Consider the following 54,662-nt stretch of genomic DNA (forward strand, 5'->3'; position numbering starts at 1 on the left):
TTGGCCGCGGCACCCGGCGGCTCCGGGGTTGACCTTGGCGTTGGCTGTGGCCGCGGTGTATCGGCGTATAACCGCGAACGGTTATACGCCCTACGCGTAATAATCCACCATCCCCAACCCACCCAACTGCGGCCGCGCGCGGATTTCGCTGACGCCGCTGAGCACCGGCTCGTCATCGCCCTCCGCGCCCGCCGTGGCCGCGCCGCCGCGGGCGTTGCCCTGCTGCTGGCCCTGCCCCTGCCAACCGCGGGCCAGGGACTGGTCGGAGACGTTGACGTTGACCTGGTTCATGCCCTGCTGGCCGAGCATCTCGCGCAGGCGGTGCTGCTGGCTGTCCAGGGCCTCGCGCACGCCGGCGCTGGCGCTGGCGAAGGTCACCTGGGTCTGGTCGCTGGTCATGTGGATGCGCACCTCCAGGCGCCCGAGGTCGGCCGGCTCCATCTGGATGTCGGCGGACTTCAGGTTCTGGCTGGACATCCACATCACCCGGTCCACCACCTGGTCGGTCCAGCCGTTCTGCTGCATGGCCACCGGCTGGCCGGGCACCTGCGGGTTGACCGGGCGGCTGGTGAGCGCCTGCGGGGTGCCGTTGAGCGCCTGGGTCATGGCCTCCAGGCGATGGGCGAAGGCCTCGTTGCGCGTCTCGGTCTTGGGCTGGCCGACGCTGTCGGCCAGTTGCCCGGCCAGTTCGTCGGCGGCGCCAGCCGTCTTGGTCTCGATCGAGCCCTGGGCGTCCTTGAGGCCGGCCAGCAGGCTGCTCATGTCCAGCTTGGCGTCACCCTTGCCCTGGTCGTCGGCCAGCTTGAGGTTGATTTCGCCCTTGCCGGCGGTGGGCAGCTGCAGGGCCTGGGTCACCTCCTCGGCGCCCGCCTCCGGCAACAGGGCCACACCCTGGGCCTGGTTGAGCTTCTGCAGGTCGCCATCGCTGTTGGCGGCATTGAGCTGGGCCTGGCCGAGCTGCGTGGCGTTGTCCTGCACCGTCGGCTGCACGCCCATGGCCAGCGCCAGCAGCGGATCGAGGCTGGGGTCGGGCGGCTGCTGGCCGTCGTCGTCCGCCGACGCCTGCTCCTGGGCCGGCAAGGGCTTGCCGCCATCGGCAACCTTTGGCTGCTCGCTGCCGGCTTCCGGCGCCTTGGCGCTGTCCTTGGCCGGCGCGTCGTCCTGCGCGCGCGGCTTGTCGCCCTTGGCCTTGGCCTGGGCCTGCGGGCGCTCCTTGGCCGCCGGCCGGCTTTCCTGGGCGTACACGTCGGCGAAGCTGGAACCCTTGTCGTTGCTGGTGTTGGCCGAATCCTGCGCGGCCCTGGACGGGGATGTCCGGGGGCTCGCTGGCGGGCTCGGCGAAAGTAGGATGTCCGGGGCGACAGCCATCGGCGATCTCCGTTTTCGTTTGCGTCGATGACACGGAGATAGCAAGGGCCGGGCCAGTTTCCCGGATCGCTCGTCAGGAACGCTGCAGGCGCTGCTGGCGCAGGAGGATGCGGACGATGGCGAACTCGCGCTCGACCTGCTCGATCAGCCCGGCGGCCTTGGCCATGTCGCCCTGCCGGGCGGCGTCTTCCAGGCGCTTGCACAGCGCGGCCAGGGCCGGCGCGCCCATGTTCCCGCAGCTGCCCTTGAAGCTGTGCGCGGCATGGCGCAGGGCCTGGCCGTCGAGTTCCGCCAGGGCCTCGTGGAGGTTGCGCAGGCGCTCTTCGGAGTCGCCGATGAAGGTGTCCAGCAACAGCGGAAACTCTTCCGCCATCACCTCCCGCAAAGCCTTCAGCACGGCATCGTCGAGATGCACATCGGACATTCGCTCGCTCCCTGGCTACCCATGGCCAGGGCCGGCGCACGGGAAGTGCCGGATTATGCCTGAGCGGACCAGAAAAACTCCACGGACACCGACTTGCCGTCCGCCGACCACTGGCAGCGGTCGGCCAGGCTGCGCACCAGGGTCAGGCCGCGGCCGCTGAAGGAGCCCGGCGCGCAGTGCGCCTGGGCCTGCAGCACGGCATTGACGTCGAAGCCGTTGCCGCTGTCCTCCACCCGCACCAGCAGGCGGCCGCCGTCGCCATGGGGGGCGAGGTCGATGTGGAAGCGCACGAAGCCGTGGTCGAGGCTTTCCAGGCGCTTGCGACGCTCCTCGTAGTAGCGGGCGAAGCCCTGGGCGTCGCACTTCAGGCGCGACTCCAGGCCCATCACGCCGTGCTCCAGGGCATTGGAATAGAGCTCGGCGAGCACCGTGTACAGCGCCCCGCCGCGGGGGCGCAGGTCATGCACCTCCATCAGCAGCTGCAACAGGAACGGCAGGGGGTTGAAGTGACGCAGCGTAGGGGAGCGGAATTCGAAGCTGCAGGACCAGTCCTGGGTGCCGCCCAGCCCGCTCTCGGAGAAGGCCAGCGGCGGCCGCTGCAGGCTGGCATCGGGCACCAGGGCCACCTCCAGCATGCTCAGGTCGTCCTGGGCCTCGCCGCGGAAGCGCACCAGCGCCGCCTTCACCCCGTCGAACAGCCGCGAAGCGTCGCGCTGCTCCTCGAACACCTGGCGCAGGCGCTGCTCGCCGAACATCTCGCCCTGCGGGTTGCGCGCCTCCAGCACGCCGTCGGAGAACAGCAACACGCGGTCGCCGTCCTCCATGGGGAAGACTTCGCAAGCCTCGTCGAAGGCCGCCGGCTCCAGGATGCCCAGCGGCAGGTGGCGCGACACCAGGGGCTGCAGTTCGCGGCCCTGGCGGAACAGGTAGCCGTCGGGCAGCCCGCCGTTCCACACCTCCAGCAGGCCGCGCTGGAAGCTCAGGTTGAGCATGCTGGCGCAGCAGAACACGCCCACCGGCAGGATGCGCTTCAGCTTGGCGTTCATCTCGCGGAGGATGTCGGCGATCGGGTAGCCCTTGGCGGTCATGCCGTAGAACACCTCGGCCAGCGGCATGGCACCGATGGCCGCCGGCAGGCCGTGGCCGGTGAAGTCGCCGAGCAGCACGTGCATGCCGCCGGAGGGCTTGTAGGCGGCCAGCAGCAGGTCGCCGTTGAACAGCGCGAAGGGCGATTGCAGGTAGCGGATGTTCGGCGCGTTCAGGCAGCCGGAATGCGCCACCTTGTCGAACACCGCCTTGGCTACCCGCTGCTCGTTGAGCAGGTGCTCGTTGTGCCGGGCGATCAGGTCGCGTTGCGCCAGCACCTCGCGCTGCAGGTGGTGCAGGCGGCCCATGGCGCGGATCTTGGCTTCGAGGATCACCCGGTTGTAGGGCTTGGAGAGGAAGTCGTCGCCGCCGGCCTCCAGGCTCTGCACCAGGGCCTCGGTCTCGGTCAGCGAGGTGAGGAAGATGATCGGCACCAGCTCCTCGCCGGCCTGGCGGCGGATCCGCCGGGCCGCCTCGAAGCCGTCCATCACCGGCATCAGGGCATCCATCAGCACCAACTGCGGGCGCTCCTGCTCGAACAGCGCCAGGGCCTCCAGGCCGTTGGCGGCGGTCAGCACGCGGTGGCCCTGGCGGCTGACGATGGTGGACAGCAGCAGGCGGTCGGCGGCGTTGTCGTCGGCGATCAGGACCGTGAGGAAGTTGGCCATGACCGCCACGGCTCAGGAAATGCGGAACAGTTGTTCGAAGTTGGAGATGGAGAGGATCTTGCGCACGTCCGGGCTGCAGTGCGCCAGGCTGATCTGCGCATGTTCGCCGCCGGCGTGGTCGCGCAGCAGCAGGAGCATGCCCAGCGCCGAGCTGTCCAGGTAGGTGGCGCCCTTGAGGTCGACGACGTAGCGCCGCGGGGTGGTCTCGACGCGCTCGTAGGCGTCGCGGAATTCCTGGTGCGCACCGAAGTCGAAGCGGCCCTGAACGACGATGGTCAGTTCCTGGCCGTCGGCCGAAGGTACGGATGTGATGGCCATGGAGGCCTCCCTGCTGAATGAACTGCGCATGCTGGGGAAGATTTAGCAGCTAGTCCGCGGCCCGGCAACCTCGATGAACGCCGGTACGCAAAGGTTCGCTCCGGCCGACAAATGGACCGCCGGTCATTGCCCGGTCAAGGAATGGATTTACCCTGTAAAGGTGCGGAGGGGACCGCACCTGCCAAGGAGCATTTCGAAGATCGAGGGGGGAGCCATGATCATCCACCGTCTGCTGCTGGGCGCCACGCTGTGCGCCAGCCTGGCCGCCAATGCCCAGGTCATGCAGCGCCAGCTCGGCGACTTCGACCTCAAGCTCGCCACCTCGCCGGCCCGCAGCATGGCCCAGGGCCTGGTCCAGCCCGGCGGCCTGGACAGCCTGCACGGCGGGCTCGACGCCAGCCACGACTCGGGCTGGTACTTCGGCGGCTGGGCCGCCAACCTGGAGCCGGACAAGCCCACCGAAGTCGACTCCTACGCCGGCTTCAAGCGCCCGCTGGGCAGTGGCCACCTCGGCTACGAGCTGGGCAGCATCCGCTACGTGCACCCGCAGCGGCCGGACCTGGACACCCAGGACGTCTACGGCGGCCTGTCGATCTTCGGCAGCCGCCTGGGCGCCGCCTACAGCAACAGCGCCGGGCGCAGCAGCGCCACCCTGTTCGCCGACCTGGGCCTGACGCCGCCGCTGGGCTTCGACCTGACGCTGAAATACGCCAGCTACAGCCTGGAAAACCCGGTGAGCGTGACCAATGGCTACGTCAGCGGCTTCAACGACTGGTCGGTGAACCTCAGCCGCCCCTGGCTGGGCCTGGACCTGAACTTCTCCTACAGCGGCAGCAGCCTGAGCGGGACGGACTGCAGCGCCTATTCGGGGCACAACGCCTACTGCGACAGCGCCGTGACCTTCAAGGCGTCGCGGTCGTTCTTCTGAGCCTGCGCGGATAATCGCGGACGGAGTCCGCTCCTACGGTTCCAGGAGACACGGGCGTAGGAGCAACTGTCTTGCCGGCTGCACCGAGACGCTTTTCGTAGGATGGGTTGAGCCTTGGCGAAACCCATGCGGTTGCGGTGATGGGTATCGCTTCGCTCAACACCATCCTACGAAAAGCCATGCTCGCTCATGCGGTAGGACCTTGTCCGCGATGGCCGGACGTATCGGCGCGATTCGCGGATGAGATCCGCTCCTGCGGGTTGCCCCATACGCCACAGCCATGTAGGAGCGCGCCCTGCGCGCGATTCGCGGGCAGGGCCCGCTCGATCACCGGGGAGGCATGGCATTTCCCTCGACCGCCTACAACCGCTCCCGATACTCCCCCGGCGTCACCCCGAACCAGCGACGGAAGGCGCGGAAGAAGTTGCTCGGCTCGGAGAACCCCAGCAGGTAGGCGATCTCCAGCAGCGTCATGTGCGGCGTCGCCAGGTACTGCTGGGCCAGCTCGCGGCGGGTGTCGTCGAGCAGTTGCTGGTAGCTGCTGCCCTCCTCCTGCAAGCGCCGCTGCAGAGTGCGCTCGGACAAGTGGAGGATTTCCGCCACCACCTCGCGCCGCGGCTCGCCCTGGGGCAGCAGGCGGCACAGCACCTGGCGCGTCTGGTGGCTGAAGCGGCTGCTGCCGAAGCGCGCCAGGTACTCGCCGGCGAAACGGTCATGCAGGCGCGCCAGTTCGGCGTTGGCCGTCGGCAGCGGCGCATTCATGTCCTCGTGGGAAAACAGCATGGCGCACTGCCCGTGGCCATGGCTGAGCGGCGCCTGGAACAGCGCCTGGTAGGGCGCCAGGTCGACCGGCGGTTCGCCCGCCAGGCGGACCTCCAGCGGGCGGATGTCGCGCCCGGTGATCCAGCGCACCAGGGCGATCATGCTGGCCAGCGCGCTCTCCGCGCTCTGCCGCGGCGGCAACAGGCGGTCGCCGTGCACCTGCACGCTGTACAGGCAGCCCTCGGGCAGGCGGCGGAAACTCACGTCCGCCCCCTCGGCGATGATCCGCTGGTAACGCTCCAGGCGCTCGAAGGCCTCGGCCAGGTTGCGGCTGGACATCATCGAATAGCCCAGCACCGGGAACGCCGGGGTGTGCACGCGGGCGAAATTGAGGGCGATGGCCGGGTTGCCGCTGCGCTGCACGGCCAGCTGCCACAGGCGCGTCATGTCGTCCTGGGGGAAGCGTGCATCGGGTTCGGCCAGGGCCGCCAGGTCCAGCCCCAGCTCGGCGAACAGCTCGCGGCCGTCCAGCCCCTCCAGCTCGATGGCGAGGAGGATCCCACGAACCCAACTGGACAGAGTGGTACGCTCAGGCATCTCGGTTCTTCTTGTTGTCGGCGCGCGCAAGGAATGGCGGGGTCGGATACTAAACTGGCTGCAGGGGTCATCTGCAAGTCATCGGCCGCCTTCGTAGACTGCGGCCATCACAACAACAGGAGGTGCGCCATGACCACCCACACCGCCGAGCGTTTCCACAGCTTCGCCGAGTTCTACCCCTTCTACCTGCAGGAACACAGCAACCCCACCTGCCGCCGCCTGCACTACGTGGGCAGCCTGCTGGTACTGGCGATCCTCGCCTACGCCATCGTCAGCGGCAACCTGCTGTGGCTCATCGCCCTGCCCTTCGCCGGCTACGGCTTCGCCTGGGTCGGCCACTTCGTCTTCGAAAAGAACCGCCCGGCCACCTTCAAGTACCCGCTGTGGTCGTTCATGGGCGACTGGGTGATGCTCAGGGATGCCTTTACGGGGCGGATTAGGTTCTGAGGTTGCAGCGGTTTGCTCGCGAGCGACATGGGTTCGCGAGCAAGCTCGCTCCTACGAAAAGCATGAAGCGTGATCTAGCGCCGGATCAGTAGCTCCCGCACCTTCGCCACTTCCTCCGCCGGCAGTTCCGCCCAGAGCACCGGCTTGCCGGCGATGAGCGCGCCCAGGGCGGCGCCGTCGCGGTAGAGCACGCGGTTGCCGGCTACTGCCGGTACCTTGCTGCCCGGCAGCAGGGTGCCGGCGAGGTTGAGCGGGTCCACCGCCGAGAGCACCAGGTATTCGCTGTCCTTTTCGCGCCGGCGCACTTCGCGCAGCAGGCCGACGGCCTCGGGCAGGGCGAACTGTTCACCGGTGAGGCCGGCGACGAAGCGTCCGCCGCGGATTTCCCCGCGGGCTTCCAGGCGATGGTAGACGCGCAGCAGGTCGCACCAGGGCGGCAGCCAGTCGGCTTCGCGCTCCAGCACGCGCCAGCAGACCACGCCGTAGCGGCGCAGCAGGGTCATGGCCACGAGTTCCAGCACTTCCGCCTGCAGGCGCGGTGGCTGACCTTCGATCAGTTCGCTGCGCGGGCGGCGCAGCAGCGCCCAGCGGCCGGCGTCGGCCATGCCGAACAGTGGGGTGCGGGCCCGGCGCTCCTGGCGGCTGCGCTTGGCCGCCGGCAGCAGCAGCGCGCGCAGGCCGGCGAAGCTGTCGGCGTTCACCCGGCCCACCGCCACCAGTTCGCCCAGGGCCATTTCCAGTTCGCTGCGCAGCAGATGCGCCTCGCTGGTAAGTTCGTCGAAGAAGAGTGCGCCCTGCTCCTGCAACGCCTGCAACACCTTCTGCGCCTTCGAGGACAGCTCGGCCTCCGGCGCATCGGCGCAGAGCGCGCCCCACAGCGGCAACTGGCGGCGCGGCAGCAGGACGATGGGCGTGCTGCGCAGCGGCCCGGCGCCGCTGCGCCCGCGCGCCGTGCCGCGGCTGGGCAGGCGCGCCCAGACCAGGCGGCCGGCGCGGCACAGGTCGTCCAACCAGTTGATGCCGTAGTCGGCCACCCGCGCCGGCAGCAGGTCGCTTTCCCAGGCCCCGGCGGCGGCCTGGAAGCCTTCCAGCTGGCTGAGCACGCCGGCCAGGGCCTCGGCGCCGCGCGCCCGGGTGGTTCTGGAGACGCGCTGCCAGTCGAACAGGAAGCGCATGAAGTCGGCGCGCTCCACCGGCTCGATCTCGCGGCGCAGGCGGCGCACCGTGTAGCGGTGGATGCGTGCCAGCAGGTGGCGCTCGCACCACTCCTCGTCGTCGATGCCGGGGCTGAAGCGGCCACGCAGCACGTAGCCCTCGCGCTCCAGGCCGGCCAGGGCGAAGGCGATGTCGGCAGGCGGCAGGCCGAGGTCCATGGCCAGTTGCGCCTGGGTGCGCGGACCGAAGCCGGTCAGGCGCGCGCGCAGCAGTTCCAGGCGCGCGTCTTCGGCGGACCAGCCTTCCTGCAACGCCAGCGGCAGGTCCAGCTCGGGCACCAGCCGTGCCTGTGGATAGACCGCCCGCAACTGGCTGAGGCGTTCGGCGGCCACCCAGAGGTCGGCCGCGCCGCTGCGCAGGCGCGTCGCCCGCCCGGCCTTGGCCAGGCGCCCGAGCAGCAGTTCCCAGCCCAGGTTGGCGCGGGCTTCCTCGGCGAGGATGCAGCCCAGGCCGGTCAGCGCCTCGTGCATCTCGTCGGCGTCGCGGGCCTCGGGCCAGGCTTCGGCGCGCACCGCGGCGATGGCCTCGGGATCGAGGGCGCCGAGGTCGTCGGCGGATTCCGGGTCGCTCCAGCGCCGGCTCAGCACGGCCTGGGTGCGGCGTTCTTCCAGCGGGGCGTCGTCGAGGTAGGCGTAGGGGCTGGCGCTCAGCACTTCCGCCGCCAGCGGCGAAGGCGCCGGCAGGTCGCGGGCGTGCAGCGCCACCTCGCCGGCCTCCATGCGCCGCAGCAGGGCCAGCCAGCCCTCGCAGTCCATGGCTTCGTGCAGGCAGTCGTCGAGGGTCTGGGCCACCAGCGGGTGGTCGGGAATCTCGCGCTCGCCGACGATGTTCTCCAGGCACGCCACCTGGTCGGGGAACACCGCCGCCAGCAGGTCCTCGCTGCGCATGCGCTGCAGTTGCGGCGCCACTTTGCGCCCGCCGCGGAAGCGCGGCAGGGCCAGCGAGGTGGTGGCGTTCCAGCGCCAGCGCACGCCGAACAGCGGCGCGTCGAGCAGGGCCTGGATCAGCACGTGCTCGGCGCTCTTCGAATTCAGATAGCGCCACACCTCGTCCAGCGGGAAGCTATGGCTGGTGGACAGCGAGAGGATGATGGCGTCCTCGGTGGCCGCCGCCTGCAGCTCGAAGTTGAAGGTGCGGCAGAAGCGCTTGCGCAGGGCCAGGCCCCAGGCGCGGTTGATGCGGCTGCCGTAGGGTGAATGCAGCACCAGCTGCATGCCGCCGGATTCGTCGAAGAAGCGCTCCAGCACCAGCGCCGACTGGCTCGGCAGCACACCAAGGGCGGCGCGGGCGCGGGCCAGGTATTCCACCAGTTGCCGGGCCGCGGCTTCCTGCAGGCCCAGCTCGTCCTCCAGCCAGCGCAGCGCCGGGGCCAGGGGGGCGTCGCTGCCCTGCCCTTCGGCGAGCAGGACGTCCAGGCGCTCGCGCAGGCGCGACACGCTCACCGACAACTCGTCGCTGCGCCCCGGCGCCTCGCCCAGCCAGAACGGGATGTTCGGCGGCAGGCCCTGGGCGTCCTCGACGCGCACCTTGCCCGGCTCCACGCGGAGGATGCGATAGGAGACGTTGCCCAGCTGGAACACGTCGCCGGCCAGGCTTTCCACGGCGAAGTCCTCGTTCACCGTGCCCACGGTCAGGCCCTGGGGCTCCAGCAGCACCTGGTAGTCGCCGGCGTCGGGAATGGTGCCGCCGGAGGTCACCGCGGTCAGCCGCGCGCCGCGCCGGCCACGCAGCAGGCCGTGGACGCCGTCGCGGTGCAGGTAGGCGCCGCGCTGGCCGTTGCGGCTGGCGTAGCCCTCGGCGAGCATGCGCAGCACGGCGTCGAAGCGCTCGCGCGGCAGGTCGGCGTAGGGCTGGGCGTGGCTCAGCAGCTGGAACAGCTCGTCCTCGTTCCATTCGCGGCAGGCCACTTCCGCGACTATCTGCTGGGCCAGCACGTCCAGCGGCGCGCGGGGGATCGCCAGGGCGTCCAGTTCATCGCGGCGCACGCTGTCGAGCAGCGCCACGCATTCGATCAGTTCGTCGCGGGAGGTGGGGAACAGCCGCCCTTTCGGCGTGCCGCCGACGCTGTGCCCGGAACGCCCGACGCGCTGCAGGAAAGAGGCGATGGAACGCGGCGAGGCGACCTGGCAGACCAGCTCGACGTCGCCGATGTCGATGCCCAGCTCCAGCGAGGCGGTGGCCACCAGCACCTTCAGGCGCCCGGCCTTGAGCCGCTGCTCGGCGCCCAGGCGCTGTTCCTTGGACAGGCTGCCGTGGTGCGCGGCGACCTTGTCTATCCCCAGGCGCTCGCCCAGGTGGCGGGTGATGCGCTCGGCCAGCCGGCGGGTGTTGACGAACACCAGGGTGGTGCGGTGTTCCTCGGCCAGCGCGGCGAGGCGGTCGTAGACGCTGTCCCAGACCTCGTGGGACATCACCGCCTCCAGCGGCGCCGGCGGCACTTCGATGCCCAGGTCGCGGGCGCGGCTGTAGCCGATGTCGACGATGCGGCAGTCGGCGTTGCCGCAGAGGAACCGCGCCACCGCCTCGATGGGCTTCTGCGTGGCGGACAGGCCGATGCGCACCAGCGGTTCGGCGCACAAGGCCTGCAGGCGCTCCAGCGACAGCGCCAGGTGGCTGCCGCGCTTGCTGCCGGCCAGGGCATGGATTTCGTCGACGATGACGCTGCGCGCGCCGGCCAGCATCTGCCGCCCGGAGTCGGAGCCGAGCAGCACGTAGAGCGATTCCGGGGTGGTCACCAGGATGTGCGGCGGCCGCCGGCGCATGGCCTCGCGCTCGCCCTGGCTGGTGTCGCCGGTGCGCACCGCGCTGCGGATATCCACGGCCGGCAGGCCCTGGCGCTCAAGCTCGGCGCGGATGCCGGCCAGGGGTTCTTCCAGGTTGATGCGGATGTCGTTGGACAGCGCCTTGAGCGGCGAGACGTAGACCACGCAGGTGCGGTCCGGCAGCTCGCCGCCGTTGGCCAGGCCCTCGCGCACCAGTTGGTCGATGGCCGAGAGGAAGGCGGTGAGGGTCTTGCCGGAGCCGGTGGGCGCGGCCACCAGGGTCGAGCGCCCGGCGCGGATCGACGGCCAGGCCTGCACCTGGGCCGGGGTCGGCGCGGCGAAATGGCGGGCGAACCAGGCGGCGACGGCGGGGTGGAAGCCCTGCAGGACGTCGGCGGGCGTGGCGCTGCTGGCGAGTCGGTTCATGGACACCAATATGGTGGCGGCGGGCATGGCCCTCAAGCACCGCCGATCGTGGCTTACCTGGCGCGGCGCAGGCATCGCGTGGCCAGGTCATGGGGGACCGAAGGAAACAGCCTTAGCACTCTACACAAACGACAGCGCCCCTCGGAGATCACCTACAAGCAGTACGGGCATGTCATAACAACGCGTCCCCTTATCATCTCGGCGCATCACGAATCGCGCACTGACTTCCTACCAGGACAGGGCGCCCAGCCCGCCCTGGAGGACATTTCGTTTGGCAATTTTCGGCAAGCTCTCCGACTTCCCGCTCGCGGAAGTCCTGTCGGTCATCGGCAAGCGCGCAGGCCAGCTGACGCTTGAAGAACCGGACGGCAGGCGGCTCCGCCTGCGGCTGCAGAACGAACAGCTGCTCGGCCTGACCCTCGAACAACCGCTCGGCGAGCCAGGCGAGATCAAGCGGGCCTTGCAGTCGATCGGCGACGCCAGCTTTCACTTCGAACCCACGCCGCCCATGGAGGCGAAACCCGGCCAGCGCCTGCCCATCGACCAGGTGCTCGCCAGCCTGGCGCCATCGTCCCGGGCGGAGCCGTCGGTGCACCCGGACACGCGCTTCGTGCTGATCCGCGGGCGCACGGTCACGCTGCCGGCCGAACTCGACGCCTTCCTGGCCAGGGCCATGCCCCTGCTGGCCGAGGGTTGCAGCGCGCGGCAGCTGGCCCAGGCGCTGAAGCTGGAAGTCCGCGAGACCTGCGCATCCCTGCAGCACCTGCGGGAGATCAAGAAAATCTGGCCGGTGCGCGCCCACGAGAGCGCCGGCGCATCGACCCGGCATGCCAACCCCACCCTCGCCAGCCGTCTGAAGAGGCTCTTCCGTCCATGAACCAGGACAGCGCACATCCGATCAAGGTCGTCGTCTCCGGGCCCGTGGGCTCGGGAAAGACCACCCTGATCCGCAACCTCTCGCAAATCCCCGTCGTCGACACCGAGGTGCCCAGCAGCGAAGCCATCGGCAAGGCGAACACCACTGTAGCGCTGGACTTCGGCCGGATCACCCTGGGCGCCACCGACATCCATCTGTTCGGCACGCCCGGCCAGGAGCGCTTCAGCTTCATGTGGGAACTGCTCAGCGAAGGCGCCGACGGCCTGGTGCTGATGCTGGCCGCCGACCACCCGGAACAGTTCGGCCAGGCCCGCAGCATCCTCGAAGCGATCACCAGCGTGCAGCCGGTGCCCTTCATCGTTGCCCTCACCCACTGCGACGCCGACGACCAGGCCTGGGTGCCGGCCGAGGTCGCCGCCTACTTCGACCTGCCACCGCAGCACGTCATCGCCACGGACGCCCGCGACCGGCAGAGCGCCTGCGATGTTCTGGTACAGCTGCTGGCCAACGACGCCCCATCACCCGACCCCCACCACGGAGAAACCCCATGACCCGACAAGAACGCCTGCAAGCCGAACTCGACCGCCTCCGGCAGTCGGTCCCCAGCATCCGCGGGGTGCTGCTCGGTAGCCTGGACGGCATGCCCATCGTCGACGCCATCAGCGACCATGGCATCGAGCCGGCGCGCATCGCAGCCATGGCCGCCGCCGCCCTGGGCGTGGGCCGGCGCATCGGCGAAACCCTCAAGAGCGGCGCGATGAAGGAACTGAGCCTGCTGGCGGAAGACGGCCGGGTGTTCATCCACCTGGCCGGCGACAAGGCCTGCCTGGCGATCGTCGCCGCGCGCGACAGCAACGTGGGCCTGATCAACCTCGAAGTGGCGGACAGCCTCGCCACGCTCGACGGCATTCTCTGAGGAGCCCCCATGCACGCAGACCGCCTGTCCTGGGCCACCAAGGACGCCGCCATCGTTCATGAACTGATCGCCCTGCTGAACCTGTCCGACAAGGAATGCGCACTACTCGCAGGCCTCGCCGAACAGGCGAAAGCCATCAGCCCGGCGCTGATCGAAGACTTCTACCAACGCCTGCTGAGCCAGGAGGCCACCCGCGAGTTCATCACCGACCAGAAGCGCCTGGGGGAATCCCTGGCCACCTGGTTCTGCGAACTGTTCGGCGGCGTCTACGACGACACCTATGCGCTCAAGCGCCTGAACATCGGCCTGATCCACGTGCGCATCGGCCTGCCGGTGCGTTACCCGCTGGCCATGCTCGACCTGATCGCCCGCTACGGCGAAGAGGTGGCCGGCCAGGCCGGCGCCGAGGCGCTGACGGCCTTCCGCAAGGTCCTGGCGCTGGACGTGGCGACCTTCAACCAGGCCTACGAGAACAACCAGCTGCAACACCTGGCCGACCTCACCGGCAACGAACGCCTGGCCCGCCGCCTGCTTTCCGGCGGCTGAGCCGGGCGCTACCCTTCGCGGATTCCCCCGACGGACCGCGAGACATGGCCGAGAAAGACCGCGACTGGTACTGGCAGAACCTGAAGAACCCCGGCCAGCCCGGCGAACCACCGCCGCGCCGGCGGCAGTGGCACCTGCGCCGGGCGTTCAGGCACCTGCTGCAACTGGCCCTGCTGGTGGCGCTGGCGATAGGCGCCGGCGCCCTCTGGCAGAACCCTGCCAGCCACCAGTGGGGCGAGGCGCGCTGGCACGCCCTGCTCGGCCGCCTGGGCCTGGAGCGCCCGGCCGGCAAGGTCACGGCCCAGCCCATGAAGTACACCGACAGTTCCCGGAGCCTGACCGAGTGCATCAAGCCGGGGAACCTGATCGACGACGAGGTGCGCGCCTGCGTGAAGGGGCAGCGGGTAAGGACCTGGTGACATCCGCCGGCGGAGTCTATCGCGGACGGAGTCCGCTCCTACGCGATCCCCATCCACACCATTCCCATGTAGGAGCGCGCCCTGCGCGCGATTCGCGGGCAGGGCCCGCTCCTACAGGGAGGCACGGTGCAAAGAGGCAAACCGAGCGGATCTTATTCGCGATCCGGCTGGCGTGTGTCGGTGATCGCGGACGGAGTCCGCTCCTGCCATACCGGCGGGCACGGCTTCTCGTAGGATGGGTTGAGCTTGCGAAACCCATGCGGTTGTGGCGATGGGTATCGCTTCGCTCAACACCATCCTACGGCGGCACGGGACAACCCGTAGGGCGCACAACGCCTACGGCGTTATCCGCCGTTTGACCGACGTCACGGCCAACGGCGGATAACCGCGAACGGTTATCCGCCCTACGGTCGGGCACGGGTGTAGGAGCGGATTCATCCGCGATCGCCCTCTCCCGCAAGCGGGAGAGGGGGCTGTCCGGTGTGGGCGGATAGTCTGGAGTCGGCCGGGAATCCGGGTTCGCGAGCAAGCTCGCTCCTACAGGGGCGGAGCCCGGACCAGGCGCGGAGCCCCGATGTCAGGACTCCCCGCCCTGCCCCAGCCCATGCTGGCGCAGCTTGTTGGCTATGGTGGTGTGCGACACGCCCAGGCGCTTGCCCAGCAGCCGGCTGCTGGGGTGCTCGCGGTACAGGCGCTCCAGCACTGCGCGTTCGAAGCGGCCGACGATGGCGTCGAGGCCGCCTTCCAGGGAGAAGTCGCCCAGCGGGTGCGGCGCGCCGTAGTCCGGCAGGCGGATGTGCTCGACCTTGATGGTGCCGCCCTCGCACAGCGACACCGCCTGGAACAGCACGTTCTCCAGCTGGCGCACGTTGCCCGGCCAGTGGTAGCGGCCCAGGCGGTCCATGGCCTGGGGCGCCAGCTGCGGCAGCGGGCAGCCGATCTGCCGGCTGGCCTGGTCGAGGAAGTGCTCCACCAGCGGCGCCAGGCCGTCGAGGCATTCGCGCAGCGGCGGGATGTGCAGCGAGAGCACGTTGAGGCGGTGGTACAGGTCCTGGCGGAACTCGCCCTTGGCGCAGAGTTCGGACAGGTCCACCTGGGTGGCGCAGATCACCCGCACGTCCAGGTACACCTCCTCGTCGCTGCCCACCCGGCGGAAGCAGCCGTCCTGCAGGAAGCGCAGCAGCTTGGCCTGCAGGCGCGGGCTCATCTCGCCGACGCCGTCGAGGAACAGGGTGCCGCCGGCGGTCAGCTCCAGCAGGCCGAGCTTGCCTTCCGGGCGCGCGCCCTCGAAGGCGCCGGGGCCGTAGCCGAACAGCTCGGTCTCGGCCATGGATTCCGGCAGCCCGGCGCAGTTCAGCGCCATGAACGGCGCCTGGCCGCGCGGGCTGGCCAGGTGGCAGGCGCGGGCCAGCAGTTCCTTGCCGGTGCCGGTCTCGCCCTCGATCAGCAGCGGCGCGTCCAGCGGCGCCATGCGCCTGGCCTCGCGCACCACCGCGGCCATCACCCGTGAACTCTGGAAGATGCTGTCGAAGCCGCGCAGCTCGTGCTTGCGCACGTTGTAGATGCGCTCACCCACGCGGTCGGCGCGGTGCAGGGTGAGCACGGCGCCGGCCAGGGCCTCGCTTTCGTCGTGTTCGGATTGCAGCGGGGCGATGTCGGCGAGGAACACGTCGCCCTTGATCTTCACCCGCAGGCCGTTGATCCGCGCCTTGTTGGCGCGCACCAGCTCCGGCAGGTCGAGGTCCTCGGCGTAGCGCGCCAGGGGAATGCCCGGCACCTCGTCGACGCGCACCCCGAGCAGCTGCGCGGCGGCGCGGTTGCCGGCGACTATCTGTCCGGCCATGTCGATGGACAGCACCGGGAAGTCCAGCGCCGCCAGCAGCGCGTTCAGCTCCAGATGGCGGCGCTCGCTGGGCATCAGGCCGACGCGCTTGACGCCGAACACCCCGGGAATGACCTCCAGCTTGGGCTTGAGCGACTGGAACTGCAGGTTGATCAGGTTCGGGCAGAGCAGGTAGATGGCGTTGCCCTGCTCGCCGCCGACTTCGCCGCGGTTGACGTTGATGCCGTAGTCGACCAGCAGGTTGAGGATGTCGCGCAGGATGCCGACGCGGTTCTGGCAGTGGACTTTGATACGCATGGCGAGCCCGGAGATTGTCGTTGTGCGGGGCGGTACCCGGCCGGATTTCGCCGGCGAGGCGGAAATTTCCGTCAAGAATATGTGACAGCAGACGCCAGCAGCAAGCCGATGACTCGCGATTCGGCGCGATTCGTAATCTTTTCTTTACGGGCGAAGGGGATTTCCAGCGCTCGCCCAAGGCCCACGGGGGCTGCATGGGCACGCCGACGCGGCTATTGATGAGGCATCAAAACAACAAAGGCCTCGAAGCCGGAGGACCCATGAAGACAACGCAGTACGTGGCCCGCCAACCTGACGAAGACGGTTTCATCCACTACCCCGAAACCGAGCATCAGGTCTGGAACACCCTGATCACCCGCCAGCTCAAGGTGATCGAAGGCCGCGCCTGCCAGGAATACCTGGACGGCATCGAGCAGCTCGCCCTGCCCCATGAGCGCATCCCGCAACTGGGCGAGATCAACAAGGTGCTCCAGGCCACCACCGGCTGGCGCGTGGCCCGCGTCCCGGCGCTGATCCCCTTCCAGACCTTCTTCGAATTGCTGGCCAGCCAGCAGTTCCCGGTGGCCACCTTCATCCGCACACCGGAGGAGCTGGACTACCTGCAGGAGCCGGACATCTTCCACGAAATCTTCGGCCACTGCCCGCTGCTGACCAACCCCTGGTTCGCCGAATTCACCCACACCTACGGCAAGCTCGGCCTGGCCGCCAGCAAGGAAGAACGCGTGTACCTGGCGCGGCTGTACTGGATGACCATCGAGTTCGGCCTGCTCGACACCCCGCAGGGCCAGCGCATCTACGGCGGCGGCATCCTCTCTTCGCCGAAGGAGACCGTCTACAGCCTCTCCGGCGAGCCCGAGCACCAGGCCTTCGACCCCGTGGAGGCCATGCGCACGCCCTACCGCATCGACATCCTGCAGCCGCTGTACTTCGTGCTGCCGGAACTCAAGCGCCTGTTCGAACTGGCCCACCAGGACATCATGGCGCTGGTCCGCCAGGCCATGCAGCTGGGCCTGCACGCGCCCAAGTTCCCGCCGAAGCAGGCAGCCTGAGCCCCGAGGCCTGCCCGACATCTTTTCGTAGGAGCGAGCTTGCTCGCGAACAAACGCAGTGCCATGCGGTTCGCGAGCAAGCTCGCTCCTACACTCCTAAGCTCAATGTCTTGCGTGACGAACCCTACAAGGAGAACCCCATGACCGCCCTCAACCAAGCCCATTGCGAAGCCTGCCGCGCCGACGCGCCCCACGTCTCCGACGAGGAACTGGCGACCCTGATCAAGCAGATCCCGGACTGGAACATCGAGGTCCGCGACGGCCACATGGAGCTGGAGCGCGTGTACCTGTTCAAGAACTTCCGCCACGCCCTGACCTTCACCAATGCCGTTGGCGCCATCGCCGAGGAAGAAGGCCACCACCCGGACCTGCTCACCCAGTGGGGCAAGGTCACCGTCACCTGGTGGAGCCACGAGCTCAAGGGCCTGCACCGCAACGACTTCATCATGGCCGCGCGCACCGACGAGCTGGCCAAGGTCGCCGAAGGCCGCAAATGAACCACTTCGCCCCCATCCCGCGCGTGCCGGGCGACCCCATCCTCGGCCTGCTCGACGCCTACCGCGCCGACCCCAACCCGGCCAGGCTGGACCTGGGCGTGGGCGTCTACAAGGACGCCCAGGGCCTGACGCCGATCCCCCGCGCGGTGAAGCTGGCCGAGCAGCGCCTGGTGGAGCACGAGACCACCAAGAGCTACGTCGGCGGCCACGGCGATGCGCTGTTCGCCGCGCGCCTGTGCGAACTGGTGCTGGGCAGCGACTCGCCGCTGCTGGCCAGCCAGCGCGCCGACGCCAGCCAGACGCCCGGCGGCACCGGCGCCCTGCGCCTGGCCGCGGACTTCATCGCCCGCTGCCTGCCCGGCCGCGGCATCTGGGTGAGCGACCCGACCTGGCCGATCCACAAGACGCTGTTCGCCGCCGCCGGCCTGAAGGTGCACCACTACCCCTACGTCGGCGCCGACAACCACCTCGACGTGGAAGGCATGCTCGCCACCCTGGAACAGGTGCCCCACGGCGACGTGGTGCTGCTGCACGCCTGCTGCCACAACCCCAGCGGCTTCGACCTGGCCTACAACGACTGGCAGAAAGTGCTGGAAGTGGTGCGCCGCCGCGAGCTGCTGCCGCTGATCGACTTCGCCTACCAGGGCTTCGGCGACGGCCTGGAGGAAGACGCCCGCGCCGTGCGGCTGTTCGCCGAGAGCCTGCCGGAATTGCTGGTGACCAGCTCCTGCTCGAAGAACTTCGGCCTCTACCGCGACCGCGTCGGCGCGCTGATCGTCTGCGCCGCCAACGCCGAGCAACTGGGCAACGTGCGCAGCCAGCTGGCCAGCCTGGCGCGCAATCTCTGGTCCACGCCGCCGGCCCATGGCGCCGAGGTGGTGGCGACCATTCTCGGCGACCGCGACCTCAAGCAAGTGTGGCTGGAGGAAGTGACCACCATGCGCACGCGCATCGCCGGGCTGCGCCTGGGCCTGGTCGAGGCGCTGCAGCCCCACGGCCTGGCCGAGCGTTTCGCGCACATCGCCATCCAGCGCGGCATGTTCTCCTACACCGGCCTGAGCCCGGACCAGGTGCGCCGCCTGCGCGAGGAACACAGCGTGTACCTGGTCGGCAGCGGCCGCGCCAACGTCGCCGGGCTGGACGCCAGCCGCCTGGACGACCTGGCCAGGGCCATCGCCGCGGTCTGCGCCTGAAAACTATTTCCACCCTCGCTCGACCGGCCGCTGGCCGGTCTTTTTTTGCCCGCGGTCAGAGCAGCGACAGCGGCCCGGCCTGGCGCTTCCAGCGCCCCGGGGTGGTCCCGGTCCAGCGCTGGAAGGCCCGGCAGAAGCTGGCCGCCTCGGCATAGCCCAGGCACTGGGCGACGCCGTTCAGGTCCATGCGCGACTCCAGCAACAGGCGCTCGGCCAGGTGCAGGCGGATGCCGTCGCTCAGCGGCTGGAAGCGCTGCCCTTCGGTGGCCAGGCGGCGCTGCAGGGTGCGTTCGGAAAGCCCCAGGCGCTGCGCCACCTCGCGGCAACCCGGCAGGCTCGCGGCATCGCGCACCAGCAGGCGCTGCACCGCCCGCGCGGTGGGCGTGGCGGCCAGGGGCAGCGCCAGTTCCTCGCAGAGCTTCTCGCACAGTTGCTCGCCGCTGCTGCGGCTGTCCGGGTTGGCCTGCGGCAGGCTGGCCTCCAGGTCGGCGCGGGCGAACAGCAGGGCATTGCGCGGGGCGCCGAAGCGCACCGGATACGGCCAGGCGCGGGCGTAGGCGTCGAGGTCGGCCGGCGCCTCGGCGCGCAGCTCCAATGCCAGCGGCTGCACCGGGCGCTGCAGCAGTTCGCCGGCCAGTTGCAGGCAGCCGGCGATGCCGCGCTCGACCACGAAGGCGCGGGCGTCCGGCGGCAGCACCTGGTCGTCGAAAATCATCCAGTGCCCGCGCGGCTCGGCCTCGCGGCTCACCGGGCACAGCGTCAGGGCCAGGCTCTGGTAGCGGCCGAAGGTCTCGAAGGCTTCCCGCAGGCTGCGGCAGGCGAGCATGGTGAAGCCCAGCAGCCCCAGCGAAGTGAGGTGGTAGCGGCGCCCGGCGGCGAAGCCCAGGCCAGGACGAGCGCCCTGTTGCAGCAGGTTGCGGATCACTGCCAGCTCCTGCCAGGCCTGGATCTGCGCGTGGCGCCCAGACAGCTCGCGCGGCTCGATGGCGCTGCCCACCAGGCAGGCCTCCGCGGCCAGGCCCTCGCTGCGGGCGCAGTCGAGCAGGTGGCGCACGCCGGTGATGTCACGGGTCTGTCGCCAGTCCATGGGGCCTCCTGCAAGTGGCGGGAATCATCAATTTCTGGCGCCGATCATCATGGCGCAAGTGCGCCACGGCGACCATCCTCAACAGGCCGACAACACCAACAAGAGGGCACCCCATGTTCGAGTTCTTCTACGCCTTGCCGAGCCAGAACCGCGCCGCCGGCTACCGCCACTTCCAGATACTCCCAGCCACCGGCGCCATAGGCGCGGACGTCAGCGGCGTCGACCTGCGCAGCCTGGGCGAGGAAGGCTTCGCCGAGCTGCGCCAGGCGCTGCTGGCGCACAAGGTGCTGTTCATCCGCGGGCAGTCGCTGGGTGTCGAGGACCTGGAGGCGGTCACCCTGCGCCTCGGCGAATTCGGCCGCGAGCCCTACGTGCAGGGCCTGCCCGACCATCCCCACGTGGTACGGGTGGTCAAGGAGGCCGACGAGAAGACGCCGGTGGTGTTCGGCGGCGCCTGGCACAGCGACTGGTCGTTCCAGGAGCGCCCGCCGGCCTTCACCCTGCTCTACGGCCACGACATTCCGCCGTTCGGCGGCGACACCCTCTACGCCAACCTGGCGCTGGCCTACGAATGGCTGTCGCCCAAGCTGCGCGCGCAACTGGAGAGCCTGGACGCCGTCCACAGCCCGGAACGCGCCTACGGCGCCGAGGCCAAGCACAACGACCTGATGGAGAACATGGCGGTGCGCTACGGCAACGCCGACGGCGAAACCCGCTCGCACCCGCTGGTGACGCGCCACCCGGAGACCGGCAAGAAAATACTCTTCGTCAACCCGGCCTACACCAGCGGCATCAAGGGCATGCGCCCGGCCGAGGCGCAGCCGCTGCTGGACTACCTCTATAGCATTGCCACCCAACCGGCCTTCACCTGCCGCATGCGCTGGAGCCAGGGCACCCTGGCGATCTGGGACAACCGCAGCACCTGGCACTACCCGGTGTCGGACTACCATGGGATGCGGCGTGAGATGTATCGGACTACGGTGGTGGGCGAAGTGCCGAGTCGCTAAGAGACGGCTGCTTTGCTGCTTTTCGTAGGAGCGAGCTTGCTCGCGAACAGCGTTTACCGGCGGCAACTGTGTTTCAGATTGACTCCGCTCCCTCTCCCCAGCCCTCTCCCTGAAGGGAGAGGGGGCTTGTCCGTGCCGAGAGGAGGAATGGTTTCAACCGGAAACCTTCGGTGCTGCCGGCTGACTCAGGAATACCCACGCACACCGAACGGTCCCCTCTCCCTTCAGGGAGAGGGTTAGGGAGAGGGAACAGAGGTGGGCCCGGCAGCGGAGTCACCGGGGAGCTTGTTCGCGAGCAAGCTCGCTCCTACGAAAAGCCCATCTCACACCCCCGCATGCTCCCGCAACATCCCCCGCAACAACTGCGCCGCCGGCGACAGATAGGCCCCCTCCCGCACCGCCAGGCCCATGGTCCGCGTCAAGGTGGTTTCCGCCAGCCTCACCTCGCGCAGCTGGCTCATCCCATGCAACCCGCCGTCCAGCGTTTCGCGGGCAACGAAGCTGAGCAGCCGGGTGCGGGCGATCAGGTTGGGCAGCATGGGAATGGCGTTGGTCTCTATCTGCACCCGCGGCGGCGGCAGGCCGTGGGCCTGGAAGGTGGCGTCCATCCAGCGCCGCGACGACACGCTGGGCGCCGGCAGCACCCAGCGGTAGCGGCACAGGTCGGCGATGGCCACCGGGCCGTCGAACAGCGGGTGCTCGCGGCTGGCCACCACCACCACCTGGTCCTGCAGCAGCGGCTCGCTGACCAGGTGCGCGTCGTCGAGGATGCGCGAGCAGATCGCCATGTCCAGGCGCCCGCCGCGCAGGGCCTCGCGCAGCACGTCGTCCTGGCCCAGGGACAGGCTGATGGTCACCTCCGGGGCGCGCCGCAACAGCTCCTCCACCAGCGGCGGCAGCAGGTACTCGGCCATGGTCGCGGCGCAGCCCAGGCGGATGTTGCCCACCAGGCCACTGGCGAAGTCGCGTACCTCGCGGCGCGTCTCCTCGATGTCCTGGCGCAGCTGGCGGGCGCGCTGCAGCATCAGCTCGCCGGCCGGGGTCAGGCGGATGCGCCGGCCCTCGCGCTGGAACAGGCTGGCGCCCAGGGACTGCTCCAGGCGCTGGATGCTCTTGGTCAGCGCCGGCTGGCTGCGCCCCAGGCGGTCCGCCGCGCGGCCCAGGTGGCCGAGCTCGGCGATGGTTTCGAAATAGGCGAGATCGCGCAGGTCCATGGCGGCCACCGATAGATTTCAGGAATGAATTCATGACTATTAGAAAATGGACTTGATGGATTGCGCTATCGATAATTTTCCCCGTTGTCCGCAGTCGGGAGCCTTCGCGTGTCCAGCCCTCAAGCCCAGAGCCTCAGCCGTATCCCCGCCAGCCTGCAGTGGCCGGCCCTGATCCTGGCGGCCGGCGGCGCCGGGCAGCTGCTCGCCTGGCTGGGCATCCCCGCCGCGCTGTTCCTCGGCCCCATGCTGGTGGCCATCGCCTTCGGCGTCGGCGGCGCCGGCATCCGCCTGCCGCGCCAGGCCTTCCGCCTCAGCCAGGGCTGCATCGGCCTGCTGGTGGCCCACGCCATCAACTGGTCGGTGCTGCAAGCCATGGCCGCGTCCTGGCCGCTGATGCTATGCGCCACCCTGCTCACCCTGCTGCTCAGCGCCCTGGTCAGCTACGCCATGGTGCGTTTCGGCGGCATCCCCGGCAGCACCGCCGCCTGGGGCACCGCGCCCGGCGGCGCGGCGGCCATGGTGGCGATGGCCGAGTCCCACGGCGCCGATCCGCGGGTGGTGGCGACCATGCAGTACGTGCGGGTGGTCTGCGTGGTCATGGCCGGCGCCCTGGTCGGCCGCCTGCTGGGCCTGGAAGGCGGCGGCTCGGCGGCCCACAGCACGCCGCTGAACGACGCCGGCCACCTGCCCGACCTGGTCAACTGCCTGCTGCTGATCTTCGTCGGCGTCAGCCTGGGCGCGCGCCTGCCGGCCGGCCCGCTGCTGGTGCCGCTGGTGGCCGGCGCCACGCTGCAACTGGGCGGGCTGCTGCAGATCGCCCTGCCGCACTGGCTGCTGGTGCTGGCCTACGGGGTGATCGGCTGCTACATCGGCCTGCGCTTCGACCGCGCCAGCCTGGCCTACGTCGGCCGCCACCTGCCGGCCATGCTGGTCAGCGCCCTCGGCCTGATCCTCAGCTGCGCGCTCTTCGCCTGGGCCCTGGCGGCCGTCACCGGCATGGACTTCCTGTCCCTCTACCTGGCCACCAGCCCCGGCGGCCTGGACGCCATGGCGATCATCGCGGTGGATACCCACTCCGACGTCGGCCTGGTGCTGGCCATGCAGACCCTGCGGCTGTTCGTGGTGCTGTTCAGCGGCGTGTCCATCGCCCGCCTGGTGATCCGCCTGAGCCACGCCTGAAGCGCAGCGCCTTGTGTGCGCAGCCGTGGGCGTCCAAGATCGGAAACCCTTCGATTCGGCCAAGGACAGCCCCCATGCACCGCCCCACCGCCTGGCACGTCACCCACTGGAGCGACGACCCCTTCAGCCTCGGCGCCTACAGTACCCTGCTGCCCGGCGGTACGCCCGCGCACCGCGCCACCCTCGGCGCCTGCCTGGACGGCCGCCTGGCGCTCGCCGGCGAAGCCTGCAACCCGCGGGCGCCGGCCATGACCCACGGTGCCTGGGACGACGGCCTGCGCGCCGCCGAGCTGGCCCTGCGCGCGGGCGCCCGCCGGGTGATCGTCATCGGCGCCGGGTGCGCCGGCCTGGCCGCTGCGCGGCGCCTGCGCGAGCAAGGCGTCGACTGCGTGCTGCTGGAGGCCCGCGAGCGCATCGGCGGGCGCACCCACAGCATCCGCCTGGGCGAGGCCACCGTGGACGTCGGCGCCGCCTGGCTGCAGCAGTTCGCCGACAACGCCCTGGCCCGCGAGGCGCTGGCGCTGGACCTGGCGCTGGTGGAAACCGACTTCGGCCAACCACTGGCCGCCGCCTGCGACGGTCCGCTGCCGGACATAGACGCGGCCTGGCAGGCCCTGCGCAAGGGGCTGGACCGGCAACTGCCGCTGGCCGAGGCGGTCGAGCGCTACCTGGCTGACCTGGACGCTGCGCAGGCCCGCGCCACAGGTTTCGCCATCGACGCCAACCTCGTCCTCGAAGCCTGCCTGCCGCTGGCGCAGCTCTCGGTGGACGCCCTGGACGAGGAAGGCGTCGGCAACGGCGACCGTTTCCTCCCCGGCGGCTATGGCCAGTTGATCGCGCACCTGGCGCAAGGCCTGGACATCCGCCTGGGCCAGCCGGTGACGCACATCGACTGGTCGGGCGAGCAGGTGCGGGTGAACGACGAGCGCGGCGACTTCTGCATCTGCAGCGTGCCGCTGGGCGTGCTCAAGACGCTGCGCTTCACCCCGGCGCTACCGGCGGCGCAGCAGGATGCCCTGGCCCATCTGGGCATGGGCCGCCTGGAGAAGGTGGTGCTGCAGTTCGAGCGGCGCTGGTGGCCACGCTCGCCCTCGGGCTACCTGCGCTGGTACGACAGCCCGGCCAGCTGGGGCGAATGGCTGGACCTCACCGACGCCGTGGGCGTGCCGACGGTGGCCGGGCTGATCGCCGCCGACGCCGTGGAGCGCCAGTTCGCCGGGCGCAGCGACGAGCAGATCGCCCTCGCAGCCCGCGATGCCCTGCAGGCCTGGGCCGTCGCGCTGGAAAGCGCGCGCTAGAGGCCTTCGAGGGTGACGTCCAGCAGGCGCTCGAGGTAGTCGGCGCCCAGTTCCTCGCTGGAGAACAGGATGCGGTAGACCAGCGGCGCCATCAGCCGGTCGACGATTCGATCCACCTCGGGCAGCGCCTCGCCGCGCGAGGCTGCGCGGGCGAGGATGCATTCGAACTGGCCGCGGGCGATCTCCAGGCAGCGGCCGGAGCAGCCGCCGCCGGCGGCCAGCAGGTCGAGCACCACGGCGCGGCCGGGCACCGAGGCGGTCTCCTCCATGTACTGCTCGCCCCAGACGCGCAGGTCGCCGCGCAGGCTGCCGGTGTCCGCCGGTTCGGCGTCCGGGCGGATGCGTTGCAGGGCGACGTCGCCCAGCAGTTCGTTGAGGTCGCCCCAGCGCCGGTAGATGGTCGAGGGCGTCACCCCGGCGCGGGCGGCTATCAGCGGCACCGTCAGCTCGCCGCGTTCGCGCTCCTCCAGCAGCTCCGCCACCGCCTTGTGCACCGAGGCCTGCACCCTCGCACTGCGGCCCCCCGGCCGCGCGCCCTGATTGATCGCCATAATCACCCTAACGCAAAGAATTTGCTTTTGTGCCGAAACAGGTCCAGCATCTCGCAAAAGCTAAATCTTAGCCTTTGCGAGGCCGATCATGACAGCCACCTTACCCAAAAGCACGAGCGAGCGCCGCCCCGGCCTGTCCCCGCGGACTGCCAGCGTGTTGCTCGGCGCCATCCTCATGGGCTTTCTCGCCGCCGCCAGCGCCCCCACCCCGCTGTATGCGCTGTACCGCGAGACCTGGGGCTTCTCGCCCACGCTGCTGACGCTGGTGTTCAGCATCTACGCCGGCGGCCTGCTGCTGGCGCTGCTGGTGTTCGGCTCGCTGTCCGACCACCTCGGCCGCCGCCCGCTGATCCGCGCCGCGCTGCTCATCGAGCTGCTGGCGATGGCGGTGTTCCTGGCCGCGGGCTCGGTCCAGGCGCTGATCCTGGCGCGCCTGCTGCAGGGCTTCGCCACCGGCCTTGCGACCAGCGTGCTGGGCGCCGCCCTGCTGGACTTCGACCGCGAGCGCGGTCCGCTGGTCAACAGCATCGCGCCCATGCTCGGCCTGGCCCTGGGCGCCCTGGGCAGCAGCGCCCTGGTGCAGTTCGCCGGCGAGCCGCTGCACCTGGTGTACCGGGTGCTGTTCGGCCTGTTCGCGCTGTGCCTGATGCTGCTGTGGCGCCTGCCGGAGAGCGTCAGCCCGCAGCCGGGCGCGCTGGCTTCGCTGCGCCCGCGCATCCGCATCCCGCCCCAAGCGCGCCGCGCCTTCTGGAGCGTGGCGCCGCTCAATGCCAGCCTCTGGGCCCTGGGTGGGTTCTACCTGTCGCTGGGGCCGAGCCTGGCGCGCCAGGTCAGCGGCCTGCAGGCGCCGCTCACCGGCGGCGTGCTGGTGTTCCTGCTGACCGCCTGCGGCGCCCTGGCGATCTTCGCCCTGCGCCACGGCGCGGCGCCGCTCATCCTGCGGCGCGGCGGCCTGGCCCTGGTCGGCGGCCTGCTGCTGACGCTGCTGGGCATCGACAGCGGCAGCGCCTGGCTGTTCTTCCTCGGCACCGCGGTGGCCGGGCTGGGCTTCGGCGGCGGCTTCCTCGGCGCCCTGCGCACGGTGGTGCCGCTGGCCCATGCCCACGAACGCGGTGGGCTGATGGCCGGCTTCTATGTGCTCAGCTACCTGGCCTTCAGCCTGCCGGCGGTGCTGGCGGGGGCCGCCACCCAGCGCTACGGCCTGGTCCCCACCACCAACGGCTATGCCGGCGTGCTCATCCTGCTGGCCACGCTGGTGCTGCTGTCCAGCCGGCGCAGCGCCAGGGCCACGGCGCCGGTCATGTAGGATGGCGTTGAGCGCAGCGATACCCATTGATGGGAGTCGCTTCGCTCGTCCCATCCTACGAAGCCGGCAGCCCCTTTCAGTAATCCACCTTGCCGCGCCCGGCCTTGATCGCCCCGCGCTTGCTCTTGCCCTCCAGGCGGCGGGTCTTGGAGCCGAGGGTCGGCCGCGTCGGCTTGCGCTTCTTCTGCACCGTGGCCGCCGAGCGGATCAGCTCGGCCAGGCGCTCCAGCGCGTCCTCGCGGTTCTGCTCCTGGGTGCGGTACTGCTGGGCCTTGATCACCACCACGCCGTCGCCGCTGATGCGCTGGTCGCTCAGCGCCAGCAGGCGCTCCTTGTAGAAATCCGGCAGCGACGAGGCGCGGATGTCGAAGCGCAGGTGCACCGCGCTGGACACCTTGTTGACGTTCTGCCCGCCGGCGCCCTGGGCGCGGATGGCGCTCAGCTCGATTTCGGCGTCGGGGATCTGCACGGCGTTGGAGATGACGAGCATGGCGGGGAATTCGGACGGAGGGAAAGCACAGCATAACGCGCAAACGCCGGCAGGCACAGAACGCAGCCCGCCGCGGCGCAAGGCCGATTCCTGACTCGCGGATCAATTTTTGAATACACTTGTGTATACAAAAATCTCTTGCAATGAATCCAACAGATCTTTAGAACCGTCCCTGTCCGGCCGCGGGCAGTCACGCGGCAACCGGCCCCATAACAACAACAAGATCGAGGTGCAGCATGTTCCGCCCGGTATCATCCGTGCCGGCGCCCAGCGCCGTCCGCCAACACCCGCGTACGTCCCGCCGCCTGAGCACCGGCAGCCGTATCGCCCTGAGCGCCGCCCTGTTGGCCGGCCTCCCCCTGGACGCGGCCTTCGCCGACGACGACCGCTTCTTCGAGTGGACCAGCAACACACTGGGTTTCCGCTACGGCCAGCAGTTCACCAACCCGAACAACCCGGACAAGTTCGCCAAGCGCATCTACAGCTTCAGCCACGCCGACGGCTACCGCTACGGCAGCAACTTCTTCCACCTGGACGTGTTCCTCTCTGACAGCCGCGACCCGCGCAAGGGCACCGACCACGGTGGCAGCGAAGTCTACGCGGTGTACCGCCACCAGCTGTACGCCTCGCGGGTGTTCGACGTGCCGCTGGGCAAGGGCCTGGTGAAGGACCATGCGTTGACCTTCGGCTTCGACGCCAGCCGCAACAACAACCTGGCCTCGGCGAAGAAGCGCGCCCTGGTGATCGGCCCCACGGTGAAGTTCAACGGCGCCGGCGTGCTCGACCTGAGCCTGATGTACTACCGCGAGAAGAACCACTTCGGCGTGCCCGGCGCAAAGCATCCGGACCACACCTTCGACGGCACCTACATGCTCAACCTGACCTGGCTGAAGCCCTTCCAGCTCGGCGAGCGCATGGCCAAGTTCCAGGGCTTCCTCAACCACGTCGGCGAGAAGGGCGAGGACTACAACGACAAGGACACCGCCGCCGAGACGCTGGTGCGCACCTCGCTGATGGTGGCGGCCCTGCCCGGCGCCAAGCGCCAGCCGAACCTCTGGCTCGGCGTGGGCTACGAGTACTGGCACAACAAGTTCGGCGTGGACGGCGGCACCGGCAGCCGCACCTCGACGCCGACGGTGAACCTGGAGTTCAGTTTCTGAGGTTCGGGCCTCGGTACGGGTACGGCTTCTCGTAGGAGCGAGCTTGCTCGCGAACACACTCCGCTGCGGGGCCCATTCGCGAGCAAGCTCGCTCCTACAAAGAGCAGAAGAGCATTTCGGCGCAGCCCTCACCAACGAAAAAGCCCGGCGCAGGCCGGGCTTTCTTCATCGCGACGAACTCAGCGCTCCTTGCAGGAAACCCCGTCGGCCGGCTCGCCGCCCTTCCAGTCCTTGTACAGGGTGGCTTCCTCGCCCTTGGTCCACCAGATGTACTGGCCGGCGGCGTACTTGGCGCCAGAGGCCGAGATGACGTTGCTGAACACCAGGTTGGCGCTGTCGCTCACCGGCACCACCGCCAGGTGATTGTCGCCCTTGTTCAGGTACTGGACGCTGAACTTGCGCCCGTCGTCGCACTTGTAGTCGACGCTGCGCGAATCCAGCTTGGCGTCGCCCGGCAGGACCAGCGCGTCCACCGGCGGCGCCTTCTTCTCCTCGCCGCCGCAGGCGACCAGCAGCACGGGAACGGCGGCGGCCAGCAGCCAGAATGCTTTTTTCATGGGTGTCCCTCTGACGAAAAATGGCCAGGACACTCTAGCCAAGGTTCGCCGCCGGCGGCAACGCCGCGCGCCCCGGCGAAAAGTCGGGCGCGCGGCTCGCCCTCATTCGGCCAGCGCCAAGGCCGGCTGCGCGGCGCGCGAGCGCTTGAGGCGGTAGCAGGCGAACATCACCAGCAGCCACAGCGGGATCACGTACACCGAGACCTGGATGCCCGGAATCATCGCCATCACCCCGAGGATGAACAGCACGAAGGCCAGGCACAGCCAGTTGCCGTAGGGGTAGAAGATGGCGCGGAAGGCGGTGCGCACGCCGTCGCGGTCCATGCGCTGGCGGAACTTCAGGTGCGCGTAGCTGATCATCGCCCAGTTGATCACCAGCGCCGCCACCACCAGCGACATCAGCAGCTCCAGCGCCTGGTGCGGGATCACGTAGTTGACCACCACCGCGAGAAAGGTCACCAGCGCCGACACCAGCAGCGCGCGCACCGGCACGCCGCGCTTGTCCACCTTCGCCAGGGCGCGGGGCGCGTCGCCCTGCTCGGCCAGGCCGACCAGCATGCGGCCGTTGCAGTAGGTGCCGCTGTTGTAGACCGACAGCGCCGCGGTGAGCACCACGAAGTTGAGGATGTGCGCGGCGGTGTCGCTGCCGAGCAGCGAGAACACTTTCACGAAGGGGCTGCCGCTGTAGTCGTCGCCGGCCGCGCTGATGCTCTGCAGCAGGCTGTCCCAGGGCGTCAGCGCGAGCAGCACGGCCAGGGCGCCGACGTAGAAGATCAGGATGCGCCAGAGCACCTGGTTGATCGCCTTGGGGATCACCGTTTTCGGCTGGTCGGCCTCGGCGGCGGTGAAGCCGAGCATCTCCAGGCCGCCGAAGGAGAACATGATGAAGGCCATGGCCATCACCAGCCCGCTGGCGCCGTTGGGGAAGAAGCCGCCGTGGCTCCACAGGTTGCTCACGCTCGCCTGCTCGCCGCCGTGGCCGGAGAACAGCAGCCAGCAGCCGAGCAGGATCATGCCGACCACCGCGCTGACCTTGATCATCGCGAACCAGAACTCGGCCTCGCCGAACAGCTTGACGTTGGCCAGGTTGATGAGGTTGACCAGCACGAAGAACACCGCGGCGCTAGCCCAGGTGGGCACATCCGGCCACCAGTAGTGCACGTACTTGCCCACCGCGGTGAGTTCGGACATGCCGACCAGGATGTACAGCACCCAGCAGTTCCAGCCGGAGAGGAAGCCGGCGAAACCGCCCCAGTACTTGTGGGCGAAATGGCTGAAGGAGCCGGCCACCGGCTCTTCGACGATCATCTCGCCGAGCTGGCGCATGATCAGGAAGGCGATCACCCCGGCGATGGCGTAGCCGAGCAGCATGGACGGCCCGGCCGACTTGAGCACCCCGGCCGAGCCGAGGAACAGGCCGGTGCCGATGGCGCCGCCGAGGGCGATCAGCTGGATATGGCGATTCTTCAGGCCGCGCTGCAACTGGCCTGCGTGCTGGGTATCACGCGTCATTGCGTCACCTTTTGTTGTTATCTGTGACGGATCGGGCCCCGCGGTTCGTGGCCGCGCGGCATGCAAGGCGCATCGCGCCGCGACGAATTGCCGCCGGGCGCGGGGCAGGCGCCATATCAGCCGCTGCGGTCGCTGCGAACAAGCCTGCGAGCCTTGTGGGAAAGCGCCCGGCCAGCGTCGCGGGCGGCAGCTTTTCGTTACAGCCATGGCGGGCTGCGCAGTGCACCGGCGGCCGCGTAAAGCCTTCGTTACACAGCGGTTCGCCAGCTTTCCAGGGCAGATGCAAGGCGCCCGCGCCGCCGCTACCATGCGCGGCATCGACTTTCGTTTTCCGGTGAGCCATGGCCCGCGCCGCCCCGCCCGACCTCAGCGATACCCAGGTGCCCCTGCGCGGCCTGGCGCGCAGCTACCCGCGCGGGCTGTACATCGAGCCCCACGAGCACGAGTGGGGCCAGGTGCTCTACGCCATGTCCGGGCTGATGTGGCTGGAAACCCCGCAGGAAGCCCTGCTGCTGCCGCCGCAGCGCGCCGTCTGGCTGCCGCCGGGCGTGCCCCACGGCATCCGCGTGGTCAGCGAGCTGCAGATGCGCAACATCTACCTGCGCCCGAGCCTGGCCGGGGTGCTGGAGGAGCGCGTGCAGGTGTTCGAGGTGGACACCCTGCTGCGCGAGCTGATCCTGCGCCTGGTGGAACAGGAAAGGCAGCCCGACGCCGAGTACTACCGCGCCCTCTCCGACCTCTGCGTGCTGGAACTGCGCCGCGCCCGCAGCAGCCTGCCGCGCATCTCCCTGCCGGAAGACGACGACCGCCGCCTGCTCGCCCTGTGCCGGGCGGTGATGGCCAACCCCAGCGCGGAAATCTCCGTGGAGCAGCACGCCGCCGACGTCGGCGCCAGCGTGCGCACCCTCGCCCGCCTGTTCCAGCGCAGCCTGGGCATGGGCTTCGCCGCCTGGCGCCGCCAGGTGCAGCTGGCCACCGCCGTGGCCGCGCTGGCCGCCGGCACCCCGGTGAACCGCATCGCCCACGAGCTGGGCTATACGCCGGGGGCATTCAGCGAGATGTTCCGCCGCGAGCTGGGGGTGGTGCCTTCGGAGTGGGGGGTGGAAACCTGGTAGGAGCGCGCCCTGCGCGCGAATCGCGGGCAGGGCCCGCTCCTACAAGTGCAGGAGAAACACCATCGTAGGATGGGTTGAGCGAAGCGATACCCATCACCACGACCGCATGGGTTTCGCAAACTCAACCCATCCTACGAAAGCACCTCGGCGCAGTCGGCAAGACAGCCGTCCGACGGCGCAATCTGTCCGAAATTCCGAAGTCCTTGACCGATACCCGCCCGCCGTCCGCCCTAGACTGCCTCCACCCAGCCGAACGTCCCGGAGGCCCCATGAACTACCTGATCTCGCTGGCCATCGGCGTCGCCGTCGGCGTGCTCTACAACCTGCTCGACTTCCGCTCGCCGGCGCCGCCCCTGGTGGCGCTGGTCGGCCTGCTCGGCATGCAGCTGGGCGAGAGCCTGCTGCCGGTCGGCCGCGAGCTGGTGCTGCGCTGGTTCCACTGAAACCTTTCGACGGAGACTTCCATGCAAGCCCTGCAATTCGCCCGTACCGGCGACCTCGACGCGCTCCAGCGGGTCGAGCTGGCCGACCCCATCCCCGCCGCCGACGAGGTGCTGGTGGAGGTCCGCGCCGCCGGCCTCAACCCCAGCGACGTGAAGAACGTGCTCGGCCGCTTCCCCTACACCACCCTGCCCCGGGTGCCCGGCCGCGATTTCGCCGGGGTCGTGGTGAAAGGCCCGCAGGCGCTGCTCGGCCAGGCCGTGTGGGGTACCGGCAAGGAGCTCGGCTTCCTCCGCGACGGCAGCCATGCCGGCCTGCTGGCCCTGCCGGCGCGCGGCGTGGCGTTGATGCCCGGGAGCCTGGATTTCGCCCAGGCCGCCAGTTGCGGGGTGCCCTATACCACCGCCTGGGACGCCCTGGAGCGCAGCGGCGTGAAGGCCGGCACCCGGCTGCTGGTGATCGGCGCCGGCGCGGTCGGCTCGGCCGCGCTGGACCTGGCCCGCGCCCGCGGCGCCGAGGTGCTGGCGGGGGTGCGCCGCGCCGAACAGGCCGCCGAACTGCAGGCCCGCGGCATCGCCAGCCTGCTGCTGGAGCAGCCGGAGCGCCTGGCCGAGCAAGTGAATTCAACATTCCCCGGCGGCGCCGAGGTGATCTTCGACACCACCGGCTTCTGGCTGCCGGCATCGGTCAGCGCCCTGGCCACCTTCGGCCGCATCGCCATCATCGCCGCGCCGGTGGACGGCCACGTGCAGTTGCCGGCGCTGGCGCTGTACCGCCGCGGGGGTTCGCTGGTGGGGGTCAACTCGCTGCTGTACGACAGCGTGGCCTGCGCGCGCATGCTGGAGCAGTTCGGCCGCGGCTTCGACGAAGGCCGCCTGCCGCTGCCCGGCGGGCTGCGCGAATCGCCGCTGAGCGAGGGCCTGCAGCGCTATCGCGAAGTGAACGAGGGCAGCAGCGACAAGCACATCCTGCTGCCCTGAGGCGGGCTTCAGCCGGCCACGCGCACCTGCGGGCGGCGCGAGGTGCCGACCTGTTCCTGGGCCAGGCAGTGGTCGAGGAACAGTTCCATGTAGCGGAAGCTCTTGCAGATGGCCGCGCGCAGTTCGTCCCAGCGCCCGGAGGCGATTTCCTGGCCGCACAGGGTGCAGATGATCTCCAGCGCTTCCCAGGGATGGTCATCGTCGTAGTGCGCATGCAGGCGCAGCCACTTCATCGCGCTCTTGCGCAGTTCCGCCGGCAGTGTCTGCTCGTAGGCGTCGCTGGAGCAGACCAGCGCCGACCAGTCGCCGGTCACCCCTTCCACCGCGTAGTTGGTGGCCGCCATGGCCACCGCCAGGTCGTCCGAGGCGCTGCTGTGCCAGCACCAGTGGCCGAGGGCGTGCAACGCCTCGGGCACCTCCTGCGCACGCAGCGCCGCCAGGCCCACGCCATAGGCCTCGGCCCAGCGCAGCCAGTGGTCGGCGTGGTTCAGTTCGACGCGGATGTTGCGCATCAGCCAGCGCCGCGCCATGTCCTCGCCGGGGGAACGGCCGAAGCGTGTCTTCAGCAGGTTCTGCGACATATAGAGGGGGAACTGCTCGACCACCGGCCAACCGCCGATGAGGTAGGTGCGCATGGTCGCGGCGCCAATCTGGCCGTCGCGCAGGCGGCGGTAGAACTCGTGCCCGGAGACCGCGCGGCGGGCGCCTTCGCAGGCGGCCACCAGGTCCTGTGCCCACTGCGGGTAGCTGGTCAGGTCCTTCAGGGACCCGACGCGGAGAAATGCTTCGTTCATGCTGGCCCATCCTTGTGCGTCGACGAAATCGACCGCCAGACTAGATGACGGGCCGCCGGCTGTCACCGTCCGGAGGTGGTGTCCGGCTCCACCAGGGCCGGCTCCGCCTGCCCGGAATAGTGACGGTTGAACGGCAGCGGGCGGCCCACGGCGTAACCCTGGGCATAATCGATACCGATTTCCCGCAGCGCCTCGAGGATTTCCTCCGACTCGACGAACTCCGCCACCGTGCGCTTGCCCATGACGTGGCCGATCTGGTTGATCACCTGGACCATGGCGCGGTCGATGGGGTCGTCGAGCATGTCCTTGATGAAGCTGCCATCGATCTTCAGGTAGTCCACCGGCAGGTGCTTGAGGTAGACGAAGGACGACATGCCGGCGCAGAAGTCGTCGAGGGAGAAGCGGTAGCCCATGGCCTTGAGTTCGTGGATGAACTGGGTGGCGCTGACCAGGTTGGCGATGGCGCTGGTCTCGGTGACCTCGAAGCAGATATTCTCCGGCGCCAGGCCGTAGGCCGGCTGCAGTTCGCGGAGCATCTGGATGAAGCTGGCGTCGCCAATGGTGGCGCCGGACAGGTTGATGGCGCAGGTGGCGATCGGCTCGCAGCCGGCCTCGCGGCGTTCGGCGAGGATCTCGAAGGCGCGGTTGGCCACCCAGCGGTCGATCAGCGGCATCAGGCCGTAGCGCTCGGCGGCCGGGATGAAGTCGTTGGGCGGCACCAGGCGGCCGTTCTCGTCCAGCACGCGCAGCAGCAGCTCGACATGCAGGCCCTCCTCGGCCTGCGGGTCGACCGCGCGGATGCGCTGGGCGAACAGGCGGAAGCGGTCCTCGTCCAGGGCCTGGCGGATGCGCTGGACCCAGGCCATCTCGCCGAAGCGCATGGACAGCTCGCTGTCATCCGGGCTGAACACCTGGGCGCGGTTGCGGCCCTTCTCCTTGGCCAGGTAGCAGGCCATGTCGGCGCAGCGCAGCGCCTCCTCCACCGACACCAGCATGGCCGAGACGTGCACCACGCCGATGCTGACGGTGATGTTGAAGGGCCGCCGGTCCCAGACGAAGTGCAGGTTCTCGACGCCCTGGCGGAGGTTCTCGGCGATCTGCTCGGCGACCTCCGGCGGGCAGTTCTCCAGCAGCACGCCGAACTCGTCGCCGCCCAGGCGCGCCAGGGTGTCGCCCTCGCGCAGGCAGCGCTCGAGGACGCTGCAGGTCTGGCGCAGCAACTCGTCGCCGGCGGCGTGCCCGCAGGTGTCGTTGACCAGCTTGAACTGGTCCAGGTCGAGGTACATCAGGCTGTGGCGGTCGTTGCGCTGCGCCGAGCGCTCCAGCGCCTGCTCCAGGCGGTACTCGAACTCGCGGCGGTTGCTCAGGCCGGTCAGGGAATCGTGGGTGGCCTGCCAGGACAGGCTTTCCATGTACTGCCGCTCGCGGGTCATGTCGTGCAGCACCAGCGCCGCGCCGACGATGCGCCCGCCAACGCGGATCGGCGTGCCCACCAGGGTCACCACCACGCCGCTGCCGTCCAGGCGCTGCAGCAGCTTGCTGACTTCGCTGCCGGCCTCCACCTCGCCGCGCAGGACCTGCCCGACCAGGGCCAGGTCCTCTTCCTCGGAGGTCTCGTCGAGCATGCGCAGCAGCGACTTCAGCGGCAGGCCCACGGCCATCTCGCTGTCCCAGCCGATCATGCGTTCGGCGGCCGGGTTGAGGTAGGCGATGTGGGCGTTCTCGTCGATGGTGATGACCGCGTCGCCGATCGCCGCCAGGGTCGTCTGGGCCTTCTCGCGCTCGCTGTCCAGGGCGCTCTGGAAGGCGCGCTGGGCCAGCAGCAGGTTGCGCGTGCGCCAGGCCGCCAGAAGGATCAGGGCCAGGCCGCTGACGATGTTGGCCGCCAGCAGCAGGCGCATCACCGAGCGCGAACCCTGGGCGAGCGCGGCGCTGAAGGCCATGGAGGCGGGGGTCACGCCTTCGTTGATGGCCTGGATGCGCTGGTCCCAGTAGCTGATGTCGCCGGGGCCGACCTGGCCGGCCTGGATGCGCTGGTGCATCTCTTCGGCGATGGCCTGGAGCTGGTCGAGGTAGCGGTCGCCCTCCTTCCAGTAGCGCACCGCCTCGTTGAAGTAGCTGAAGTCGTGGAAATAGCGGTAGAGGGTGATGATGGCGCCGACGTCGTCGGGATGGTTGCCGCCGGCGAGGATGCCTTTGCGCGCCAGTTCGTAGTCCGGCTGCGGGCTGTCCAGGGCGGTGCGCAGCAGGCGGTCGCCGAGGGGGATGGCGATGGCTTCCTGGTAGCGCCGGTAGTCGTCGGTGTCGCGCGTCTCGCCGTAGCGCTGCAGGTAGTGGATGGCGTCCTTCTGGCCCTTGGACCAGAGGCTCTCGCCGCCAACGTAGGCGCGCGCCCCCGAAATCAGGTAAAGGCTGCCTACGCCAAGCAATCCCTGCAGCAGGACCACGGCGATGAACGGCCATACCAGCTTCCACAGCCGGGAGTCATGGCGAATACGGCTCTGCCCAGTAGCACCCATGGATATTGTCGGATTCCTTTCGTGTCCTTACCGCTGCGGCAGCCCGCCGTAGCCGGACTGGAGCGCAACGGCCCCTCCTTACTCTTAGCGCATGGTAGCCATTCCACAAGGCGGGGGTACAGGGCCTGGGCCGAGGAAAATCTCAAAATTGTCCGACAATATGCCGCCGGCCGCCGCCTGCGTCGTTGCCAACGCCTGCGCCAGGGCCTTCGGCCAGCCGATGGGCGACAGTGGTGCACTTCGTCGGTGGTGGGCGTGTCGGCGCTGCAGGGCAATTCCGTTCGCGAATGCGAAGCGCAGCGATGCGGATTCAGGGTGACGCCGAGCGATCAGACCTCACCCCAGCCCTCTTCCGCTTGCGGGAGAGGGCTGGGGTGAGGGGGAGGGGTTCGCCGGTGTGTCGTTGCCGCCGGGGAGTGCCGTTCGCGAGCAAGCTCGCTCCTACATTCATTCTCCGGCATACACCACGCCCGTAGGATGGCGTTGAGCGAAGCGATACCCATCACCACCAACAGCGAAACAGGAATCAGCCCTGGCGGCCGCGCTCCAGCCAGCGCTCGAGCATCGGCGCCAGCTCTTCCAGCGGCTGGTAGCCATTGGTCAGCAGGGCCAGTTGGCCGTTGCGCTCGGCCAGCAGGGTGGGGAAGCCGGCGATGCCCAGGTCGCGGGCCCAGGAGAAGTCGGCCTGGGTCGTCAGGTGGTTTTCCTGGCTGTCGAACAGCTCGGCGAACTCGATGCGCGGCAGGCCGACGCTTTCGGCCAGCTGCGCCAGGGTCGCGGCCTCGGTGACGTCGCGTCCCTCGACGTAGAAGGCCTGCTGGATGGCCTTGACCAGCGCCCAGGCGGCCTCCTCGTCCAGGCGCCGGGCGGCGACCACCGCGCGGCAGGCCGGCTCGGTGTCGTAGACGAAGCCTTCGGGCAGCGCGCCCTCGAAGCGGAACGGCTGGCCGGTGGCCAGGTGCACCGCCTGCCAGTGCTCGAGGATGTAGCGCCGGGTGGCCGGCTCCAGGGCCGCGCCATGGCCGGTGCGCAGCCCGCCCATGACCAGCGCCAGCGGTACGCCGGCGGCGCCCGCCTGCTCGATCAGCGCCTGGGCCACCGGGGCGAAGCCCCAGCACCAGGAGCACATGGGGTCCATCACGTAGAGCAGGCGGGCGTTGGCCAAGGGTCAGTCCTCCAGGACGGCCTGCCGCGGGTCGCGGCCGATGGGGTGGGGCTGGTTGCGCAGCTTCGCCAGCTCGATCTGCTTCTGCCGCTCGCGGGCGCTGGCGCGGGTCTTCTCGCTCAGCGTGTCCCAGCAGTGCGGGCAGCTGATGCCCGGCGCGTAGTGCTCGCTGGCGCGGTCCAGGGCCGAGATCGGGTTGCGACAGGCGTGGCACTGGTCGTAGTCGCCCTCGGAGAGGTCATGGCGCACCGTCACCCGGTTGTCGAACACGAAGCAGTCGCCGCGCCACAAGCTCTGTTCCTCGGGCACTTCCTCCAGGTACTTGAGGATGCCGCCCTTGAGGTGGAAGACCTCCTCGAAGCCCTCGCCGAGCATGTAGCTGGAGGCCTTCTCGCAGCGGATGCCGCCGGTGCAGAACATGGCGACCTTCTTGTGCTTCGCCGGGTCGTAGTGGGCCTTCACGTAATCGGGAAACTCGCGGAACGACTGGGTCTTGGGATCGACCGCGCCTTCGAAGGTGCCGATGGCCACTTCGTAGTCGTTGCGGGTGTCGATCAGCAGCACCTCGGGGTCGCTGATCAGCGCGTTCCAGTCCTGCGGCTCGACGTAGGTGCCGACGCGGCGGTTGGGATCGACGCCGGGCACGCCCAGGGTGACGATCTCTTTCTTCAGCTTGACCTTGGTGCGGTAGAACGGCTGCTCGTCGCAGTAGGATTCCTTGTGGTCGACGTCGGCCAGGCGCGGGTCCCGGCGCAGCCAGGCGAGCAATCCGTCGATGCCCTCGCGGGTGCCGGACACGGTGCCGTTGATGCCTTCCTCGGCGAGCAGCAGGGTGCCCTTGATGCCGTTGTCCAGCAGGGTCTGCAGCAGGGGTTCGCGCAGCGCGACGTAGTCCGGCAGGGAAACGAACTTGTACAGCGCCGCCACGACGATGGAGCGGGTCATGGGGTACATCCTCCAGTGGTCGCCCGCGTAAAGGGCGGACCGGGTCAGAAAAGACAACGCCGGCATCGGTTGCCGGCGTTGGCGCATTCTACCGCAACGACCGGGCAGCGTCAGTGGTCGTGCTTGCTGCCGCCGCGGCAGGTCGGCGAGTCGGGCGCGGCGCCCTGCCCGGCCCATTCCTCGGGGGTGTAGGTGTGCAGCGCGAGGGCGTGGAACTGGCCCATCAGCTCGCCGAGGGTGGCGTAGACCTTCTGGTGCCGCTTGACCGAATTCAGCCCGGCGAATACCGGGCTGACGATCACGGCCTTGTAGTGCGTTTCCTGGCCGCGGCTGTGCATGTGGCTCTCGTCCAGCACCTGCAGGTGCTGCGGTTCGAGGCCGGTTGCCAGGGCGGACTGGATACGTTCCTGCATGCTCATGTCGCTGTTTCCGTCACTTCTTCGCCGGGGCCTTCACGCCCAGTTCCTTGTCCATGTCGGCCAGCAGCTTGTTCACCGGGTCGACCGCGGTCTGCAGCTTGGCCTGGGTCAGCTGGGCGGACTGCGCGGTCAGGCGCGGCATCTTCTGCAGCACTTTCTGGCCCAGGGGCGAGGCGTAGAAGTCGTTCAGTTGCTTGAGCTCGGACTCGGTGAAGTTGTCCGAATAGAGCTTGACCAGCTCCGGCTTGATCTTCTCCCAGCCCACCGCGCGGTCCAGCTCGGCGTTGGCCTTGGCCTGGTAGCGGTCGAGCACCGCCTTCTTGCTGTCCGGCGCCTTCGCCTGGGCGAAGTGCTGGGCGAACATCTGCTGCACCTGGGCGTAGACCGGCACCGTGAGCTTGTCGGCGTGGACCTGCTTGAGGAATTTCTCGGCCTCGGCGGCGGAATCGGCCAGGGCCATGGTGCTGAAACCAACGAGGAGTGCGGCGGTGCAAATCTTGCGAAGGGCGGTCATGGGCAGTCCTTGAGTCTGTCTGGTGTGTCCCTTGGGACCCGCCATTCTGCGCCTAAGTTCTGAAAGCCCTCAAGCGGGAGCCGAGCAACGGCGTTTATGCCAGCCCAGTGGCAGAAATGGCTGAAAGTTACTGCCTACCCTTGTTCTGTCAGCGGCGAATCGGCATGCTGGGTCAGATTGTCACATGGATGTGTTCGATGACCTCACAGGCCCGCCTCACGCTGCCTCCTGCCCTACCGATGTTGTGCGATGCGCGAGGCCACCTGGACCCGGACGCCATCGGCTGGTCGTCGCGGCCGCTGCTGGATTGCGCCCTGCCCGGCCAGCGCGGCCGGCGCAAGCGCTGGAACCACTGGTGCCTGATCAGCCCGGGCTGGATGCTCTCGCTGACCATCGCCGACCTCGACTACCTCGGCTACGGCGCCCTCTACTTCCTCGACCTGAACACCGGCAAGGCCTATTCCCGCACCCAGATCTGCCCGCTGGGCCTGTGCTGCGAGTTGCCCGACCACCCCAACCAGAACCACGCCTTCCGCCACGAACGCCTCAACCTGGGCTTCGACGACCAGGGCGCGCGCCTGCGCATCCACGCCGACGCCGGCGACCTGGGCGGCCTGCCGCTGTCCCTGGCGCTGGACGTGCAGCGCCCGGCGCACCTGGACTCGGTCAACCTGGTGGTACCCATGGGCGGCAACCACTTCCACGCCTGCAGCCGGCAGATGGGCCTGCCCTTCACCGGCGCCCTGCAACTGGGCGAGGAAACCTACCAGGCCCAGGCCGGGCAGAGCTTCGCCGCGCTGGACTTCGGCCGTGGCGTGTGGCCCTTCCGCAGCTTCTGGACGCGCGCCGCCTTCGCCGCGCCCGGCGGCATCGCCGGCAACTTCGGCTCGGGCTGGACCGACCACAGCGAACACAAGGAAAACGCCCTGTGGTTCGGCGGCGAGCTGCAGCGCCTGCGCGGCGAGGTGGACATCCGCCAGGAGCCCAACGACCCGCTCGCTCCCTGGCGCCTGAGCACCGCCGACCAGCGCGTCGACCTCGCCTTCACCCCGCTCAAGCTGCACGAGGCCTCGCCGCGCCTGGGCCTGCTCTATGCCCACACCAGCCAGTGGTTCGGCCACTACGACGGCTTCCTGCGCAGCGCCGCCGGCGAGCAGGTGCCGGTCAAGCGCGCCCTGGGCTGGATAGGCGCCACCCACGCGCGCTGGTAGGCGCTATCGGCGCCATTGACGCAGCGCGGAACCCGAAAGCCGGCACAAGGCCTAAACTCCCTCAGATCATTCCGGGAGGACGCCTTCATGAAACGGACCGAAACCGACAGCCTGGGGCCCATCGAGGTCGACGAGCAGGCCTACTGGGGCGCGCAGACGCAGCGCTCGCTGGAGAACTTCGCCATCGGCGGGCAGCGCATGCCGCTGGCCGTGGTCTACGGCCTGACGCTGGTCAAGAAGGCCGCCGCGCGCATCAACGTGCGCCTGGGCGAGCTGCCGGCGGAGATCGGCCAGCTGATCGAGCAGGCCGCCGACGAAATCCTCGCCGGCCAGCACGACGACCAGTTCCCGCTGGTGGTCTGGCAGACCGGCAGCGGCACCCAGAGCAACATGAACGTCAACGAGGTGATCGCCGGCCGCGCCAACGAACTGGCCGGCAACGCCCGCGGCGGCAAGGCGCCGGTGCACCCCAACGACCACGTCAACCGCGCGCAGAGTTCCAACGACAGCTTCCCCACCGCCATGCACCTGGCCGCCGCCCAGGCCGTGCACCAGGAGCTGCTGCCGGCCATCGCCGAGCTGGTCGGCGGCATAGCCGCGCAGTCGGCGCGCCACGCCGACCTGGTGAAGACCGGGCGCACCCACCTGATGGACGCCACGCCCATCACCTTCGGCCAGGAGCTATCGGCCTTCGTCGCCCAGCTCGACTACGCCGAGCGCGCCATCCGCGCCGCGCTGCCGGCGGTCTACGAGCTGGCCCAGGGCGGCACTGCGGTGGGCACCGGGCTGAACGCCCCGGCGGGCTTCGCCGAGGACATTGCCGCGGAACTGGCCGGCCTCACCGGCCTGCCCTTCGTCTCGGCGCCGAACAAGTTCGCCGCCCTCGCCGGCCACGAGCCGCTGGTGACGCTCTCCGGCGCCCTGAAGACCCTCGCCGTGGCGCTGATGAAGATCGCCAACGACCTGCGCCTGCTCGGCTCCGGCCCGCGCGCGGGCATCGCCGAGGTGCGCCTGCCGGCCAACGAGCCGGGCAGCTCGATCATGCCCGGCAAGGTCAACCCGACGCAGTGCGAGGCCCTGTCGATGCTGGCCTGCCAGGTCATGGGCAACGACGCCGCCCTGACCTTCGCCGCCAGCCAGGGCCACCTGCAGCTGAACGTGTTCAAGCCGGTGATCATCCACAACCTGCTGGAATCCATCCGCCTGCTGGCCGACGGCTGCCGCAACTTCAACAGCCACTGCATCGCCGGCCTGCAGCCGGACGCCGAGCGCATGGCCGAGCACCTGGAGCGCGGCCTGATGCTGGTCACCGCGCTGAACACCCACATCGGCTACGACAAGGCCGCGGAGATCGCCAAGAAGGCCTACAAGGAAGGCACCTCGCTGCGCGAGGCGGCACTGGAGCTGGGCTACCTGACGGACCAGCAGTTCGACGAATGGGTCCGTCCGCAGGACATGCTGGAGGCCGGGCAGCATGGTTGAATCCGGCAAATCCGGCGCCACGCCCCTGGAGGGCGACGGCAAGCGCATCCTGGTGATCCTCGGCACGCCCAAGGCCGACGGCTTCTGCCACGCCCTGGCCGACGCCTACCAGCACGGCGCGCGCAGCCAGGACCACGTGGTGCGTACCCTGAAGCTCGGCGAACTGCGCTTCGACCCGGTGCTGCGCGGCGGCTACGAACGCAGCCAGGACCTGGAGCCGGACCTGCTCGAAGCCCAGCGCCAGGTGCACTGGGCGCAGCACCTGGCGTTCGTCTATCCGATCTGGTGGGGCGGCCTGCCGGCGCTGCTGCAGGGCTTCTTCGACCGGGTGTTCCTGCCCGGCTTCGCCTTCCGCTACCGCACCCCGCAGGACCGCGAGTGGGAGCCGCTGCTGGGCGGGCGCAGCGCCGACCTGCTGGTGACCCACGACCAGACGCACTGGCGCTACCGCCTGCGCCAGGGCGCCCCGGCGCACCGCCAGATGGTGCGCTGCATCCTCGGCCCGTGCGGCATCGCCACCCGCCACCTAGAAGAGTTCAGCCCCATGCGCGGCGCCAGCGAGGAACAGCGCCAGGCCTGGCTCAAGCGCGCCGAGCAGTTGGGCACGCAGGTGTGAGCACCGGGCGGGCCGATGGCCCGCCCAGCATCCTTCCTCCGGGAGCCGGGGCTTTTCCAGACGTTCCCTAAAGCCCCCTCCCACCCTCCTCGCCTAGCATCCCGGCCCTTGCCGCCATTCCTGGCGGCGCATTGCCTGTCTAGGGAGGAAACATGTTCCGCAAACTGGGAGCCGAACTGCTCGGCACGTTCTGGCTGGTCTTCGGCGGCTGCGGCAGCGCCGTGCTGGCCGCGCAATTCGGCAATGTCGGCATCGGCCTGCTCGGTGTATCGCTGGCCTTCGGCCTGACCGTGGTGACCATGGCCTACGCCGTGGGCCCGATCTCCGGCGGCCACTTCAACCCGGCGGTGAGCCTGGGGCTGTGCGTCGGCGGGCGCTTCCCCGCCCACCAGCTGCTGCCCTACGTGCTGGCCCAGGTGGCCGGCGGCCTGCTCGCCGGCGCCGCGCTCTACTGCATCGCCAGCGGCGCCGCCGGCTTCGATCCGTCGAAGGGCTTCGCCGCCAACGGCTATGCCGAACACTCGCCGGGCGGCTACAGCCTGCAGGCGGTGCTGCTGTGCGAAGTGCTGATGAGCGCGGTCTTCCTGTTCATCATCATGGGCGCCACCGACCGCGACGCCCCGGCCGGCTTCGCGCCGCTGGCCATCGGCCTGGCCCTGGCGCTGATCCACCTGGTCAGCATCCCGGTCAGCAACACCTCGGTGAACCCGGCGCGCAGCCTGGGCGTGGCGCCCTTCACCGATCCCTGGGCGCTGCAGCAGCTGTGGGCATTCTGGGTCGCGCCGCTGGCCGGCGGGGTGGTGGGTGCGCTGGCCTGGCGGGTTATTCGCGGGCGTTGAGCGATTCGCGGATGGGGTCCGCTCCTACCAGGGGAATGACGTCGGCGCGCGGGCTTTCCCCTCACCCCAGCCCTCTCCCGGAGGGAGAGGGGGCTAGTCCGTGCCGAGAGGAGGCCTGGTTTCAGCCGGCAATCCCTGTGCTAGCCGGCTAACGCCGAAACACCAACGCACTCCGAACGGTCCCCTCTCCCTCCGGGAGAGGGTTAGGGTGAGGGGGCCGCAGGCCTGCTCGCTCGATTCCGTTCCCCACACGCTCCATGAGGCCATGCACTTGTAGGAGCGGGCCCTGCCCGCGATTCGCGCGCAGGGCGCGCTCCTACAGGGGAATGACATCGGCGCTCGGGCTTTCCCCTCACCTCCCCCACCAAACACACCGCCCCGCAGGATGGGTGAAGCGAAGCGATACCCATCACCACCGCAACCTCAGAAGTACTGAGTCACACTGAACTTCGCATTGCGCCCCTGGCTGTACACGTTGTCCCCCGACAGCGCCGGGTGGTAGTCGCGGTTGAACAGGTTATCCACCGTAAGGTTCAGCTCGGTGTTCTCCAGGCCCAGGCGCCGCGGCTTCCAGCTGGCGAAGACACGCTGGGTGTCGTAGCTGTCGTTGGTCGTCTGGTCCCAGTAGCTGTCGCCCGCCACGGTGCCCATGCCGCCGGAGTACTTGTCGCTGGGCAGGCGGTCGGTCTGGCGGACGAACTCGCCCTGCCAGCCCATCTGCGCGTCCCAGTCGGGGAATTTCACGCCGAGGGTCGCCACCCACTTCGCCGGCGGCACGTCGCGGGCCCAGACGTTGGGGCCCCAGGGGTTGCTGTAGGCGCCGTCGTGCTTGCCTTCCACCCAGCTGTACGACAGCCCGGCGAACAGCCGCTCGCTGTCGTAGAAGCTCTCGATCTCGAAGCCCTTGTAGGTCGCCCCGGGCAGGTTGCGGTAGTTGCTCAGCGGCAGCATGCCGGCGCAGCTGCCGCCGATGCTGCCGTCGTCGATGGACTGTTGCTCGCAGGCCACGCTGCGGGTGCGGAAGATTTCGTCCTTGATCTTGTTCTGGAACAGCGTGGTGCGCACCTGCAGGTTGTCGCCGGCGACGAACAGGTCCGGCAGGTTGACGATGTTGCCCAGGCGCAGGGCGTGGATGCGCTCGGCGTCCAGGTCGCGGCTGGTGGCGCTGATGGTGCTGCTGTTCTGCACCTCGTACTGCTCGTCGATCACCGGCGCGCGCCAGGTGCGCGAGTAGTCGGCGAAGAAGGCCACGCGCTCGGTGGCGGTCCAGAACAGCGACAGGCGCGGCGACCAGCCGCTGTAGGTCTGCGAGCTGTAGTCGTGGCCCTGGGCCGGGTTGTCGTAGAGCGGCGCATCGTTGGCCTTGCCGGCGTTGCGCACCTGGTCGAAGCGCAGCGACGGGGTGACGGTCACGCTGCCCCAGGTCAGCGCGTCCTGCACGTAGGCGCTGCGGGTGAGCTGCTTGCCGCTGGGCATGAAGGCCGGCTGGAAGTGCCCGTAGTTGTAGCGCGCGGTGTCGTAGGTGGAGCCGGGGATGTACATCTGCGTGTCGCGGGTGTGCTTGTGCAGTTGCGCGCCGACGGTGAAGGCGTGTTGCAGCGGGCCGGTGTCGAACAGGCTGGTGTTGCGCAGCTCCAGCACCTTGTCGCGGTAGTCGGTGTCCATCTTCTGCCCGCCGGTGGCGACCTGGAAGAAGGCGTCCGGGTTGCGCTCGTCGGTCTGCTCGACATGGGACTCGGAATACTGCAGCAGCAGGTCGAGCAGCGGGTTGTCGACGGGGTGGTACTGGTACTTGCCGGACCAGGTGGTGTCGGTGGTGTCGCGGTGCGCCAGCAGGCGCTTGAGCGCGGCCTCGTAGCCGTATTTGTCGATGCTCGACTGGGTCGGCGGCGTCGGGTAGCTGGCCGAGGAGAACGGCGTCCAACGCGTGCTTTCCGAACGGCTGTAGGAGAAGCCCAGGTCGTTGTCCGGGTTCGGGTGCAGATTCAGCTTGAACAGCCCGGCGTCCAGGTCCTGGGCGCTGTTGGGCAGGCGCTGCGGGTTGATCGGGTAGCGCCCTTCCGGGTCGGGGATGTGCCCGGCCAGCTTGATGTCGCGGCCATCGCGCGCGGTGAGGTAGGCCAGGGCGTCGACCTTGCGGTCCTCGCTGCGGCCGTAGACGGCGCCGCTGTAGATCTTCTGCTGGTCGTTGGAGTGGTAGCCGTACTTGAGCATGGCGCCGACGTCCTTGCCGTCGCGCAGCAGGTCGCCGGCGTCCTTGGTCTCCATGTGCACGGTGCCGCCGAAGCCGCCGTTGCCGTTGAACACCGAGTGCGGGCCCTTCTCCACCTCGATGCGCTTGATCAGCTCCGGCTCGATGAACACGGTGCCCTGCTGGTAGCGCTCGAAGCCGCTCTTGGGCGCGCCGTCGAGGGTGAAGGGCACGTCCTCGGCGTCGCCCAGGCCCCAGATGTTGACGGTCTGCCCGCCGGGCTTGGGCGAGCCGCCCATGCTCACCCCGGGCAGGGTGTCGAGCAGGCTGGGGACGTTGTCGGCCTGGATGCGCTCGATGTCCTTGCGCGTCAGGGTCGAGCGCCCGACGCTGCTGGCGTCCACCGAGTCGCCGGTGCCGACGATGGTCTGCGAGTCCAGTTGCAGGGCGTTGTCCTGGAAGGCGTCGACCTTGCCGCGGCGGCGCACCACGAAGCCCTCGCCGGCCTCCACCAGTTCCAGCGAGGTGCCCTGCAGCAGGCGCTCCAGGGCTTCGCGCACGCCGTAGCGGCCCTGCACCGCCGGCGCCTGCAGGCCCTGCAACTGGGCCTCGTCGAACAGCACCTGGACCTGCGCCTGCTCGGCCAGTTGGCCCAGCGCCGCGCTCAGCGGTTGCGCCGGCAGCGCCAGCTGCAGGTCGGCGCCGCGGCTGTATTCGGCCAGCAGCAGGCCGCCGAGCAGCGCCGCGCAGGCCAGCGGGCGGGAAAGCGGAAGGGTGAAGCGAGACAACATGGCGAGTCCTCCCCGGGGACGATAGGGCCGCAAGATCGCGGCGAACGACGGGGAAGACGTGCAAACGCGAAAAACCCGCACCTGCGAATGAAAATATTTCTTCTTTGTCGTCAGCGCGGCAGGATCAGCGCGCTGCCATCGGCCTGCCGGCGCACCCGCACGTCCGCCAGCGCCGGCAAGGCGGCGAGGAAGTCGTCCAGGCGGGCGATGCGCACGCTGCCGGACAGCTGCCGCCGGGCCAGGCGCGGGTCGCCCAGGCGGATGGGCGCGCTGCGGTAGCGCGAGAGTTCCTCGACCAGCTCGCCCAGCGGCCGCTCGCGGAAGCGCAGCAGGCCGTCGCGCCAGTCGGCCACCCGGGCCGGGTCGATACGTTCGACTTGCAGCGCGCCGTCGGCGGCCACCCGCGCCAGGTCGCCGCGCACCAGGGGCTGTTCCTGCGCGCGGTCCAGCCGCGGTTGCAGGGCCACCTTCCCATCGTTGACCGCCACTTGCAGGCCATCCTCCGCCAGGCGCAGGTCGAAGCGCGTGCCCACCACGCGCACGCGGCTGTCGCCGGCGCGCACGCGGAACGGCCGGGCGCTGTCGTGGGCCACCTCGAAATAGGCTTCGCCGCGCAGCAGCCGCACCTCGCGGTAGGCGCCGCTGAAGTCCACCCGCACCGCGGAGTCGCCGGCCAGGAACAGCCGCGAGCCGTCGGCCAGGCGCAGCTCGCGCTGCTCGCCGGGGGCGCTGGCCTGGCTCAGTTGCGGGTCCACCAGCGGCCGGCCCCAGGGCATGGCGCCGAGCACCACCGCAGCCAGCACTGCCGCGGCAGTCGCCAGGCCGCGCCAGTGCGGCATATGGCGGGCCGGCGCCAGGACCGGGCGCGGCAGCAGGTCGAAGTCGTCCCACAGGCTTTCGATGGCGCGGTAGGCACGCTCGTGCGCCGCGTCCTCGGCCAGCCACTGGCGCCAGGCCTGGCGCTCGCGCTCGTCGGCGCCGGCGCGCAGGCGGCTGAACCACTTGGCGGCCAGCTCGTCGATGATCCTCTGTCGCTCCTGCTGCGGGCTCATGCCTCGTCCTCTCCTTGCATCTGCCGCTTGCAATGCAGCAGGGCGGCGGCCACGTGCTTCTCCACCATGCTCAGGGATATCCCCATGCGCTGCGCCACCTCGGCCTGGGACAGGCCGTCGAACTTGTGCAGCACGAAAGCCTCGCGGCGGCGCGGCGGCAGGCTGTCCAGGGCCGAGGCCAGGTGGCGCAGGTAGCGCTGGCGTTCCAGTTGCAGCATGGGTTCGCGGCCCTCGCTGGCCGGCTCGGCGCTTTCCCGGGCCTCGCCCTCGGCGGCGGACGGGCGCCGGCCGTCCTGGCGGCGCCAATGGTCGCGCAGCAGGTTACGGGCGATCTGGAAGAGGAAGGCGCGCGGCTGCCGCACCTGCTGGCGCGAGGCGGATTTCAGCCACTGGGCGAAGGTGTCCTGGGCCATGTCCGCGGCATCGGCCGAACTGCCCAGGTTGCGGTGCAGGAAGCGCAGCAGCTCGCCGTGGAAAGCCTGGTAGGCCTGCGCCACCGAGTGGCGGAAGCCCTCATCCACGGCCCCGCTCCCGCCGCCTTGCAGCCCTGTCGGCCGCCCTTCCCGCATTCACGATAACGTCCCCGCACCGGCTTCATCCGCGCCGGACCACTGCTGCAATTTCACAAATGATAATACATATCATTCGCGAGATTAAAGGGACAACTCAGGACGACAGCGCCGCCCTCGCCCGCCGCGCCCGGTAGCTGCGCAGCAGCGACGGCGCCAGCGCGGTCAGCGCCGAACCGCACACCACCAGCAGCGCTCCCAGGTAGGCCAGGCCGTCGAGGCTTTCCGGCTGCAGGTGCCCGGGCCACAGGCTGGCCGCCACGGCCACGCTGGCGATGGTCACCAGGGGCGTCAGCGCCAGGGTCGCGCTGACCCGCGAGGCTTCCCAATGGGCCAGGGCCTCGGCGAAGGCGCCATAGGCCACCAGGGTGTTCAGGCAGCAGGCCAGCAACAGCCAGGCCTGCACGCCATCGAGCAGCAGCACCTGCTGCGGATGCGCCCAGGGGCTGAGCAGCAGCGCGCAGCCCAGGTAGATCACCATCATCACCTGCAGCGAGTTCCACTGCGTGAGCAACTGCTTCTGCGCCAGCCCGTAGAAGGTCCAGACGAAAGCCGCCAGCAGGACGATGAGCACGCCCAGGGTGTAGTCGCCCAGCGAGCCGAACAGCTCCCCGAGACGCTGGTTGAAGAACAGCGCGAAGCCGCCCAGCAGCACCAGCAGGCCCAGCCCCTGGCCAAGGCTGAAGCTCTCCTTGAAGACGAACAGGCTGCCGAGCAGCAGCAGGATGGGCGCGATCTGGATCACCAGCTGGGTGGTGCCCGGGGTGAGCATGCGCAGGCCGACCAGGTAGAACACGTAGTTGCCGGTCAGCCCCAGCACCGCCAGCAGCACCAGGCCGCCGCCACGCCGGCCCAGCGGGCGGAAGCGCGGCAGTTGGCCGCGCACGGCCAGCCAGACGAACAGCACGCCACCGGCCACCACCAGGCGATACCAGGTGACGGTGACCGGGTCCATCACCTTCAGGACTTCCTTCAGCTTGATCGGCAGGATGCCCCAGAGCACGGCGGTGACCAGGGAGAGGAACAGGCCGAATTGCCAGCGGCCGGAGGAAACGTGCATGGAGGACAGCCCTTCGCGTGTGCGGTCAGCCATGCTAAGCCAGCGTCGGTGGCGCTCGACAGGAACAGTTCGGCGATACAACTGTACCGGTCCGACGGCACACTCGGGCGCAGGCGCTCGGAAGCGCTACTGGAGCGCTACGAAAAATCCTCTTCCCAGCTGTACCTGTCGCATTCCCGGCGCAGCGTCCTAGACTGCCCTCTCCCCATAGGAGAACCCCCATGCCGCTCAGCCTGCCCGCCCTCGAAGCCGCTGCCGCCATCGTCCACCGCAGCCTGCCGCCCACCCCGCAGATCCGCTGGCCCCTGCTGGTGGAAGCCCTGGGCTGCGAAGCCTGGGTCAAGCACGAGAACCACTCGCCGGTGGGCGCCTTCAAGCTGCGCGGCGGGCTGGTCTACTTCCACCACCTGGCGGCCCAGGCGCCCTGCCCGGCCGGGGTGATCAGCGCCACTCGCGGCAACCACGGCCAGTCCATCGCCTTCGCCGCGGCGCGCCTGGGCATGCCGGCGACCATAGTCGTGCCCCACGGCAACAGCCGCGAGAAGAACGCCGCCATGCGCGCCCTGGGCGCCAACCTGATCGAGCACGGCGAGGACTTTCAGGCCTCCCGCGAGTACGCCGGCGAACTGGCCGAGCGCGACGGCCTGCACCTGATTCCCTCCTTCCACCCCTGGCTGGTGGCCGGCGTGGCCAGCTACAGCCTGGAGCTGCTGCGCGCCCACCCCGACCTGGACGTGTGCTACGTGCCGGTGGGCATGGGCTCGGGCATCTGCGGGATGATCGCCGCGCGCGACGCCCTGGGCCTGAAGACGCGCATCGTCGGCGTGGTCTCCAGCCATGCGCCGGCCTATGCGCTGTCCTTCGCCGCCGGGAAGCCGGTGTTCCATGCCACCAGCACGCAACTGGCCGATGGCATGGCCTGCACCACCCCGGAGCCGAATGCGGTGGCAATGATCCGCGCCGGCGCCGACCATTTCGTCCAGGTCAGCGATGCGGAAATCGGCGCGGCCATGCGCCTGCTGTTCACCGCCACCCACAACGTCGCCGAGGGCGCCGGCGCCGCGGCGCTGGCCGCCGCCCTGCAGGAGCGCGAGGCGCTGCGCGGGCTGAAGGTGGGCCTGGTGCTCAGCGGCGGCAACGTCGACCGCGAGGTCTACGCCCGCGAGCTGTCCGGCGGCTGAGCGTCCCAGTGCGCGCCCGGCCCCTGCTCCGCCAGCCTGTCGCCGGGGTTGCGCAGCGGGCAGGTCTCCAGCGACAGGCAGCCGCAGCCGATGCAGCCGTTGAGCTGGTCGCGCAGCAGCACCAGCTTGGCGATGCGCTCGTCCAGATCGTCGCGCCAGCGCGCTGAAAGCCGTGCCCAGTCGGCGGCCATGGGCGAACGCCCGCTGGGCAGGCTGGCCAGGGCCTCGGCGATCTCGTTCAGCGGGATGCCGACGCGCTGCGCCACCTTGATCACCGCCACCCGGCGCAGCACGTCGCGCGGGTAACGGCGTTGGTTGCCGGCATTGCGGGTGCTGTGGATCAGCCCCTTGGCCTCGTAGAAATGCAGCGCGGACACGGCCACGCCGGCGCGCCTGGCAAGTTCGCCGACGCTCAGTTCATGGGGTACGTGCAGGGCCTGGTGTTTTTTCGGCATGGCGGGCTTGACCTCAAGTTAAGTTGAGGTTTTACCCTCGCCAGCGTCTGCCTTCAAGCCCAGGAGCCCATCCATGATCATTCCCAGCGCCTACTGCAGCACCGACGCCGACCAGCCCGAGACCCCGACGCATTTCGCCCTGCTGATCGACATCGAGGTAGCGCCGGCGCAACAGCCCGACATCGCCGAACGCCTGGAGCGCTACCTGGAGCAACTGCGCGAACTGTTCCACCAGGCGCCGGGCTACCTGGGCGCGGAACTGCGCGCCAGCGACGACGGCCAGCACCTGCTCGGCTGCGTGCACTGGCGCAGCCGCGAGGACTGGGAAACCACCTGGGACTGCGGCGCCACGCGCAGCGAACTGTTCAGCGACAGCCTGCTGCGGCTGGGGGCCAGGAGCATTCATTTCGACAGTTTCCTGGTGGCGGAGCGGCTGGCCTGAGGGGCGAAGCCGAGGCGCTCTTCGTAGGATGGGTTGAGCCTTGGCGAAACCCATGCGGCCGTGACGATGGGTATCGCTTCGCTCAACACCATCCTACGCTGGAATTTCCGCGGCCCATGGCCGCGAATCACGCTCAGGGCGCGCTCCTACAGGTGGGTCCGGAGGTGCTCTTCGTAGGAGCGAGCTTGCTCGCGAACAGACTCCGCTGCGAGGCTCATTCGCGAGCAAGCTCGCTCCTACGAAAAGCCTTGCTCGCCTGCGATGTAGCGATCTGGCTGCAGCGACCGGGTAGAGCCGCTAGGGCACCGCCCAGCACCAACCCTCGGCACTGGCCTGCAGTTGGCCGTCCAGTTCCAGGGCGGCGAGGAAGGCCTCGTCGTGGGAGACCACCAGCAACGCGCCACGGTACTGCCGCAGCAACGCTTCCAGAGCCTCCAGGGCCGGGAGATCGAGGTGGTTGTCCGGCTCGTCGAGCAGCAGCAATTGCGCCGGCTGTTCGGCGTACAGCTCGCAGGCCAGCGCCGCCTTGACCCGCTCGCCGCCGCTGAGCAGTGCCGTGGGCAGTTCGATGCGCGCGGCGCCCAGGCCCATCCGGGCCAGGCGCGTGCGCAGGTCGGAAGGCGCCATGCGGCGGTTGCGCTCCAGCAATGACTGCAACACCGAGCTATCCGCGCGCAGGCTGTGCAGATGCTGATCCAGATAGGCCGTGCGCACCGTCGTCTCGCAGTAGCCGGCGAGCGGCGCCAGGTGGCCGGCCAAGACCTTGAGCAGGGTCGACTTGCCGCAGCCATTCGCCCCGGTCATGGCCAGCCGGCGAGGCCCGCAGAGCTGCAGGTCGAGCGGGGCACGGCAGGTGCCGAAGGGCAGGCGCAGCCCTTCCAGCACGAGCACCCCGCGTTGAGCCGGCAGCTCGCAGTCCGGTGCGTCCAGCAGCACCTCGGCGTCCTGGCGCACCCGGGCGAAGGCTTCGCGAACCTCGTCGTCGAGTCGCTCGCGGCGCTCGCCGTGCTGGCTATGCAGCCTGGCGATGCTGGCCTGGCTTCGCTCCTTCTGTCGGTCCACCAGGATGGCCGCCTGATTGACCTCGCGGGCCTGATGCCGGCCCCTGGCCTGGCGGTGCTCCTGGCGCTCGCGCTGGGCCTGCATGGCGCGTTGCTGGCGTTCGCGCTCCAGCTTGCGCCGCTGCAATTCGCGCAGCGCGCCATCCCGCTCCAGGCGGTGCGCCTCGCGATAGGCGGAATAGCCTCCGGCGTAACTGCGCAGCCCATCCGCCGACAGTTCCAGGATGCGCTGCATGCCCTCCAGCAGCAGGCGGTCATGGCTGACCAGCAACAGGCCGCCGCGCCAGCGCTGCAACTGTTCGTGCAGGGCCTCGCGGGCAGGCCGGTCGAGGTGGTTGCTGGGTTCGTCGAGGATCAGGCAGTCGGCCCCGCTGAGCCAGGCGCCGAGCAGCGCCACCCGCGTGGCTTCGCCACCGCTCAGGCGCGCCGCCGGGGTTTCCGCCTCCAGGTGGCCGAGGCCGCAGGCGGTCAGCTCCGCCTCCAGGCGCTGGCGAACGTCCCAGCGGCCGTCGAGCAGTTCGTAGTCCACCGCGTCCACACCACCGGCCTCGATACGCGCCAGGGCCTGCAAGGGAGCCCCCACGCCGGCAAGCTCCGCCACGCTGGCGGCGCCCACCGGGTGCTGCGCCAGGTAGTGCACGCGCCCCTGGCGCAGGCAACGCCCGGCGCTGGGCGCCAGCTCGCCGGCGAGGATGCGCGCGAGCAGCGACTTGCCCACGCCGTTGCGCCCCACCAGGCCGGTGCGGCGTTCGTCGAGGCTTTCGTCAATATCGCGGAAGAGGATTTCGCCAGTGAGCAACTGGCAGGTGACGCCTTGCAGCGCCAGGGTGAAGGGGCTCGTCATACCGACTCCAATTGGATGCCATGAATCCCCCAGGGCACACAGCCTGGGACGGAAACGGGCCGTGCGGGCACGGCAGCATCAATTGCGCATCGGACGAACACCTCGCGAAAGGAAATGAAGCGCGCACTATAAAGAGCGGCAGCCACGGCCGTCAGCCCCCGGCGAGACGAACGGAATCAGTGTGGGCGCTGGTGATTGCGCCTGAAGGTCTCCTCCCCCATCGCCGCGATGTGCCCGTCGATCAGTGCCTCGAATGGCCGCAGCAGCTCGGCGCGGAACTGCGCGCCAGCGATGAGGGCCGCTACCGGCTACGTGTGCTGGCGCAGCCGCGAGGACTGGGAAGTCCACCTGGAACTGCGGCGCCACCCGCAGCCAGATGTCCAGCAGAACCGGGTTGTCCGCAGCGGAGCTGCTGGCGAATGAGCATGGGATCCCCCTGAAGATAGATCACAAGTCAGAAGACAATGCGTTCCTGACAATATTCTCCGACAAGCTCTCTGCCACCGTTTCTAGCCACGCAACACTTTTCTCATCTATTCGATTCATTTGGAGCAACACGGTCCTATCGGGCTCAACCCATAGGATACTGGTAATCTGCGAGCTACCTGACCCAACTGTCTTCCTGGCACTTTTTCCATTGACGTTGAAGTTCACCAATTCTCTGTAAAGAACCGAAGAACCACCTTGTTCCTTCAGCGTTATCCCCCCTTGCTCCGCACACTGATAAACTCTGAGCAGACCATCCAACCCTTCGGCTCGACGAACCCCCACCGCCTGTGAAGAAATTTCTTTGCAAGCCTTCAGCGGCGACTCGGACACTCGAACAGCATTCATTGAGGTTTTCAAATCTCGCCCGGTGACATCCTCCCTATACCTATCAAGCCGACTCATTCTAGATGCTTCTGAAAAACCAGAATCCTTCCCTCGCCCCTCACCTTTTGCCGCATCTTCTATTATTTGCAAAAAACCCTGCGGCAACTTTGAGTCTTGAACAGAAGGAGCATCTGCCAACGCCCACTCGCCCTGTAGCAGGCCTGTTAGAAAAAAACCTATGAATAACGCAACAGAAAACCTCATTCACGCCCCCTAGAAACTACAATTCGTCGTTATCGTCTCACCGCAAAAGTCTATCTCGGGAGTCCCTGAACAAACGATATTGTTTCCCTGCATAGCCTGACAGTGTCTCTCGATATCCTCACAATCTTGGGAGGCATTAGCCGTAGTCACGCCATGCAACCCATGGACTATCCAATCCCCCGTAATACCGCACCCCCAGCATATTGCCGCCGATCGCCAAGTAACCTCGGCAGGCGACTCTATATGCACGCTTTCGCCAGTGGTGTAGTTATATTGCATGGATTGCGTCTGCAGAAACCATTGATTCGGATTCGAAACATTCCAGGTAAACGACAAAGATTCATTATTCACGCAATTCGCCCGAGATACCATTTCCAGATCCCAGCTCAATGCATGAGATAGAGGAACTCCGCAAAAAATCGACCAGAACAATGTAGCCAACCTCCACATAAGACCTCCTATCGATACCTATCTGGCTCGCCCCCGACAACACCCAACTAAGCTACCAGACACCCCAGTCGAAAACACCGCGATAGAAACGCATAAGCTCATCCATACCAAACCTCGCTCGCAAACCTATACCCCTGAGAAAAAAAGAAAAATCAACCAAGGATAAGCGAAGACCTCAAACATACGCCCAGGAGCAAAGGAAAACGCCTACAACCCAAGGAGAAAAAACGCAACACAAACCACGCGAGCATCAACGAGACACGCTCAGCCCATGAAAACAAAATTCACGATCTAACCTTCGGAATATGAAAACTCCTAAACAAACATAAAATTCAAGAATCGATAGGAAAGACTTGCGCTCTTATACACCCAGCCACCCAGACTATTAGTCAAGGTGTTTCGTTGCTGTTCCCGCTGCGGTCTACGGGACTATGCATTACGAGTCTCCGC

Annotated in this window: 50 protein-coding genes and 1 pseudogene; 24 read left to right on the top strand and 27 right to left on the bottom strand. The window is 68.9% G+C overall.

What is annotated here, in order from left to right; translation table 11 throughout:
- Window positions 1–90 precede the first annotated feature (90 nt).
- The 4 genes from BM060_RS02700 to BM060_RS02715 all read right to left on the bottom strand — a co-directional run bounded on the left by BM060_RS02700 (window position 91) and on the right by BM060_RS02715 (window position 3,864).
- Window positions 91–1,368: a flagellar hook-length control protein FliK gene (locus tag BM060_RS02700; RefSeq protein ID WP_074977070.1), complete on the bottom strand. Its 1,278-nt coding sequence runs from the start codon at window positions 1,366–1,368 to the stop codon at window positions 91–93.
- Between the two features lie 73 nt (window positions 1,369–1,441).
- Complete coding sequence (locus BM060_RS02705; protein ID WP_074977072.1) at window positions 1,442–1,792, bottom strand: Hpt domain-containing protein; 351 nt, start codon at window positions 1,790–1,792, stop codon at window positions 1,442–1,444.
- Between the two features lie 53 nt (window positions 1,793–1,845).
- Window positions 1,846–3,546 carry an ATP-binding SpoIIE family protein phosphatase gene (locus tag BM060_RS02710; RefSeq protein WP_083426715.1) on the bottom strand — a complete coding sequence of 567 codons (1,701 nt, stop codon included), beginning with the start codon at window positions 3,544–3,546 and terminating at the stop codon, window positions 1,846–1,848.
- Between the two features lie 12 nt (window positions 3,547–3,558).
- Complete coding sequence (locus tag BM060_RS02715; RefSeq protein ID WP_074977073.1) at window positions 3,559–3,864, bottom strand: STAS domain-containing protein; 306 nt, start codon at window positions 3,862–3,864, stop codon at window positions 3,559–3,561.
- 214 nt (window positions 3,865–4,078) lie between these two features.
- On the opposite strand from BM060_RS02715, the gene BM060_RS02720 reads away from it, so the two are divergent.
- Window positions 4,079–4,792, top strand: coding sequence for a TorF family putative porin (locus BM060_RS02720; protein ID WP_074977075.1), 714 nt, complete (start codon window positions 4,079–4,081; stop codon window positions 4,790–4,792).
- Window positions 4,793–5,152: 360 nt separating this feature from the next.
- On the opposite strand, the gene BM060_RS02725 is transcribed toward BM060_RS02720, so the two are convergent.
- Entirely contained in the window at window positions 5,153–6,151 is a 999-nt protein-coding gene (locus BM060_RS02725; protein ID WP_074977076.1) for an AraC family transcriptional regulator, read from the bottom strand.
- A gap of 129 nt (window positions 6,152–6,280) precedes the next feature.
- Between BM060_RS02725 and BM060_RS02730 the strand changes: the two genes are divergently transcribed.
- Entirely contained in the window at window positions 6,281–6,598 is a 318-nt protein-coding gene (locus tag BM060_RS02730) for an Mpo1-like protein (RefSeq protein ID WP_074977078.1), read from the top strand.
- A gap of 74 nt (window positions 6,599–6,672) precedes the next feature.
- On the opposite strand, the gene BM060_RS02735 is transcribed toward BM060_RS02730, so the two are convergent.
- Window positions 6,673–11,001 carry a DEAD/DEAH box helicase gene (locus tag BM060_RS02735; RefSeq protein WP_074977329.1) on the bottom strand — a complete coding sequence of 1,443 codons (4,329 nt, stop codon included), beginning with the start codon at window positions 10,999–11,001 and terminating at the stop codon, window positions 6,673–6,675.
- 271 nt (window positions 11,002–11,272) lie between these two features.
- Here BM060_RS02735 and BM060_RS02740 point away from each other — a divergent pair, with 271 nt between their 5' ends.
- From BM060_RS02740 to BM060_RS02760, 5 genes are read left to right on the top strand one after another with little or no spacing between them, the layout of a single operon-like run.
- Entirely contained in the window at window positions 11,273–11,878 is a 606-nt protein-coding gene (locus BM060_RS02740; RefSeq protein WP_074977080.1) for a DUF4388 domain-containing protein, read from the top strand.
- A complete protein-coding gene (locus BM060_RS02745) occupies window positions 11,875–12,429 on the top strand; it encodes a GTP-binding protein (protein WP_074977082.1) in 555 nt (184 codons plus the stop codon). The genes BM060_RS02740 and BM060_RS02745 overlap by 4 nt, the downstream gene beginning before the upstream one ends.
- Window positions 12,426–12,794, top strand: a complete 369-nt coding sequence (locus BM060_RS02750; protein WP_074977084.1) for a roadblock/LC7 domain-containing protein — start codon at window positions 12,426–12,428, stop codon at window positions 12,792–12,794. Before BM060_RS02745 ends, BM060_RS02750 begins: the two co-directional genes overlap by 4 nt.
- Before the next feature lie 9 nt (window positions 12,795–12,803).
- Window positions 12,804–13,340, top strand: coding sequence for a protoglobin domain-containing protein (locus tag BM060_RS02755; RefSeq protein WP_074977086.1), 537 nt, complete (start codon window positions 12,804–12,806; stop codon window positions 13,338–13,340).
- 44 nt (window positions 13,341–13,384) lie between these two features.
- Complete coding sequence (locus tag BM060_RS02760; RefSeq protein WP_074977088.1) at window positions 13,385–13,759, top strand: hypothetical protein; 375 nt, start codon at window positions 13,385–13,387, stop codon at window positions 13,757–13,759.
- 577 nt (window positions 13,760–14,336) lie between these two features.
- On the opposite strand, the gene BM060_RS02765 is transcribed toward BM060_RS02760, so the two are convergent.
- On the bottom strand, window positions 14,337–15,899 hold the full coding sequence (locus BM060_RS02765; protein WP_074977090.1) for a sigma-54-dependent transcriptional regulator: 1,563 nt from the start codon (window positions 15,897–15,899) through the stop codon (window positions 14,337–14,339).
- 260 nt (window positions 15,900–16,159) lie between these two features.
- Between BM060_RS02765 and phhA the strand changes: the two genes are divergently transcribed.
- The 3 genes from phhA to BM060_RS02780 all read left to right on the top strand — a co-directional run bounded on the left by phhA (window position 16,160) and on the right by BM060_RS02780 (window position 18,638).
- Window positions 16,160–16,948: a phenylalanine 4-monooxygenase gene (phhA, locus tag BM060_RS02770; RefSeq protein WP_074977092.1), complete on the top strand. Its 789-nt coding sequence runs from the start codon at window positions 16,160–16,162 to the stop codon at window positions 16,946–16,948.
- 140 nt (window positions 16,949–17,088) lie between these two features.
- On the top strand, window positions 17,089–17,445 hold the full coding sequence (locus tag BM060_RS02775) for a 4a-hydroxytetrahydrobiopterin dehydratase (RefSeq protein ID WP_074977094.1): 357 nt from the start codon (window positions 17,089–17,091) through the stop codon (window positions 17,443–17,445).
- Entirely contained in the window at window positions 17,442–18,638 is a 1,197-nt protein-coding gene (locus BM060_RS02780; protein WP_074977096.1) for an amino acid aminotransferase, read from the top strand. Before BM060_RS02775 ends, BM060_RS02780 begins: the two co-directional genes overlap by 4 nt.
- A 55-nt stretch (window positions 18,639–18,693) precedes the next feature.
- Here BM060_RS02780 and BM060_RS02785 read toward each other — a convergent pair whose 3' ends face one another.
- Window positions 18,694–19,725, bottom strand: a complete 1,032-nt coding sequence (locus tag BM060_RS02785; protein ID WP_074977098.1) for an AraC family transcriptional regulator — start codon at window positions 19,723–19,725, stop codon at window positions 18,694–18,696.
- 113 nt (window positions 19,726–19,838) lie between these two features.
- On the opposite strand from BM060_RS02785, the gene BM060_RS02790 reads away from it, so the two are divergent.
- A complete protein-coding gene (locus tag BM060_RS02790; protein WP_074977100.1) occupies window positions 19,839–20,732 on the top strand; it encodes a TauD/TfdA dioxygenase family protein in 894 nt (297 codons plus the stop codon).
- 323 nt (window positions 20,733–21,055) lie between these two features.
- Here BM060_RS02790 and BM060_RS02795 read toward each other — a convergent pair whose 3' ends face one another.
- The gene (locus BM060_RS02795; protein WP_074977331.1) at window positions 21,056–21,946 is read right to left on the bottom strand and encodes a LysR family transcriptional regulator; all 891 of its coding nucleotides are present in this window, start codon (window positions 21,944–21,946) and stop codon (window positions 21,056–21,058) included.
- 108 nt (window positions 21,947–22,054) lie between these two features.
- Between BM060_RS02795 and BM060_RS02800 the strand changes: the two genes are divergently transcribed.
- Complete coding sequence (locus BM060_RS02800; protein WP_074977102.1) at window positions 22,055–23,125, top strand: AbrB family transcriptional regulator; 1,071 nt, start codon at window positions 22,055–22,057, stop codon at window positions 23,123–23,125.
- 74 nt (window positions 23,126–23,199) lie between these two features.
- Window positions 23,200–24,423, top strand: a complete 1,224-nt coding sequence (locus tag BM060_RS02805; RefSeq protein WP_074977104.1) for a flavin monoamine oxidase family protein — start codon at window positions 23,200–23,202, stop codon at window positions 24,421–24,423.
- On the opposite strand, the gene BM060_RS02810 is transcribed toward BM060_RS02805, so the two are convergent.
- The gene (locus BM060_RS02810) at window positions 24,420–24,974 is read right to left on the bottom strand and encodes a TetR/AcrR family transcriptional regulator (protein WP_074977106.1); all 555 of its coding nucleotides are present in this window, start codon (window positions 24,972–24,974) and stop codon (window positions 24,420–24,422) included. The genes BM060_RS02805 and BM060_RS02810 overlap by 4 nt on opposite strands.
- 88 nt (window positions 24,975–25,062) lie before the next feature.
- On the opposite strand from BM060_RS02810, the gene BM060_RS02815 reads away from it, so the two are divergent.
- Window positions 25,063–26,280 (top strand): MFS transporter, encoded by a 1,218-nt coding sequence (locus BM060_RS02815; protein ID WP_074977108.1) that lies wholly within the window; start codon window positions 25,063–25,065, stop codon window positions 26,278–26,280.
- 76 nt (window positions 26,281–26,356) lie between these two features.
- On the opposite strand, the gene arfB is transcribed toward BM060_RS02815, so the two are convergent.
- Window positions 26,357–26,770, bottom strand: a complete 414-nt coding sequence (gene arfB, locus BM060_RS02820) for an alternative ribosome rescue aminoacyl-tRNA hydrolase ArfB (RefSeq protein ID WP_009621591.1) — start codon at window positions 26,768–26,770, stop codon at window positions 26,357–26,359.
- A 236-nt stretch (window positions 26,771–27,006) separates the two neighbouring features.
- On the opposite strand from arfB, the gene BM060_RS02825 reads away from it, so the two are divergent.
- A complete protein-coding gene (locus BM060_RS02825; protein ID WP_043312838.1) occupies window positions 27,007–27,930 on the top strand; it encodes a hypothetical protein in 924 nt (307 codons plus the stop codon).
- A 179-nt stretch (window positions 27,931–28,109) separates the two neighbouring features.
- Here BM060_RS02825 and BM060_RS02830 read toward each other — a convergent pair whose 3' ends face one another.
- Together BM060_RS02830 and BM060_RS02835 are read right to left on the bottom strand one after the other, a co-directional pair.
- A complete protein-coding gene (locus tag BM060_RS02830; protein WP_074977110.1) occupies window positions 28,110–28,487 on the bottom strand; it encodes an MliC family protein in 378 nt (125 codons plus the stop codon).
- Between the two features lie 102 nt (window positions 28,488–28,589).
- Entirely contained in the window at window positions 28,590–29,999 is a 1,410-nt protein-coding gene (locus tag BM060_RS02835; RefSeq protein ID WP_074977112.1) for an amino acid permease, read from the bottom strand.
- A gap of 341 nt (window positions 30,000–30,340) precedes the next feature.
- On the opposite strand from BM060_RS02835, the gene BM060_RS02840 reads away from it, so the two are divergent.
- The 3 genes from BM060_RS02840 to BM060_RS02850 all read left to right on the top strand — a co-directional run bounded on the left by BM060_RS02840 (window position 30,341) and on the right by BM060_RS02850 (window position 32,535).
- Entirely contained in the window at window positions 30,341–31,114 is a 774-nt protein-coding gene (locus BM060_RS02840; RefSeq protein WP_074977114.1) for an AraC family transcriptional regulator, read from the top strand.
- 269 nt (window positions 31,115–31,383) lie between these two features.
- Complete coding sequence (locus BM060_RS02845) at window positions 31,384–31,557, top strand: DUF1427 family protein (RefSeq protein ID WP_074977117.1); 174 nt, start codon at window positions 31,384–31,386, stop codon at window positions 31,555–31,557.
- Between the two features lie 21 nt (window positions 31,558–31,578).
- A complete protein-coding gene (locus tag BM060_RS02850) occupies window positions 31,579–32,535 on the top strand; it encodes a quinone oxidoreductase family protein (protein ID WP_074977119.1) in 957 nt (318 codons plus the stop codon).
- Between the two features lie 8 nt (window positions 32,536–32,543).
- On the opposite strand, the gene BM060_RS02855 is transcribed toward BM060_RS02850, so the two are convergent.
- From BM060_RS02855 to BM060_RS02880, 6 genes are all read right to left on the bottom strand, one after another.
- On the bottom strand, window positions 32,544–33,329 hold the full coding sequence (locus BM060_RS02855; protein WP_074977121.1) for an iron-containing redox enzyme family protein: 786 nt from the start codon (window positions 33,327–33,329) through the stop codon (window positions 32,544–32,546).
- Between the two features lie 62 nt (window positions 33,330–33,391).
- A complete protein-coding gene (locus BM060_RS02860; protein WP_074977123.1) occupies window positions 33,392–35,848 on the bottom strand; it encodes an EAL domain-containing protein in 2,457 nt (818 codons plus the stop codon).
- Window positions 35,849–36,374: 526 nt separating this feature from the next.
- Window positions 36,375–36,977, bottom strand: a complete 603-nt coding sequence (locus BM060_RS02865; protein ID WP_167858387.1) for a DsbA family protein — start codon at window positions 36,975–36,977, stop codon at window positions 36,375–36,377.
- A gap of 39 nt (window positions 36,978–37,016) precedes the next feature.
- Window positions 37,017–37,958, bottom strand: a complete 942-nt coding sequence (gene trhO, locus BM060_RS02870) for an oxygen-dependent tRNA uridine(34) hydroxylase TrhO (RefSeq protein ID WP_074977125.1) — start codon at window positions 37,956–37,958, stop codon at window positions 37,017–37,019.
- Between the two features lie 110 nt (window positions 37,959–38,068).
- Window positions 38,069–38,377 (bottom strand): BolA family protein, encoded by a 309-nt coding sequence (locus BM060_RS02875; RefSeq protein ID WP_074977127.1) that lies wholly within the window; start codon window positions 38,375–38,377, stop codon window positions 38,069–38,071.
- Between the two features lie 13 nt (window positions 38,378–38,390).
- Complete coding sequence (locus BM060_RS02880) at window positions 38,391–38,936, bottom strand: DUF2059 domain-containing protein (RefSeq protein ID WP_135499911.1); 546 nt, start codon at window positions 38,934–38,936, stop codon at window positions 38,391–38,393.
- Between the two features lie 152 nt (window positions 38,937–39,088).
- Between BM060_RS02880 and BM060_RS02885 the strand changes: the two genes are divergently transcribed.
- The 4 genes from BM060_RS02885 (at window position 39,089) to aqpZ (ending at window position 43,039) form a co-directional block, all read left to right on the top strand.
- Window positions 39,089–40,102 carry a DUF2804 domain-containing protein gene (locus BM060_RS02885; RefSeq protein ID WP_083426716.1) on the top strand — a complete coding sequence of 338 codons (1,014 nt, stop codon included), beginning with the start codon at window positions 39,089–39,091 and terminating at the stop codon, window positions 40,100–40,102.
- An 87-nt stretch (window positions 40,103–40,189) separates the two neighbouring features.
- Window positions 40,190–41,584 carry a class II fumarate hydratase gene (locus tag BM060_RS02890; protein WP_074977133.1) on the top strand — a complete coding sequence of 465 codons (1,395 nt, stop codon included), beginning with the start codon at window positions 40,190–40,192 and terminating at the stop codon, window positions 41,582–41,584.
- Window positions 41,577–42,200: an NAD(P)H-dependent oxidoreductase gene (locus BM060_RS02895; RefSeq protein WP_074977135.1), complete on the top strand. Its 624-nt coding sequence runs from the start codon at window positions 41,577–41,579 to the stop codon at window positions 42,198–42,200. The genes BM060_RS02890 and BM060_RS02895 overlap by 8 nt, the downstream gene beginning before the upstream one ends.
- Window positions 42,201–42,352: 152 nt before the next feature.
- The gene (gene aqpZ / locus BM060_RS02900; protein ID WP_074977137.1) at window positions 42,353–43,039 is read left to right on the top strand and encodes an aquaporin Z; all 687 of its coding nucleotides are present in this window, start codon (window positions 42,353–42,355) and stop codon (window positions 43,037–43,039) included.
- Between the two features lie 423 nt (window positions 43,040–43,462).
- On the opposite strand, the gene BM060_RS02905 is transcribed toward aqpZ, so the two are convergent.
- From BM060_RS02905 to BM060_RS02920, 4 genes are all read right to left on the bottom strand, one after another.
- Window positions 43,463–46,021 carry a TonB-dependent receptor gene (locus BM060_RS02905; RefSeq protein ID WP_074977139.1) on the bottom strand — a complete coding sequence of 853 codons (2,559 nt, stop codon included), beginning with the start codon at window positions 46,019–46,021 and terminating at the stop codon, window positions 43,463–43,465.
- Between the two features lie 110 nt (window positions 46,022–46,131).
- Window positions 46,132–47,073 (bottom strand): FecR family protein, encoded by a 942-nt coding sequence (locus BM060_RS02910; RefSeq protein WP_074977141.1) that lies wholly within the window; start codon window positions 47,071–47,073, stop codon window positions 46,132–46,134.
- Window positions 47,070–47,594 (bottom strand): RNA polymerase sigma factor, encoded by a 525-nt coding sequence (locus BM060_RS02915; RefSeq protein WP_074977143.1) that lies wholly within the window; start codon window positions 47,592–47,594, stop codon window positions 47,070–47,072. Before BM060_RS02915 ends, BM060_RS02910 begins: the two co-directional genes overlap by 4 nt.
- 145 nt (window positions 47,595–47,739) lie before the next feature.
- Window positions 47,740–48,702, bottom strand: coding sequence for a DMT family transporter (locus BM060_RS02920; protein WP_069863918.1), 963 nt, complete (start codon window positions 48,700–48,702; stop codon window positions 47,740–47,742).
- A 221-nt stretch (window positions 48,703–48,923) separates the two neighbouring features.
- Here BM060_RS02920 and BM060_RS02925 point away from each other — a divergent pair, with 221 nt between their 5' ends.
- A complete protein-coding gene (locus tag BM060_RS02925; protein ID WP_074977145.1) occupies window positions 48,924–49,883 on the top strand; it encodes a threonine dehydratase in 960 nt (319 codons plus the stop codon).
- Here the strand turns inward: BM060_RS02925 and soxR are convergent.
- Window positions 49,856–50,338, bottom strand: a complete 483-nt coding sequence (gene soxR / locus BM060_RS02930) for a redox-sensitive transcriptional activator SoxR (protein WP_074977147.1) — start codon at window positions 50,336–50,338, stop codon at window positions 49,856–49,858. The two genes, BM060_RS02925 and soxR, sit on opposite strands and share 28 nt — an antisense overlap.
- A gap of 73 nt (window positions 50,339–50,411) precedes the next feature.
- On the opposite strand from soxR, the gene BM060_RS02935 reads away from it, so the two are divergent.
- Entirely contained in the window at window positions 50,412–50,780 is a 369-nt protein-coding gene (locus tag BM060_RS02935) for an antibiotic biosynthesis monooxygenase family protein (RefSeq protein WP_074977149.1), read from the top strand.
- 297 nt (window positions 50,781–51,077) lie between these two features.
- On the opposite strand, the gene BM060_RS02940 is transcribed toward BM060_RS02935, so the two are convergent.
- From BM060_RS02940 to BM060_RS32225, 3 genes and pseudogenes are all read right to left on the bottom strand, one after another.
- Window positions 51,078–52,685: an ABC-F family ATP-binding cassette domain-containing protein gene (locus BM060_RS02940; protein WP_074977151.1), complete on the bottom strand. Its 1,608-nt coding sequence runs from the start codon at window positions 52,683–52,685 to the stop codon at window positions 51,078–51,080.
- Window positions 52,686–52,861: 176 nt separating this feature from the next.
- Window positions 52,862–52,957: pseudogene (locus tag BM060_RS33200) on the bottom strand (DTW domain-containing protein); the annotation flags it as partial.
- Between the two features lie 175 nt (window positions 52,958–53,132).
- Window positions 53,133–53,762, bottom strand: a complete 630-nt coding sequence (locus BM060_RS32225; RefSeq protein ID WP_135499910.1) for a hypothetical protein — start codon at window positions 53,760–53,762, stop codon at window positions 53,133–53,135.
- Window positions 53,763–54,662 lie beyond the last annotated feature (900 nt).

It is taken from the genome of Pseudomonas citronellolis, from assembly GCF_900112375.1.
Taxonomy (GTDB): Bacteria; Pseudomonadota; Gammaproteobacteria; order Pseudomonadales; family Pseudomonadaceae; genus Pseudomonas; species Pseudomonas citronellolis.

What these genes read in the sequence shown, in the direction of transcription:
- BM060_RS02730 (WP_074977078.1), top strand. Translation starts at nt 6,281, where the DNA reads ATGACCACCCACACCGCCGAGCGTTTCCACAGCTTCGCCGAGTTCTAC.
- BM060_RS02760 (WP_074977088.1), top strand. Translation starts at nt 13,385, where the DNA reads ATGGCCGAGAAAGACCGCGACTGGTACTGGCAGAACCTGAAGAACCCC.
- BM060_RS02865 (WP_167858387.1), bottom strand. Translation starts at nt 36,977, where the DNA reads ATGTGCTCCTGGTGCTGGGGCTTCGCCCCGGTGGCCCAGGCGCTGATC.
- phhA (WP_074977092.1), top strand. Translation starts at nt 16,160, where the DNA reads ATGAAGACAACGCAGTACGTGGCCCGCCAACCTGACGAAGACGGTTTC.
- BM060_RS02755 (WP_074977086.1), top strand. Translation starts at nt 12,804, where the DNA reads ATGCACGCAGACCGCCTGTCCTGGGCCACCAAGGACGCCGCCATCGTT.
- BM060_RS02795 (WP_074977331.1), bottom strand. Translation starts at nt 21,946, where the DNA reads ATGGACCTGCGCGATCTCGCCTATTTCGAAACCATCGCCGAGCTCGGC.
- BM060_RS02935 (WP_074977149.1), top strand. Translation starts at nt 50,412, where the DNA reads ATGATCATTCCCAGCGCCTACTGCAGCACCGACGCCGACCAGCCCGAG.
- BM060_RS02805 (WP_074977104.1), top strand. Translation starts at nt 23,200, where the DNA reads ATGCACCGCCCCACCGCCTGGCACGTCACCCACTGGAGCGACGACCCC.
- BM060_RS02920 (WP_069863918.1), bottom strand. Translation starts at nt 48,702, where the DNA reads ATGCACGTTTCCTCCGGCCGCTGGCAATTCGGCCTGTTCCTCTCCCTG.
- BM060_RS02700 (WP_074977070.1), bottom strand. Translation starts at nt 1,368, where the DNA reads ATGGCTGTCGCCCCGGACATCCTACTTTCGCCGAGCCCGCCAGCGAGC.
- soxR (WP_074977147.1), bottom strand. Translation starts at nt 50,338, where the DNA reads ATGCCGAAAAAACACCAGGCCCTGCACGTACCCCATGAACTGAGCGTC.
- BM060_RS02830 (WP_074977110.1), bottom strand. Translation starts at nt 28,487, where the DNA reads ATGAAAAAAGCATTCTGGCTGCTGGCCGCCGCCGTTCCCGTGCTGCTG.
- BM060_RS02880 (WP_135499911.1), bottom strand. Translation starts at nt 38,936, where the DNA reads ATGGCGGGTCCCAAGGGACACACCAGACAGACTCAAGGACTGCCCATG.
- BM060_RS02775 (WP_074977094.1), top strand. Translation starts at nt 17,089, where the DNA reads ATGACCGCCCTCAACCAAGCCCATTGCGAAGCCTGCCGCGCCGACGCG.
- BM060_RS02745 (WP_074977082.1), top strand. Translation starts at nt 11,875, where the DNA reads ATGAACCAGGACAGCGCACATCCGATCAAGGTCGTCGTCTCCGGGCCC.
- BM060_RS02720 (WP_074977075.1), top strand. Translation starts at nt 4,079, where the DNA reads ATGATCATCCACCGTCTGCTGCTGGGCGCCACGCTGTGCGCCAGCCTG.
- BM060_RS02905 (WP_074977139.1), bottom strand. Translation starts at nt 46,021, where the DNA reads ATGTTGTCTCGCTTCACCCTTCCGCTTTCCCGCCCGCTGGCCTGCGCG.
- BM060_RS02895 (WP_074977135.1), top strand. Translation starts at nt 41,577, where the DNA reads ATGGTTGAATCCGGCAAATCCGGCGCCACGCCCCTGGAGGGCGACGGC.
- aqpZ (WP_074977137.1), top strand. Translation starts at nt 42,353, where the DNA reads ATGTTCCGCAAACTGGGAGCCGAACTGCTCGGCACGTTCTGGCTGGTC.
- BM060_RS02925 (WP_074977145.1), top strand. Translation starts at nt 48,924, where the DNA reads ATGCCGCTCAGCCTGCCCGCCCTCGAAGCCGCTGCCGCCATCGTCCAC.
- BM060_RS02875 (WP_074977127.1), bottom strand. Translation starts at nt 38,377, where the DNA reads ATGAGCATGCAGGAACGTATCCAGTCCGCCCTGGCAACCGGCCTCGAA.
- BM060_RS02715 (WP_074977073.1), bottom strand. Translation starts at nt 3,864, where the DNA reads ATGGCCATCACATCCGTACCTTCGGCCGACGGCCAGGAACTGACCATC.
- BM060_RS02885 (WP_083426716.1), top strand. Translation starts at nt 39,089, where the DNA reads ATGACCTCACAGGCCCGCCTCACGCTGCCTCCTGCCCTACCGATGTTG.
- BM060_RS02780 (WP_074977096.1), top strand. Translation starts at nt 17,442, where the DNA reads ATGAACCACTTCGCCCCCATCCCGCGCGTGCCGGGCGACCCCATCCTC.
- BM060_RS02765 (WP_074977090.1), bottom strand. Translation starts at nt 15,899, where the DNA reads ATGCGTATCAAAGTCCACTGCCAGAACCGCGTCGGCATCCTGCGCGAC.
- BM060_RS02850 (WP_074977119.1), top strand. Translation starts at nt 31,579, where the DNA reads ATGCAAGCCCTGCAATTCGCCCGTACCGGCGACCTCGACGCGCTCCAG.
- BM060_RS02835 (WP_074977112.1), bottom strand. Translation starts at nt 29,999, where the DNA reads ATGACGCGTGATACCCAGCACGCAGGCCAGTTGCAGCGCGGCCTGAAG.
- BM060_RS02910 (WP_074977141.1), bottom strand. Translation starts at nt 47,073, where the DNA reads ATGAGCCCGCAGCAGGAGCGACAGAGGATCATCGACGAGCTGGCCGCC.
- BM060_RS02725 (WP_074977076.1), bottom strand. Translation starts at nt 6,151, where the DNA reads ATGCCTGAGCGTACCACTCTGTCCAGTTGGGTTCGTGGGATCCTCCTC.
- BM060_RS02750 (WP_074977084.1), top strand. Translation starts at nt 12,426, where the DNA reads ATGACCCGACAAGAACGCCTGCAAGCCGAACTCGACCGCCTCCGGCAG.
- BM060_RS02810 (WP_074977106.1), bottom strand. Translation starts at nt 24,974, where the DNA reads ATGGCGATCAATCAGGGCGCGCGGCCGGGGGGCCGCAGTGCGAGGGTG.
- BM060_RS02785 (WP_074977098.1), bottom strand. Translation starts at nt 19,725, where the DNA reads ATGGACTGGCGACAGACCCGTGACATCACCGGCGTGCGCCACCTGCTC.
- BM060_RS02825 (WP_043312838.1), top strand. Translation starts at nt 27,007, where the DNA reads ATGTTCCGCCCGGTATCATCCGTGCCGGCGCCCAGCGCCGTCCGCCAA.
- arfB (WP_009621591.1), bottom strand. Translation starts at nt 26,770, where the DNA reads ATGCTCGTCATCTCCAACGCCGTGCAGATCCCCGACGCCGAAATCGAG.
- BM060_RS02790 (WP_074977100.1), top strand. Translation starts at nt 19,839, where the DNA reads ATGTTCGAGTTCTTCTACGCCTTGCCGAGCCAGAACCGCGCCGCCGGC.
- trhO (WP_074977125.1), bottom strand. Translation starts at nt 37,958, where the DNA reads ATGACCCGCTCCATCGTCGTGGCGGCGCTGTACAAGTTCGTTTCCCTG.
- BM060_RS32225 (WP_135499910.1), bottom strand. Translation starts at nt 53,762, where the DNA reads ATGAGGTTTTCTGTTGCGTTATTCATAGGTTTTTTTCTAACAGGCCTG.
- BM060_RS02845 (WP_074977117.1), top strand. Translation starts at nt 31,384, where the DNA reads ATGAACTACCTGATCTCGCTGGCCATCGGCGTCGCCGTCGGCGTGCTC.
- BM060_RS02940 (WP_074977151.1), bottom strand. Translation starts at nt 52,685, where the DNA reads ATGACGAGCCCCTTCACCCTGGCGCTGCAAGGCGTCACCTGCCAGTTG.
- BM060_RS02840 (WP_074977114.1), top strand. Translation starts at nt 30,341, where the DNA reads ATGGCCCGCGCCGCCCCGCCCGACCTCAGCGATACCCAGGTGCCCCTG.
- BM060_RS02735 (WP_074977329.1), bottom strand. Translation starts at nt 11,001, where the DNA reads ATGAACCGACTCGCCAGCAGCGCCACGCCCGCCGACGTCCTGCAGGGC.
- BM060_RS02860 (WP_074977123.1), bottom strand. Translation starts at nt 35,848, where the DNA reads ATGGGTGCTACTGGGCAGAGCCGTATTCGCCATGACTCCCGGCTGTGG.
- BM060_RS02855 (WP_074977121.1), bottom strand. Translation starts at nt 33,329, where the DNA reads ATGAACGAAGCATTTCTCCGCGTCGGGTCCCTGAAGGACCTGACCAGC.
- BM060_RS02710 (WP_083426715.1), bottom strand. Translation starts at nt 3,546, where the DNA reads ATGGCCAACTTCCTCACGGTCCTGATCGCCGACGACAACGCCGCCGAC.
- BM060_RS02890 (WP_074977133.1), top strand. Translation starts at nt 40,190, where the DNA reads ATGAAACGGACCGAAACCGACAGCCTGGGGCCCATCGAGGTCGACGAG.
- BM060_RS02705 (WP_074977072.1), bottom strand. Translation starts at nt 1,792, where the DNA reads ATGTCCGATGTGCATCTCGACGATGCCGTGCTGAAGGCTTTGCGGGAG.
- BM060_RS02815 (WP_074977108.1), top strand. Translation starts at nt 25,063, where the DNA reads ATGACAGCCACCTTACCCAAAAGCACGAGCGAGCGCCGCCCCGGCCTG.